Raw genomic sequence first — 56,433 nt, forward strand, 5'->3', positions numbered from 1 at the left:
CGCACCATCTGCGCGCCCATGTTCTCGAACTTGTCCTCGAGCTCGATCTCCTTGGCGACGGTGACGCCGTCCTTGGTGATGCGCGGGGAGCCGAACGACTTGTCGATAACGACCTTTCGGCCCTTGGGGCCGAGGGTGACCTTCACCGCGTCGGCGAGGATGTTGACGCCGCGCAGCATGCGCTCGCGGGCGTCGGAATGGAATTTGACTTCCTGGCAGCCATTGGATCACTCCTTGATTAGGCAGCTTTCATTGACTGGATTGGACTGGAGCCCCGGTCAGGCGGCCTTCTTCACCGTCGCGGTCTGATTGATCACGCCCATCACGTCGCTTTCCTTCATGATGAGCAGATCTTCGCCATTGAGCTTGATTTCTTCGTCGTGGTTCCAGATGACCAGAGACCATGTCGCTCTCCGGCAGCTCTGTACCGAGCCTCTTTCCGCTATCGACCGGTGCTGCGGCGGTACGGAGGCCGCCGCAGCGAATTCAAGCACCAGCTTCCAATGAGTGGTCTAGGCCGCCGATCTTCGGTCCCGTCTTCCAAGGCGGCGCCACGGGGACATCCTCGATCAGCCCGACTCTGCGAGCCCAAGTCGTAAAGATTTTGTGCGCCGCCTCGACAGACTTCCGGCCGTCGTAGGCCATCCGGCCATGACGGCGCCATCGGCGGCCTCGTGAGCCAGGGCCATCTCCCGGCCTAAACGCGGGCGGAAGTGCAACTGGGTGGATCCTTCTTCCGCGCCGATCTGCGTGAGTTCGAGGAGGTGCAGACGCGCTCGCTTACCCTGCGCTATCTGTTCGCGCGCTATGCCGACTGCCTGATGGCACAGGTCTTCAAGCCGGTCGCCTGCAACGCGGCCCATTCGATCGAGCAACGGACCGCTAAGGACGGTGCCGGCGGCGGCTAGGGCCAGCCGCCGGCATAATCGCCTCAGTGCTTGATCTCGATGCGCTTGGCCTGTGACTGCGCTTTCGCGGTCTTCGGCAGCATCACCGTCAGCACACCGTTCTTGAAGCGGGCGTCGATCTTATCCTCTTCGATCTCGTAACCGAGGGGGATACGGCGCTCGAATCGGCCGTAGTACCGCTCCGAGAACTGCCTGTTCTGGTCCTCCGATTGGGAACGCTTCTCGCCCTTCAGCGTCAGCACGCCGTCGTCGAGCAGGACCTCGATGTCCTTCTCATCCAGACCGGGTACCTCGGCGGTCACCTTCACCTCCTTCTCGCCGTCGGAAATCTCGACGCTCGGCCAGCCGCCGCCGCCGAAGGAAGAAGCCCTGCCAAAGGCCGGCAGGCTGGAATCGAAGCCACGGAACACGTCGTCGAACAGCCGGTTAACCTCACGATGCAAGGACAGGAACGGGTCGCGATCACTGTCGCGCAAGACGCTCGGAAGCTGGTCGCCATTGCCACGGCTCCAGGGAATAAGATCACGGACACTCATAGTTCATCTCCTTCTGTTCGTTCATGGGCTTTCCGGTGCGCCGGACACACCGTCCGGCGCCTTGTCCCGGTCGGGTCACCGGGCAGCGTCAGGCGGCCTGCTTGTTGGCCTCGATCTGCTTTGCCTCGGCTTTCGGCTTTGCCTTGGCGCTGCCGATCTCGATCCGGCGCGGCTTCATCTCTTCGGGAATCTCTCGCTTGAGATCGATCGTCAGAAGACCGTTGACCAGACTGGCGTTCACGACCGTGACATGATCGGCCAGTTCGAAACGCCTACGGAAGGCCCTCTCGGCAATGCCGTGATGCAGGTATTCGGCATTGTCCTCCGCCGCCTTCTGGCCGGACACCATGAGTATGTTCTGCTCCTGCGTGATGTCCAACTCATCCTGCGAGAAGCCGGCCACCGCCATGGTGATGCGGTAGTCGTCCTCGCCATTTTTGGCGATATCGTAGGGAGGCCAGTTGTCGACCGTCTCTACACGGCTCGCGGCCTCAAGCGCGTTCAACATTCGGTCGAAGCCAACGCCCGACCGGAACAGGGGGGTGAAGTCGAAAGTGTTTCTCATAGCCACATCCTCCTTTGAGCAACATGGGTATAAGGTTGCCGTCGGACGCTTTTTGCATCCGTTCGACATGCCGGTCCCGAGATGGGCCTCCGGCATCTTAGGATTTAGTTAGGCGATTTAGCCGTTCAAGGCTTGAAAGGCAGTCTGCTTAGTCCGCCCGGAAAGATCCTGGCTGGGATGCCAGGCGGATAGATATCGATCTCGAAGACTGTGCTGCGCCACGGATTGGAGCGCGCTTCGGCTGGCGATGCGGGGCGGCGGCCAAATGGCCGTCGCCCCGAGATCGATTGCTGATTAGACATGCAACGGTTTCTGTGTGGTTCTGACTGGCGGGATCATTCCGTCTTCTACCAAGATGTCCTTCTTCCTGGCGAACTGCACGAGAATACCGCGCGCGGTCTCTGCGTCGATGTCGCCGGCCAGCGCAGCTTTGCAGGCGCGGATCGCCGCCTTTTGCTCAGGACTGTTGCCACACCAATCCGTGACGAACTGGTATGCATCGACAACTGAGTTGAGCTGCCGCGGAAAACCAAGCCCGACCCAAACGCGAACGGGCTTTTCGAAAGGTTGGGAAAGCATCTTTTCCTCCCTCCGAACGGTCAGGCGGCAAAGCCGCCGGTCTGGCCCGTTTTCGCGCCGGCCATCCAAGGTATCGCCGTGGCGACATCCTCGAGGATTTTCACCGAACGGGCAAAGCCAGCGAACGCGTCGCGGGCGACTTTCAACGGCACACTGCCGTCGAAGGCCCGGCAGCACGCCCGCTTCGCAGTCTCGTAGATCACGCCACGCCGGTGCGAAGGCCATTCATCAAGGAAGTCGAAGGCATCCTCAAGGCAGGCTATTTCCTGAATGAGACCTTCCGCGGCTCTCACGAATACGGGGCTCTCGAATGTTTTCTCGCTCATAGAAACCTCCAATTCTTGAACGATTTCCGGTGGTTGATGATGGTCGTCCCAACAAGCGGCGACGACCTGCGAAAAAATATGTGAAGGTCGGCCTTCAGCGTCAAGACCGGATGGCAGCCCCGGGGGTTCTTCAGCTTCGACCGAACACAACATGGCCTGACAAGGCGCTTATGCCTCCCCATCGGCGGCAAATTCACCCCATCGGCGGCAAATTCAAAGGACGCTTCTGGCTGTGAGCGACGAACGTGCTTCCACCCCGACAAAGGGAGGAGCCTTGAAAGGCCCTTTCATTTCTGACAGCGGCATTACCTATGCGGACGATATGAAACTGCTGAAGCAGGTTTTTCGATCGCGTTTGCCGCGAGCATGGGTTCGCGGAGGGCAGTCCTGACGCTCAAGCGGTTTCGCAGGCAACGATGTCGCTGTTTTCGGCCGGGGGCCGGCACCGAGGAATTCATGCGGCGGCGGAATTCATAGCCGAAGGCGCCAGGTTCGGACATGCCATCCCGACCGATCGCAGCTATCGGTCGATTTCACCGAAGACGATGTCGAGCGTACCGATGATCGCTGAGACCTCGGCAGACATATCCCCGGCGTAGGTAGTCCATTGCCTGCAAGTGGGCGAAGGAAGGCGCGCGGATGGGGCAGCGGTAGGGGCCTATCGGTCCTTCTGGCGTAAATAGCCCCCACAAGCGAGCTTTCAGATATCAATGGATGTCTACCGGCTTGAGCCGTGACCTGACCGCGAGAATGGCAGCGCCATCTCTTTTCCTAGGCTTCCGATCGCGGGTAACCCATTTCACGACCTCCTGCTTGGTAGCCCGCCACTCACCAATATTGAGACCGGCTGTTTAACAGCCTGTCCCTTGGTTCGCTGATGGAATTCACGCACGATCGTCGCGAATATTCAGCGTGTAACGTGTGTGTCGGAGTTCACCAGCTCTTGTCAGCGCACCCTTGGCAACCAGATCCTGCAGGTCCCTTGTCGCCGTGGCGCGCGACGCCTGGGTGACGGCGATGTAATTCTCGGCGCTGAGACCACCCTTGAAGCCATCGATACCTTCACGGAACATTCGATCGATCACCTTCTCCTGGCGCTCGTTGAACTGACCCCGATGGCGCTCGTAGAACTTGGCCTTGGCGACGGAGAATTCGACACGAGCAAGCGTTACGCGCTGCGCTTCAAGGATCGTGTTGGCGAAGTAGAGCAGCCAGTCGGTAATCGCGTTGCTCTTGTTGCTGGCTTCCAGGCTGTCGTAGTAGGCCTTGCGATGACGCTCGATTGTATAGGCCAGCGTGATTAGGCTCGGCTCGCCCAGATTTTGCGCCAGCGCCTTTTCGCAAAGGGCACGCCCTATGCGGCCGTTGCCGTCTTCGAACGGATGGATGCTCTCAAAATAGAGATGCGCGATACCGGCGCGCGTCAGCGCGGGAAGCGGAGCCTTGCCTTTGGGCGCAGTATTGTTGAACCAGATGGTAAAAGCATCCATTTCGGCCTTCACGCGCGATGAGGGCGGCGCCTCGAAATGCACTTTGGGCTTGTCCAGCCGATTGGAGACGATCTGCATCGGATCGGCATGCTGGCGGTAATTGCCGATAGTCTCAATGCGCCGTTCGGCCGACATCACCATCTTGTGCCAGGCGTAGAGGGTGCGATGAGAAAGCGGTTCCGCAAAATGCAAGTACACATCGGCCATCATTTCGGAGACGCCTCGCTCCGCTGGCGGAATGCGTCTGTTTTCAGCTCCAAGCCCAAGTTGCTGGCGTAAGGACGATTGCAGGCTCTCGCGGTTGAGATATTCTCCTTCGATGGCGGATGTCTTCAAAGCCTCTTCGCTGATAAGCTCGATGCGGATCTGATCGCGATCCTCGGAACCGACGTGACGAAAGACGCCGAGGAACTCGCCCGATCGCAATAGGAACTCGCTTTCCAGCGGGTCCAATGCCATCTTGTCGTAGGTAAAATGCGGCCAGTCGGCCTGCTCCCAATTCCATGCCATGAGCTATAGAGCGCCTTTCTATAACTCATAATAGCGAACAATGTGAGCTATAGCAATCTTACCTATGCCTCAGCCGGCACCCAATAGATGGCCGTAAATACCCATATCTGGGCGCATCCGCCAAAGCCGGCCGGGCTCTCGTGAACCGAACTCAAGCGAATATCGCGCAATATGCCGCTCATCTTCGCGCCGCCCCCGTAAATTCGGCATCGACCGTGAAGAAACCATACCCTTTCGGACTTCCCAGCCCGTTCTTACGCCGCAGCATCCTTTTGTGTGATCGGTCAGATCGAAAACTTCCAACAAGCACCTTGCCGAAGCATCCTCCTGTCCGCGAGCAGGCCAGCGCCCGCACGTCAAATTTCGCGGACTGCACGATGCCCAAATTGGAAATAGATCATTCTCGAAACAGCGAGCCTACCGGAGCCGCAACAAACGAACGCCGCGGCCCTCGCCGTTGGAGAAACCGTGTTGAGAATGAGGGTCGCCTTGCCTCAGATGCCGCTCGGCCTGTCGACATCGGCTTTCAATCTCATACCAGTGACCAGGTGGAGGACTGCTGGGGAGATCGGAAACGCAGTGATGCAAAAGTCCTTTTTCTTCCACGGGTCGAAAAGGCCCTCGCCTATGTTGCCCATTTGATCGAGACACGGCCAGAAGGCGAAAGCTATTGGCCGATTTTCGAGCGCCTGGAGCACGAGCGAGAGCAATTGGCGTCCCGGGCAGATCGCCTGCGTGCTGCCAAGGGTCGGATTTAGTCGTCCGCCTATGCAAGGATCGCAGGATCGAAGGGTAGGACGATTTTCTTGAGCTGATCGCGCCGCCATTCCAACGAACCGCCGTCCCCGTATTGCGGCCGGTCATTGGCGTGTCCCATCAGCCGGCACCTCAAATCGTAATCCAGCCCCGCTTCCTGCATTCGCTTTTCGAAAGAATGGCGGATCGAATAGACACTGTGCTCCTCAGAGGGCAACAGCTTTGCCGATCTGAGGCCCTTCATGAGGGTTGCCGAAAGGTTGGTCTCTTTGTCACTGTAACGAGGGAATCCCTTTGGCGCGCGCTTCATGGCTTCGAGCGAGACACCAAGAAGCGGAATTTCGCGAATGCTCGACTCTGTCTTGATCAGGCGGTCCGGCTGAAACCGGATGGCGAGATGGGGGACCGGATGATTGAGCCTTATGTTCTCTGGTCTCAGATTGCAGATCTCGGAGGGCCGGCAGCCGGTCTCGATCAAGGCGAGGAAAATGAGCCGGGCATCATCGTTGAGACGGCCAAACGCGCCAGGCACAAGGAACTTGGTCTTTATCCACTCGGCTTCGAACGGAGGAACCACACGCCGGTCGCTTTTGCGGTTGCGAAACGACAGACCGTCAAAAGGGTTCCGGATATCGAGCGCGAGCCAGTTCACGTAGGTTTTGAACAGTTTCCGCATATTGCCGAAACTACGATTTGCGGTGTTTGAGGACATGCGCTTCCCGCCTTTGGAGCCTTTCACGCGGTCGAGCCAGAATTCGTAATACCTCTGGGCATCGGCCCGTGTGATCTCAAGAAGTGGCTTGTTGTCGACGACCGATATGAAGCTTTCCGCCGCATATCTCTTCACCTTTTTCCAGGACGCGAATTGGTATTCGCTCATGCCCCGCGCCTCGTCGGCGGCCATAGTGTTGAAATAATACTCCGTGGCTTCCCGGACGGTAAGCGCCGGCCTCTCATGCGCGCCAAGAAGTGCGGGCGCCTCTCGCCCGCCTGAGCCTTTCGCTTTTTCGACGCGTCGCAGGATCTCGTCCAGCGAACGGCTGGCGGCAAGGTTCGCGGATGACAGGTATTCGAAACCAAGGGCCAGGGCACGGGTTCTCGCGGCATTGTAAGCGGACACGACGGATTCGGCCTGATGTCCGTCGGCGAGTCCCGACCAATAGAGATCGTCGGCCTTCTCGAAGGCATCGCGCTTGATGCGGGCGACTTCGTGGGAGGAGGTTTTCAGTGAAACCTGGATTGTTCCGCGCGGATCGAAGCCCGCGACGTGGGCCGGGACACGTCGGACGTAATGCCATCTCGATGCGCGTTTTTTTAGATATCGATCAGGGTCTGGCGAGCTTGAAGAGGACGGTATTTTCTTGGCCATATCGAACACCCGGCATGATTGCCGATGATGTAACGTGCAGTGCAATTTGTAGTGCAAATCTGGCCAAACTGTCAATAAAAAAGGCGGCAAAGCCGCCTATTTTATTTTAAAATCAGCTACTTACCGATTTTGCCAATGGTGCGGTCGAGAAGACTCGAACTTCCACGGGTTGCCCCACAGCGACCTCAACGCTGCGCGTCTACCAATTCCGCCACGACCGCACGTGGTAGGAGCCGGAACCGACCGGCTCGCGGCGTGTAGCAAATCGTTTCCGGCGAAACAAGTGCGTCGCGAGCAATAATGTCAGGCAATTGGCATAACGTTCCACAGGATTGCAACGAGCATCCGGAACTGGACGTTTGCGCCCGATATCGCCATATGGAGGCCAAAGGCATGTCGCCCAAAAGTGCAAGGCGGTTTTGGGACCACGACATGCATAAGCAAAGCGACATGCCATGACAGAACGCAGCCAGATCGCCACGTCGTTCCTGCCCTTGCCCGGTTCGGCGCCGGTCGAATGGCTGGTCGAGCCCGGCCTTACCGCCTATCCTGATGCGCTGGCCTTCATGGAAGCGCGTGCGGACGCAATCCGCAGCGGAGCTGCCGGCGAAATGGTCTGGCTGGTCGAACATCCGCCGCTCTATACCGCAGGCACCAGCGCCCGCATCGAGGACCTGATCGAGCCTGACCGCTTTCCGGTCTTCGCGGCCGGACGCGGCGGCGAATACACCTATCACGGACCCGGCCAGCGGGTCGCCTATGTCATGCTCGACCTGAAGCGCCGGCGCGAGGACGTGCGCGCCTTCGTCGCGGCGCTCGAACAATGGATCATCGGTACGCTCGCCGCCTTCAACGTGCGCGGCGAGCGCCGCGAGGACCGGGTCGGCGTCTGGGTGGTGCGGCCCGATCGCCCTGCTTTGCCGGACGGCTCATTGGGCGAGGACAAGATCGCGGCAATCGGCATCCGGCTGCGTCGCTGGGTGAGCTTCCACGGCATCGCCATCAATGTCGAGCCGGACCTCGCCCATTTCGGCGGCATTGTTCCTTGCGGTGTCTCGGGCCACGGCGTCACCAGCCTCGTCGACCTCGGCCTTCCCCTGACGATGGCCGACCTTGATCTCGCGCTGAAATCCGCGTTCGAGGATGTGTTCGGTCCTGCCGAGGCCTTGCCCGCCGAAGCGGCCCGCAAGACCGGCTGACGGTGCTTCAGATCAGTTGCCCTGACGCCCACAACACGCCGCAGCCATGGATGGCGAACACCGCCAGCAAGGCCCCTGCGATCACGAAACGGTCGCCGGTGCCGATCGGCTCCAGTTCGTGACGTGGCTTCACCCCGCTGCCGACGGTGAGCAGGCTGAGGATCGAAAAGACCGCACCGGCCGCGAGCAGGAAGCCGGAGGAAAAACCAGCCCGCCAGCCGAGCGCCAGAAAGGCCGAAAGCAGCGAGAAGGACGCCAGCGCCAGGACGACCGGCCCCGGGCAGATCTGGCGCAGCACCTGGCCGCCGTCGAATTTCCACACCGGCACCAGATTGGCGATGTTGAACAGGGCCACGCAGCCTGCAAGCGCCGCCAGCAGCGCGGCTGCGGCCTTGTGACCCTCGTTGCCGGCAAGCACGCTGGCGGCAATGACGATCGGCACCAGGAAGGCGGAGAACCCCGCCCCCATCAACGCCACGAAGGCCACTTCGAAACGGCTGTTATAGGGCCGGCCGCCAATGGCGATGCCGCCAAGCAGCGGGATGAAGATCATCCGCGCCCTGCGATGGCCCGTCAGCCGGAACGCAGCCATGTGGCCGAGTTCGTGCAGCGCCACCACCGACGTCAGGATCGCGGCCAACGCCAGCCCGCCGAGATGAAGGCCGAAAAACGGCCACAGCATCAATGCCGACAGCACTGCAAAGCCGACTTGGCTCAGCGGATGCTCGAACCAGCCGCCCTTGCGGTACTGCCCGGTCCTTGCCCAACGCTGCAGCTTGGAGAGCTCGCGGCGCATGGCGAAGTAACGGAACACCAGAAAGGCGACGCCGCGATACCGGTCGGTCCGGCTGAGCGTCACGCGTGTGCCGCTGCCCTGCGAAACCAGTTCGGCGGTCTCGCCATAGTCCTTCCAGAACGAGCCATCGAGCGCGGTGTCCTCGATCACCCGCATCGAGAAGCGGCTGCCCTCGACAACATCTTCGAACCGCGCCCTGCGCTCGATCGGCTTGCCGTCGCGGCCTTCCCACGACAGCATGATGCGAGCCACGCCCTCCTCGTCCAGCGGCTGCGCCGACAGGATCTCGCCGGACCAGCCGGCATCGCTGCCAAGCGGCCACAGCGCCTGCCACAGGCGCTGCCGGTCCATTGCCACGATGCGGCTGGACCGGACCGTGCGCAAACCAAGCGGCACGGTCATCAAGAGAAAGATCAGCCCGAGATTGCTGGCCACGAGAATGGCCGTGACGATGGGCGACACTGGACGTTGCTCCTGCCTGGAGGCGCACCCTAACGTCGCGGCGGCAAGAAAAGCTTAACGGCGGAGCGGCTATGGCCATCGGGAACAGCGATGGCGGATGCCGCCAGCTCACATGGCTCCGATCCAGATCGCCATGGAAACAAGAAACGCGCTCATGCAAACCAGCGAGATGACATCCTGAACCAGATCGGTCATAACTCTCTCCTGTTGTGGATATGTTTCCAATTTGTTCTAATTTTGTTCCAATGTCAATCGCTAGGAGATATGGCGACAGGCGGGGAATTTTGCACGGTTAGCGAAAGGTTAATCGCTCGCCTGAGGCCCGGTTGAAAGCGCGGCGGCGTAGGCTTCCAGTCCTGGAGGATCAGGATTAGCGCGCGCTTGTATTAAAGTTTGGCCGAGACGATAGTTCTTGGGCTGAGGTACTGCTGAGCGATGAATATGGGGAAATACGGAGGCGCAAATCAAGGTGACCGCTGACGAAAGCGCATGCGACAGGGCCGCCGGCGACTCCTCTCTCGTAATTTTGTAGTTTGGCTGCTCATTCTGGCGACAAGCGCGATATCGTCCACGCTGATCGCAATGAACGCTCACTGGCGATTCTAAGCCATCTCCGCACGGTACACCCCGGGCGAAACCATTCCTTAGAGCGGCACCACCTTGCCGTCGGCGAGCGTGACACGCCGGTCCATGCGCGATGCCAGCTCATGGTTATGCGTGGCGATCAGCGCGGCGAGTCCCGACTGCCGCACCAGCGCCTCCAGCGCCTCGAACACATAAGAGGCGGTGACCGGGTCGAGGTTGCCGGTCGGCTCGTCGGCGAGTAGCACCAGCGGCGCATTGGCAACCGCACGCGCAATGGCGACTCGCTGCTGCTCGCCGCCGGACAGCTCGGATGGCCGGTGCGACGCCCGCTTGCCGATCTGCATGTAATCGAGCAGTTGCGCGGCGCGCTCGCCCGCTTCCTTGCGCGGCAGCCCCTTGATGAGCTGCGGCATCATGATGTTCTCCAGCGCCGAAAACTCCGGCAGCAAATGATGGAACTGGTAGACGAAGCCGACATCGTTGCGGCGGATCGAGGTGCGCTCGTCGTCTGACAGCCGGCCGCAGGCGCGTCCGGACAGGATCACGTCTCCGGCGTCCGGCCGTTCCAGCAGCCCGGCCGTGTGCAGCAGCGTCGACTTGCCGGTGCCCGACGGCGCCACCAGCGCCACCATCTCGCCGCGCCTTAGCGAGAAGTCGGCGCCGTTCAGGATGGTGAGCTTGCGCGGCCCCTGGACATAGTGCCGCTCGACGCTCTTCAGCTCGATAATGACCTCGGCCACTACTCGTACCTCAAGGCTTCGACCGGATCGAGGCGGGCCGCCCGCCACGCTGGAAACACCGTTGCCAGGAAGGACAGCGCCAGCGCCATGATGATGACATAGGTCGTCTCGCGCGGATCCATCTTCGCCGGCAACTGGCTGAGGAAATACAGCTCCGGATTGAACAGCACCTTGCCGGTCATCCAGGAGAAGAATTGGCGGATCGATTCGATGTTGGTGCAGATCACCACGCCGAGCAGCACGCCGGCGAGCGTGCCCGTCACGCCGATCGCCGCTCCCGTCATCAGGAAGATGCGCAGGATGGCGCCGCGCGAGGCGCCCATGGTGCGCAGGATGGCGATGTCATGCCCCTTGTCCTTCACCAGCATGATCAGTCCGGAAATGATGTTGAGCGCCGCCACCAGCACGATCAGCGTCAGGATCATGAACATCACGTTGCGCTCGACCTGCAGGGCAGAAAAGAAGGTCTCGTTGCGCTGGCGCCAGTCGACGAGGTCGATGGGGCGTTGTGCCGCCTCTTCCACCTTGGGTTTCAGCGCGTCGACATCATCGGGATTGTCGACATAGATTTCGATCGTCTGCGCCCGGCCGTCCATGTTGAAATAGAGCTGCGCCTCGGAGAACGGCATGTAGACGATGGAGCTGTCATATTCCGACATGCCGACTTCGAAGATCGCGGCGATCTTGTAGCCCTTCATGCGCGGCGTGGTACCGAGCGGCGTCACATCCCCGTCCGGCGAGATCAGGGTGATGGTGTCGCCGAGCGCCAAGCCGAGATTCTCGGCCATGCGCTTGCCGATGGCGACGCCGTCGCCCGTATCGAAGCCTTCGAGCGAACCCTGTTTGATGTTTTTGGCCACGATGGCGATCTTGCCAAGGTCTTCACCCCTGATACCGCGCACCAGCGCGCCGGTGCCGCCGCCGACATTGCCTTGCGCCAGCACCTGGCCATCGATCAGCGGAATGGCGTATTTGACCCCGGGCACGCCGTTGATGCGGCTGGCGACCTGGGCATAGTCCTCGAGCGGCGAATCGAGCGGCTGCACGATCAGATGGCCGTTGACGCCGAGGATGCGTGTCAGAAGCTCGGCGCGGAACCCGTTCATGACGGCCATGACGACGATCAGCGTGGCGACGCCCAGCATGATGCCGAGAAAGGAGATCGAGGCGATCACCGAGATCACCGTCTCCTTGCGCCGCGAGCGCAAATAGCGCCACGCAACCATGCGTTCGAAGATTGAGAACGGGCCGGCGCCCGCCGATCTCGCTGCCGCCGCCTCGCTCATGCGGGGGCACCGAAGCGTTTTTTCGCGTCGGCGATCGGCAGCGTCACGCGCTCGCCGCTCTTGCGATTCTTGATCTCGATCTCGCCGGCGGCCACGCCGCGCGGTCCGACGATCACTTGCCAGGGCAGGCCGATCAGGTCGGCGGTGGCGAACTTGCCGCCCGGCCGCTGGTCCGTATCGTCGTAGAGCACATCCTTGCCGGCGGCGGTGAAGGCAGCGTTGAGCTCGTCGCAGACGCGATCGCACTCGGCGTCGCCCGCCTTCATGTTGATCAGGCAGATATCGAACGGCGCCACCGCGTCCGGCCAGATGATGCCGTTCTCGTCGTGGCTCGCCTCGATGATCGCCGCGACCAGCCGCGACGGGCCGATGCCGTATGAGCCGCCCGAGGCGAAATGATCCTTGCCGTCGGGGCCCGTCACCTTGGCGCCCATCGGCTTGGAGTATTTCTCGCCGAAGTGGAAGATATGGCCGACCTCGATGCCGCGCGCCGACACCTGGTCGCCTGTCGGGACCTTCTCCCAGGCCGCCTCGTCATGCATCTCGTCGGTGGCGGCGTAGGGCGTCGTCCACGTCTTGACGATGTCTGCTATCTCGCCGTCATTGGCGAAGTCGGTTTCCGCTCCGGGCACGGCAAGCGACAGATAATCGCGATGGCAGAAGACCTGGCTTTCGCCGGTATCGGCCAGGATGATGAATTCGTGGCTGAGATCGCCGCCGATCGGCCCGGTGTCGGCCCGCATCGGGATTGCCTGCAGGCCCATGCGGGTGAACGTCCTGAGATAGGACACGAACATCCTGTTGTAGGCGGCTCGCGCGCCCTCGAAGTCGAGATCGAAGGAATAGGCATCCTTCATCAGGAATTCGCGCGAACGCATCACGCCGAAGCGCGGCCGCACCTCGTCACGGAACTTCCACTGAATATGGTAGAGGTTGAGCGGCAGGTCCTTGTAGGACTTGACGTAGGCGCGAAAAATCTCGGTGACCATTTCCTCGTTGGTCGGTCCGTAGAGCATGTCGCGGTCCTGACGGTCCTTGATGCGCAGCATCTCCTTGCCGTAGTCGTTGTAACGGCCGCTCTCGCGCCAAAGATCGGCCGACTGGATGGTCGGCATCAGGATCTCCAGCGCGCCGGCGCGGTTCTGTTCCTCGCGGATGATCTTGCAGACCTTGTCCAGCACCCGCTTGCCCAACGGCAGCCAGGAAAAACTGCCCTGCCCCTGCTGGCGGATCATGCCGGCGCGCAGCATCAACCGATGCGAGACGATTTCGGCCTCGCGCGGATTTTCTTTGAGGATAGGCAGGAAATAGCGCGACAAACGCATGGACTGGTCCGTGAATGAGAATGGCCACGCCAGAATCGGCAGGGCGCAGGCTTGCTTGCCCCGGCTTCATAGCGATTTCATGACGGAATGGAAACCCGGCCATCCCACCACATCAGCCCCTCCCGCCCCGGAATCCCGCGCTTCCGGATCAGTCCGCGCCGACAATGGAACGCACCGAACCTCTTCGGATTGAGCCGCCAATTCTTTGCGCGCGTCAATCGCGAACATGCCGCAAAGGCTGTCTCGACATTGCCTGGTCGTTTCAAAAGCAAAGCCTGCCGCACTATTGTGCAGTGCAGCACGAGAATGCCCGTTTCAAGGCAAAATTCTTCGTGACATTTTCATTTCCGTTAGGCTAATGTGCCCTGATAACCGAGAGGGCAGAAACAAATCTGCCTTCCTACGCGGTCAAAGTCTTGGGAGGATGCGATCTAGGCGCGGTTACTCGCTGCCGCCGGATACCGGAAACAGATCGGACGCGTTTAATTGCAAGGCCTTGTGCCTTGCATTTTTTTTGTGCAATCATCTGGTTAGCGCCGCGAATTGCCAGGCTACATGACCTTGCGTCAGCAGCCCATGGCCGCCGGGCGGGGCCTCATCTCAATCCCAGGACTTTCTATTTCGTTGGGGTCTGGCCGAAATCCGGCACGATGTGCGGGATGTCGTTGAGGCTGTATCCCAGCCCGTGCGTCAAACCGTAGAAAATGCTCATCAGGATCGCCGTCGCGATGCTGGTGCGGATCACGGCACGCAACATATGCGGCCCGCGCGGCGCGCTCGGAACCGTGCCCAGCGTCACGTCGTGGTCGTCGTCCTGCGTCTTGACGCTGAACGGCAGAACGGCAAACAGCACCACCCACCAGGTCGCGAAAAACAGGGCGGTGAACGAGACCCAGTTCATGATTGCTCCAGTTCGATCAGCGTACCGAAGAAATCCTTCGGATGCAGGAACAACACCGGCTTGCCGTGCGCACCGATCTTGGGATTGCCGTCGCCAAGCACGCGGGCGCCGGCGGCCTTGAGCTGGTCGCGCGCGGCCAGGATGTCGTCGACCTCGTAGCAGAGATGATGCATGCCGCCCGACGGGTTCTTCGCCAGGAATGCCGCGATCGGCGAGCCCTCGCCAAGCGGCTCCAGCAATTCGATCTTGGTGTTGCCGACATTGACGAACACCACGGTGACACCATGCTCCGGCAAAGCCTGCGGCTCGGTCACTTCGGCGCCGAGCGTGTTGCGGTAAGCTGCAATGGCGGCGGCCAAGTCCGGCACCGCGAGCGCGACATGGTTCAGCCGTCCGAGCATGTCCGAGCTTTTTCTCCCAGGTCCAACATTGGCGTCATACGTCAAATCAACCGAGACCGACAGTCATTCAGGAGGCGCGCACTGTCGCACCTGTTCCACCGGTATCAGCGAAGCACAAAGGGAATGTCCGGAATCAGGCCTGCCCGCGCCAGCGTTTTCATCTTCGATCTCGGGTCGTTCAAAGTGCCGCCCTGCTCGACGCCGTCGATATCAGAGACAGGCTTGCATCGGCCTTCGCGGCCGGACAGCCGCCGGCGCCCTCTGCTGGTCACCGGCCATCACATGCCATTTTCCAGGCCTGGCTACATCGAATTGGCGAAGCGTTCTTTTCGCTGGCTTCCCGTCGGCTGCCAGCTGAATGTCCAGCCATTGCCCGTCACCTGGTGACGAACACCGTCACCAGCGGTTTCTTGCCCCAGGCTTCGTTGGCCGCGCCGCGCACCGCGCGCCGCACCGCCTCCTGCACGAGGTCGAGGTCCTTGCGGCGCTGACGGGGGATCGATTCGACCGCGCCGACGGCCGCATCGATCATCAGATCCTCGAGCGTCTCGCCACGGCCATCGGCCTCGGCGACGCCGATTGCGACCAGATCGGGATCGCCGGCCAGTTCATACTTCTCGTCGAGCACGACATTGACCGCGACATGGCCGGCAAAGGACAATTTGCGCCGGTCGCGAATACCCATCGCCTGGTCGGTGCCGATCAGGTTGCCGTCCTTGTAGACACGGCCGAACGGCACCTGGTCGATGATGGTGGCCGGACCTGGCGCGAGCCGCAGCATGTCGCCGTCGCGCACCTGCGCCACCTGGCCGATGCCCGACGTCGACATCAGCGAACCCTGCGCCACCAGATGCGCGGCCTCGCCATGCACGGGAACGCCGATCTGCGGACGCACCCATTCATACATCTTGCGCAGTTCACTGCGCCGGGGATGGCCGGAGACGTGTACCAGCGCATCGCCGTCCTCGATGATCTTGATGCCGAGATCGATCAGGCGGTTCTTGATTTCGAGGATCGCCTTCTCGTTGCCGGGAATGGTGCGCGAGGAAAACACCACCGTGTCGCCCGCCGTCAGCGACACCGATTTCATCTCGTCGCGCGACAGCTTCGCCAGCGCCGCCAGCGGCTCGCCCTGGCTGCCGGTGCAGATGATGACCAGGTTCTCGCGCGGGATGAATCCGAAATCCTCCTCGGCGATGAACTCCGGCAGCCCGTCCATATAGCCAAGCTCGTCAGCCACATCGATGACGCGCTTCAGCGAGCGGCCGAGCACCAGGCACTGGCGGCTGGCATCGCGCGCCGCCCTGGCGATCGAGACGATGCGTCCGACATTGGAGGAGAAGGTGGTGACGGCGACGCGACCCTTGGCGGCCTGGATGACGCCTTTCAGGCCCTCACCCACGGCCACTTCCGAAGGCGACTCGCCTTCGCGCAGCGCATTGGTCGAATCGCAGATCAGCGCCAGCACGCCCTTGTCGCCATAGGCGCGGAATCGCGCCTCGTCGGTCTTGGGTCCGATCGTCGGTTCTGGATCGATCTTCCAGTCGCCGGTATGGATGACGGTACCGGCCGGCGAGGTGATCGCCAGCGACATCGGTTCGGGAATGGAGTGCGCCACCGGAATGGCTTCGATCTCGAAGGGACCGACAGTGAACTTTTCGCCCGCCCGGTAGATCGTCAGCGGGATCTTCGGCGCACCCTGCTCGCCCTGCCGCTTGGCTTCCAGCAGCCCGGCGCTGAACGGCGTCATCCAGACCGGTGCCTTCAGCTTCGGCCAGGTGTCGAGCAACGCGCCGTAGTGGTCCTCATGCGCGTGGGTGATGATGATGCCGCGCAAATTGGCGAGGTTCTCCTCGATGAAGCGCGTGTCGGGCAGGATCAGGTCGACGCCCGGATGCGCCGCGTCGGGAAAGGTGACGCCGACATCGATGACGATCCACTCGCGCGCACTCGGCGGGCCGTAGCCGTAGAGGGCGAAGTTCATGCCGATCTCGCCGACGCCGCCGAGCGGCACGAAGACGAGTTCGGCGTTGTCCGCTTTCGCCATGATTTTTCCCTTCCTGGCCCTCAGGCCAAGCCGTTAATGCAATTCCAGAAAAAGTGTCTAACGGTTTTCAGTCCGGAATTGCTCAAAAACAAAACTATACCCGCGCGGACGCAACCGCGCCGAAATGCACATCGCCGGCGGCGACCGTCAGAACAGACCCCTCATCGTCGCGGATCACGAAACGGCAGTCCTCGTCAATGGTCTCGAAGACGCCACGCACCACATTACCGTCAATTCTGACAGCAACCTCGCCGCCAAGGCCCGCTGCGCGGGCAAGCCAACGCTTCCTGATGGCGGCAAGGCCACGTCCTTCGTCCCAAAGGCGGGCATTCTCGCTCCAGGCATCCGACAGCGCCAGAAACAGCGTTTCGGCATCGCAAGCCGCGCCCAACGCATGAAGCGATGTCGCGGGATACGGCAAATCCCGCGGGTGCGCCACCACGTTGACGCCGATGCCGACCGCCACTGCGAAGCGGCCACCGTCAAGCATCGCCGATTCCAGGAGGATGCCGGCGAGCTTGGCCCCGGAGGCGAGCACGTCGTTCGGCCATTTCAGCTCGAAGCGGTTCTGTCCCTGGCTCGCGCCGTCGAGGCCTATCGCGATGCGGCCCTTCGGCACCACCGCGTCGAGTGCGTCGGCCAACGCCAGCCCGGCGACGAAACCGAGCGTCGCGGCAAGTCGAAGTTCGCCGCCGGTGATGAGGAGCAGCGTCGCCGCCAGATTGCCTTCCGGCGTTGCCCAGGCACGGCCACGCCGGCCGCGCCCGCTCTCCTGCCTCTTGGAAACGACCCAGAGCTTGCCCGGGTCGCCCGCCCGGGCATGGTCCAGCGCCAGCGCGTTGGTGGAGCCGACACTGTCATGCGCCTCGAGCCGGAACCCTTCCGACGCCGAGGTTGGAGCCAGCCGAAATGCCATCCCGTCAGAAAAATGTCTTGGCGGCGGCTTCGGCATAGGTGCCGATCGGCCCGCCGATCAGCACATAGAACAGCACGAAGGCGCCACTGACGCCGAGCACGACACGCAATTCGCTGGCCATCGGCACGAAGCCGCCGACCGGCTCATCGAACCACATGATCTTGATGATGCGCAGATAGTAGTAGGCGCCCACCACCGAGGCCAGCACGCCGATGATCGCCAGCGCATAGAGATTGGCGTTGATGGCGGCGAGGAAGACGTACCATTTTCCCCAGAAGCCGGCGAGCGGCGGAATGCCGGCCAGCGAGAACATCAGGACGGTCAGGATCGTCGCCATCACCGGGTTGGTCGACGACAGGCCGGCGAGATCGCTGATCTGCTCGACATTGCCTTCCTTGCGCCGCATGGCGAGGATGAAGGCGAAGGTGCCAAGCGTCATCACCAGGTAGATCAGCATGTAGATGGCGACGCCGCGCACGCCGGCCTGGCTGTTGGCGGCAAGGCCCACCAGCGCATAGCCCATATGACCGATCGAGGAATAGGCCATCAGCCGCTTGATGTTGGTCTGACCGATGGCGGCGAAGGCGCCAAGCGCCATGGAGGCGATCGAGATGAAGACGATGATCTGCTGCCAGTCGGAAGCGATCGGCTTGAACGCGCCCATGGTGACGCGCACGATCAGCGCCATCGCCGCCATTTTCGGTGCCGCCGCCAGGAAGGCCGTCACCGGCGTCGGCGCGCCTTCATAGACGTCGGGCGTCCACATGTGAAACGGCACGGCCGAGATCTTGAAGGCAAGACCGGCCAGCACGAAGACCAGGCCGACGACGAGGCCGAGCTGGCGCTCGCCGCCGCCAAGCGCCGTGGCGATCTCGTGGAAGCCCAAGTTGCCGGTGTAACCATAGACCAGGCTGATGCCGTAGAGCAGCATGCCCGAAGACAGCGCACCGAGGACGAAATATTTCAGGCCGGCCTCGGTCGAACGCAGATTGTCTCGATTGATCGCCGCCAGCACATAGATCGCCAGCGACTGCAGTTCGAGGCCGAGATAGAGCCCGATCATGCCGTTGGCCGAGATCATCAGCATCATGCCGAGCGTGCAAAGCAGGATCAGCACCGGATATTCGAACTTGTCGAAACGCTCCACCTTGGCAAAGCGCATCGACATGACGAGCGTCACCGCCGAGCCGACCAGCGCCAGCACCTTCATGAAGCGGGCAAAGGAATCCTGGATGAAGGCGTTGCCATAGGCGCTGCCCTGCCCTGCGTGGAAGATCAGCCAGGCGCCTGCGATCACCAGCACGGCGACGGCAAGGCCGGTCACCGTGTTGGCGGTGTTGGAACGCGAATAGGCCCCGACCATCAGCAGCGCGAGCGCGCCGATGGCAAGGATCAGCTCGGGCGTCGAGAGCGACAGGCTGGAGAGAAGGTCCGGCGTCATGGTTCGCAAAACCCCTGGGTCAGTTCGCCGCCGCGGTCTGCGCGGCGCCGATGGATGCGGTGACATTGGTGACGAGCGACTTGACCGACTGGGCCGTCGCGTCGAAGACGGGTGCGGGATAGACGCCGAAGAAGATGACCAGCACGACCAGGGGATAGATGATCGCCTTCTCGCGGGTCGACAGATCGAGTAGCCCCTTCAGGCTGTCCTTGGTCAGCGCGCCGAAGATCACCCGGCGATAGAGCCAAAGCGCGTAGGCGGCCGACAGGATGACGCCGGTAGCGGCGAAGAACGCCACCCAGGTGTTGACGCGGAACACGCCGAGCATGGTCAGGAACTCGCCGACGAAGCCTGACGTGCCAGGCAGGCCGACATTGGCCATGGTGAAGATCATGAACGCGGTGGCGTATTTCGGCATGTTGTTGACGAGGCCGCCATAGGCCGCGATCTCACGGGTATGCATGCGGTCATAGATGACGCCGACGCACAGGAACAGCGCGCCCGAGACCAGGCCGTGGCTGAGCATCTGGAAGATCGCGCCCTGCACGCCTTCCTGGTTCATGGCGAAGATGCCCATGGTGACGAAGCCCATATGGGCGACCGACGAATAGGCGATCAGCTTCTTCATGTCCTCCTGCATCAGCGCCACCAGCGAGGTGTAGATGATGGCGACGACCGACAGCGTGAACACCAGCGGCGCGAACATCTCGGACGCCAGCGGGAACATCGGCAGGGAGAAGCGCAGGAAGCCGTACCCGCCCATTTTCAAGAGGATGGCGGCCAGGATGACCGAGCCGGCCGTCGGCGCCTCGACGTGAGCGTCCGGCAGCCAGGTGTGCACCGGCCACATCGGCATCTTCACCGCGAAGGAGGCGAAGAAGGCTAGCCACAGCCATGTCTGCATGTTGGCCGGGAAGCTGTGCGTCAAAAGCGTCGGGATGTCGGTGGTGCCGGACTGGAAGAACATCGCCATGACGGCGAGCAGCATCAGCACCGAGCCGGCCAGCGTATAGAGGAAGAACTTGAACGAGGCGTAGACGCGCCGCTTGCCGCCCCACACGCCGATGATGATGAACATCGGGATCAGGCCGGCTTCGAAGAAGACGTAGAACAGCACGATGTCCAGCGCGCAGAACACGCCGATCATCAGCGTCTCGAGCAGCAGGAAGGCGATCATGTACGCCTTGACGCGCTTCTCGATCGCTTCCCACGACGCCAGGATGCAAAGCGGCATCAGGAAGGTCGTCAGGATGACGAACAGCATGGAAATGCCGTCGACGCCCATATGGTAGGAAATGCCGGAATCGAGCCAGGCGGCCTTTTCGACGAACTGGAAGCCGGCCTGCGAATTGTCGAAGCCGGTCCAGATCAACAGCGACACCAGGAAGGTGAACGCCGTGGTTATGAACGCAATGGCGCGGATGTTGCGGCGCGCGTTTTCGCTGTCATCGTTGATGAACAGGATCAGCAGCACACCAACCAACGGCAGGAAGGTGACCAGCGAGAGGATTGGCCAGGCGGTCATCAGAGCATCATCCAGGTGACGAGTGCGGCAACGCCGATCAGCATGGCGAAGGCATAGTGGTAGAGATAGCCGGTCTGCAGCTTGACGACGCGGTTGGTGACATCGACGACGCGCGCCGAAATACCGTCCGGCCCAAGACCATCGATGATGGTCCCGTCGCCGGTCTTCCACAGGAAGGAACCGAGACGCTTGGCCGGACGCACGAACAGGAAGTCGTAGAGCTCGTCGAAATACCACTTGTTGAGCAGGAAGGCGTAGAGCCCGCGATGCTGGGCAGCGAGATTCCTCGGCATTTCCGGCGAACGGATGTAGAACTGCCAGGCCAGCGCCAAGCCGATCAGCATGGCGACGAAGGGCGAGAGTTCGACCCACAGCGGCAATTCGTGGATCTCGTGCAGGATGTGATTGTCCGCCAGCGTGAACAGCGACGCCTTCCAGAACTCGGCATAGCCTTCGCCGATGAAGGCGCCGTGGAAGATGATGCCGGCAAACAGCGCACCCGCCGCCAGGATGAACAGCGGCACCAGCATCACCGGCGGCGATTCATGGACGTGATGCATCACCTCGTGGCTCGCCCGCGGCTCGCCATGGAAGGTCATGAAGATCAGCCGCCAGGAATAGAAAGAGGTGAAGCCGGCGGCGATGACCAGAGCCACGAAGGCCAGGACCGCGACGGAATTGTGCCCGACAAAGGCGGTTTCGATGATGGCGTCCTTGGAGAAGAAGCCGGCGGTGCCGATGACGGTCACCGGAATGCCAACGCCGGTCAGCGCCAGAGTGCCGATCACCATCATCCAGTAGGTGGTCGGGATCAGCTTCCTCAAACCGCCCATCTTGCGCATGTCCTGCTCGTCGGAGACGGCATGGATGACCGAGCCAGAGCCGAGGAACAGCAGCGCCTTGAAGAAAGCGTGTGTGAACAGGTGGAAGATCGCCGCGCCATAAGCGCCGACGCCGAGCGCCACGAACATGTAGCCGAGCTGCGAGCAGGTCGAATAGGCGATGACGCGTTTGATGTCGTTCTGGACGAGGCCGACGGTCGCCGCGAAGAAGGCGGTGAAGGCGCCGATGAAGGTCACCACCGTCAGCGCCGAATGCGATAATTCGAACAGCGGCGACAGCCGTGCCAGCATGAACACGCCCGCCGTCACCATCGTGGCGGCATGGATGAGCGCCGACACCGGGGTCGGGCCTTCCATGGCGTCCGGCAGCCAGGTGTGCAGCGGCACCTGCGCCGACTTGCCCATGGCGCCCATGAACAGCAGCAGGCAGACGACGGTCATCGCCGCCTGCTTGTCGAGCGCATGGCCGAGGAAGGTGAGCACGGCCGCACCCTGCGGCGCGCCTTCGGCAGGAATGAACGTCGCTGCATTGGCGAAGATCGTGCCGAGATTGACCGAGCCGAACAGCACGAAGACGCCGAAAATGCCGAGCGCGAAGCCGAAATCGCCGACGCGGTTGACGACGAAGGCCTTGATGGCGGCGGCATTGGCCGACGGCTTCTTGTACCAGAAGCCGATCAGCAGGTAGGACGCGAGGCCCACCCCTTCCCAGCCGAAGAACATCTGCACGAGATTGTCTGCCGTCACCAGCATCAGCATGGCGAAGGTGAACAGCGACAGATAGGCGAAGAAGCGCGGCCGGTTCGGATCGTGGTGCATGTAGCCGATCGAATAGATGTGAACCAGCGCCGACACGGTGTTGACCACCACCAGCATCACCACCGTCAGCGTGTCGATCCTGAGTGCCCAGGAGGCGTCCAGGCCGCCGGACTGGATCCAGTGCAGCACCGGCACGGTGAACACCTCGCCATGGCCGAAGCCGACGGAGAAGAAGGCGATCCATGACAGCACAGCCGCGATCACCAGGAAGCCGGAGGTGATGTATTCGGATGCCTTGGCACCGAGCGACGTGCCGAACAGGCCGACGATCAGGAAGCCGAGCAGTGGAAGGAAGACGATGGCCTGATACATGGTGGTTCCGTCAACCCTTCATGGCGTTCACGTCTTCGACCGCGATCGAGCCACGGTTGCGGAAGAAGACGACGAGAATGGCAAGTCCGATGGCGGCCTCAGCCGCCGCGACCGTCAGCACGAAGAGCGCGAACACCTGGCCGACCAGGTCGCCGAGCGCCGCCGAAAAGGCGACGAAGTTGATATTGACCGCGAGCAGGATCAATTCGATCGACATCAGGATGACGATGATGTTGCGGCGGTTGAGGAAGATGCCGAACACGCCGAGCGTGAACAGGATCGCCGATACGGTCAGATAATGTGCGATGCCGACGACCATCTCAGACTCCTTCGCCCGACTTGACCTTGCGGATTTCCATGCCGGTCGCCGCTGTGCGGCCGACCTGAGCTGCGATCGACTGCCGCTTGACCCCTTCCTTGTGGCGTAGCGTCAGGACGATGGCGCCGATCATGGCAACCAGCAGGATGAGGCCCGAAATCTGGAAGTAGTAGAGGTAGTCGGTATAGAGGATGTCGCCGAGCGCTGCCGTGTTCGAGCGCGCGGCAAGATCCGGAATGGGCTTTGCGACGGTCGAGGCGAGCTTTGGCGCGAAGGTGTAGCCGCCCAGCACGATGATCAGCTCCGCCGCCAGGATCAGTCCGACCAGCGCGCCGATCGGCGCGTATTGCAGGGCTCCCTCCTTCATCTCGGCGAAGTCGACGTCGAGCATCATGACGACGAACAGGAACAGCACCATGACGGCGCCGACATAGACGACGAGCAGGATCATCGCCAGGAACTCGGCGCCGGTCAGCATGAACAGGCCGGCGGCGTTGAAGAAGGTCAGGATCAGGAACAGCACCGAATGCACGGGGTTGCGCGACGAAATGACCATGAACGCCGACGCCACCGCGACAAAGGCGAAGAGGTAGAAAAAGGCCGCCTCTAGTCCACTCAGCATTGGGGATCCCCCGGGTTCCTGTCCAAACAGGACAATCGTCCTGTTCGTTATCTCTGGCTTCGTCCCACTTCCGGTACCGAAGCCGCGTTGTCCTATCGCATGTTCCGATCGGGTTGAAATACCCGATCGAAAGAAACGTGCGACACTTTTGTCTTCCGGAGGATGATCTTGTCCGAAAAGTCTGCAACTTTTCGGGATCACCCTCTAGACGAGGCGCCTCGCCCCGTCCATGCGTCAAATATCAGCGGTACGGCGCATCCAGCGAGATGTTGCGCGCCAGTTCGCGCTCCCACCGGTCGCCATTCGCCAGCAGCCTGTCCTTGTCGTAGTAGAGTTCCTCGCGTGTCTCCGTCGCGAACTCGAAATTCGGCCCCTCGACGATGGCGTCGACCGGGCAAGCTTCCTGGCAGAAGCCGCAATAGATGCACTTCACCATGTCGATGTCGTAACGCACCGTGCGGCGCGTGCCGTCATTGCGGCGCGGGCCAGCCTCGATGGTGATCGCCTGCGCCGGGCAGATCGCCTCGCACAATTTGCAGGCGATGCAGCGTTCCTCGCCATTGGGATAGCGGCGCAGCGCATGCTCGCCGCGGAAGCGCGGGCTGATCGGCCCCTTCTCGTGCGGATAGTTGATCGTCTCCTTCGGCGCGAAGAACTGGCGCATCGACAGGAAGAAGGCGCTGACGAAATCCTGCAGCAGCAGCGATTTTGCGGCCTGGGAAAGAGCGGACATCACGCAAACCCCGTGATCTTGAGGAAGGCCGCGGTGGCGACGACCATGAACAGCGAGATCGGCAGGAACACTTTCCAGCCCAACCGCATCAGCTGGTCGTAGCGGTAGCGCGGCACGAAGGCCTTCACCATCGAGATGCCGAAGAACACGAAGCAGACCTTCAGCACGAACCAGATGACCCCGGGCACCCAGGTGAAGGGCGCGAAGTCGAAGGGCGGCAGCCAGCCGCCGAGGAACAGGATGGTGGCCAAGGCACACATCAGCACGATGGCGACATATTCACCGAGGAAGAACAGCAGGAACGGCGTCGACGAATATTCGACCATGTGACCGGCGACCAACTCCGATTCGGCTTCGACCAGATCGAAGGGCGGACGGTTCGTCTCGGCCAGCGCCGAGATGAAGAAGATGATGAACATCGGGAACAGCGCCAGCCAGTTCCAGTCCAGGAACGTATTGGGCAGGCCAAGCCGCGTACCAAGCCCACCCTGCTGCGACAACACGATATCGCTGAGGTTGAGCGAGCCGGCGGTGAGCAGCACCGTGACGATGACGAAGCCGATCGAGACTTCATACGACACCATCTGCGCGGCCGAGCGCAGCGCGCCGAGGAACGGATATTTCGAGTTGGATGCCCAGCCGCCCATGATCACGCCATAGACCTCGAGCGAGGAAATGGCGAAGACATAGAGGATGCCGACATTGACGTTGGCGATCGCCCAACCCTGGCTGACCGGAATCACCGCCCAGGCCGAGATCGCCAGCACGGCAGAGACCAGCGGCGCCAGCAGGAAGACGCCCTTGTTGGCGCCGGAGGGGATGACCGGCTCCTTGAACACGAACTTCAACAGATCGGCGAAGGCCTGCAGCGTGCCCCAGGGGCCGACGACGTTCGGGCCGCGGCGAAGCTGCACGGCCGCCCAGATCTTGCGGTCGGCGTAGAGGATGTAGGCGACGAAGATCAGCAGCACGACGATCAGCACGACTGACTTCAGCAGGATCAGCAGCGCCGGCAGCACGTAGAAGGAGAAGAAGGTGTCCATGCTTATTCCGCCGCCTGCTTGAAGCCGCTCTTGGCCAGTGCCGAGCATTCCGCCATCACGGCCGATGCCCGCGCGATCGGGTTGGTCAGATAGAAATCCTTGACCGGCGAGGTGAACGTGCCCTTGTTCAGCCGCCCGCCGAGCTTCGCCACGCCGGCGATGTCCTCGGGATTGCCGGCCGCGACCTGGTCGATGCGGGCGAGATGCGGATACTCGCCATAAAGCTTGGCGCGCAGCTGCGGCAGCGAATCGAACGGCAGTTTCTTGCCCAGCACGTCGGACAGTGCCCGCAGGATCGCCCAGTCCTCGCGCGCATCGCCCGGTGCGAAGCCGGCGCGGTTGGTCTGCTGCACGCGACCCTCGGTGTTGACGTAGGTGCCGGATTTTTCGGTATAGGCCGCCGCAGGCAGGATGACATTGGCGCGGTGCGCGCCGGCGTCGCCATGCGTGCCGACATAGACGACGAAGGCGCCGCCGGTCTTGCTCATGTCGATCTCGTCGGCACCGAGCAGGAACAGCACGTCCGTCTCGCCCAGCATGCCGGCGACGTTCTTGCCACCCTCGCCCGGCACGAAGCCGAGATCGAGGCCGCCGACGCGCGCCGCTGCAGTATGCAGCACGGCAAAGCCGTTCCAGTCGGCGCGGACAGCATTGACGGCCGCGGCGAGCCTGGCCGCCTGGCCGAGCACGGCCGCACCATCGGTGCGCGCCAGAGCGCCCTGGCCGACGATAACAAGCGGGTGCGTCGCCTTCTTCAGCGTCTGGAAGAACTTGCCGTTGCCATCAGCCAGATCCTTCAGCGAGTCCGGCCCGGCGCCCAGCTGCTCGTAGTCGTAGCGCGTATCGCCGATATCGCCGATGACGCCGACCGGCAGATTGCCGAGGCGCCAGCGCTTGCGGATGCGGGTATTGAGCACCGAGGCCTCGAAGCGCGGATTGGCGCCGATGATCAGCACCGCGTCGGCCCGCTCGATGCCTTCGATGGTCGGATTGAAGATATAGCTGGCGCGTCCGAGCGCCGGATCGAGCGCGGCGCCATCCTGGCGGCAATCGATGTTCTTCGATCCGAGCGAAGCCATCAGAAGCTTCAACGCAAAGATCTCCTCGACCGCCGCGAGATCGCCCGCGATCGCGCCGATCCTCTCAGGCGTCGTCTTCGACACCGCGTCCTTGATCGAAGCGAACGCTTCGGCCCAACTCGCCGGAACCAGCTTGCCGTCCTTGCGCACATAGGGCCGGTCGAGGCGCTGCGTGCGCAGGCCGTCCCAGATGAAGCGGGTCTTGTCGGAAATCCATTCCTCGTTCACGGCCTCGTTGACGCGCGGCAGGATGCGCATCACTTCGCGCCCACGGCTATCGACGCGGATCGCCGAACCGACGGCATCCATGACGTCGATGGATTCGGTCTTGGTCAGCTCCCACGGCCGCGCCTGGAAGGCGAAGGGCTTGGAGGTCAGCGCGCCGACCGGGCAGAGATCGATGACATTGCCCTGCAACTCCGAGGTCATTGCCTGTTCGAGATAGGTGGTGATCTCGGCATCCTCGCCACGGCCGATCAGGCCGAGTTCGGAAATGCCGGCAACCTCGGTGGTGAAGCGGACGCAGCGCGTGCAGTGGATGCAGCGGTTCATCACCGTCTTGACCAGCGGGCCGATGTACTTGTCTTCCACCGCGCGCTTGTTCTCGTGATAGCGCGAGGAATCGACGCCGAAGGCCATCGCCTGGTCCTGCAGGTCGCACTCGCCGCCCTGGTCGCAGATCGGGCAATCCAGCGGGTGATTGATCAGCAGGAATTCCATCACGCCTTCCCGGGCCTTCTTGACCATCGGCGTGTTGGTGAAGATTTCCGGCGGCTCGCCATTCGGACCGGGGCGCAGGTCGCGCACGCCCATGGCGCAGGAGGCCTGCGGCTTGGGCGGCCCACCCTTCACCTCGATCAGGCACATGCGGCAATTGCCAGCGATCGACAGCCGCTCATGGAAGCAGAAGCGCGGCACTTCCGCGCCCGCGTCTTCCGCCGCCTGCAGCAGCGTGTAGTGGTCGGGTACAGTAATTTCTTTCCCGTCGACCTTGAGCTTTGCCATTCGTCTCAAACCCCTGCGGATTTCCCGCAATCTCATTTCCCGGGCGCGACAGAAGCAACGCCCGACATTTCTTTCACTTCTTCGCCGCCAACGCCGCCGCCTGGGCAGTCCAGTCGTCACGGCCGATACGGCCCTTGAACGACAGATAGTCGTCGACCCAGGCGATCTCCTGCGGCGACCATGCGGCGACCTGGGCGAACGTCCAGATACCGAGGCCGTTCAGCACCTTCTCCAGCTTCGGACCGATGCCCGATATCGCCTTCAGATCCGAAGGCTCCGCCGGCCTCTCCATAGCCTTGGGCTGACGGAAATCCTCGGGCATCAGCACACCGGGAGCATCGTCCGTTGCCGGACCTGCATCGGCCACGGGCGCCGTGATGGCGGCTTCCTTGGCGGCAATGTCCGTAACTTCCTGCGCAAAGGACTGCGCCTCGGCAATCATGGTCTTCGCCGTCGCCCGCGCCCTGCTGGACGACGCGTCTTCGAATTGCTCGACGCGGGCCTCGAAATCCTCGATCAGCGGCTGCATGAGGCGCTGTGACGCCTCGGCGGCACCCGAAAGCGCGCCCATCCAGACGCCGAAGGCTTGATTGGCGAGCCCCATGCCAAGCGCCGACATCGCCACCGCACCCGCGACAGGGTGCGCGAAAAGGTTGACGGCGCTGGCCATCTCCTTCGGCATCATCCTGGTCAGGTCCTGGTTCATCTTCTCGATCTGGTCCAAATTGGGCATCAATGGGTAGGGTGTCGAATACGGCGCCATAGAGTTCTCCTGGTCGTTTCTTCGTTCGCCCCGCCCCGATTTCTTCCCGCGTTCAAAAGTTTCTTTTTATTCCGCCGCCACCATCACCGGTTCGGCCCGGTGCGCGTTGCGCGAAAACTCGTCGATGCGCCGCTCCACCTCACCACGGAAATGCCGCATCAAGCCCTGGATCGGCCATGCCGCCGCATCACCCAGCGCACAGATCGTGTGACCCTCGACCTGCTTGGTGACGTCGAGCAGCATGTCGATCTCGCGCTTCTGCGCCTCGCCGCGCACCAGCCGCTCCATCACCCGCCACATCCAGCCGGTGCCCTCGCGGCACGGCGTGCACTGGCCGCAGCTTTCATGCTTGTAGAAGTAGGACAACCGCGCGATCGCCTTCACGACATCGGTCGACTTGTCCATGACGATGACGGCGGCCGTGCCGAGGCCGGATTTGAGGTCGCGCAGCGCGTCGAAATCCATCGGCGTGTCGATGATCTGCTCGGCCGGCACCAGCGGCACCGAGGCGCCGCCCGGAATGACGGCGAGCAGATTGTCCCAGCCGCCGCGGATGCCGCCGCAATGCGTCTCGATCAGTTCGCGGAACGGGATCGACATCGCCTCTTCGACGGTGCACGGATTGTTGACGTGGCCGGAAACGCAGAACAGCTTGGTGCCGACATTGTTGGGCCGGCCGAAAGACGAGAACCAGGCCGCACCCCGGCGCAGGATGGTTGGCGCCACCGCGATCGATTCGACGTTGTTGACCGTCGTCGGGCAGCCATAGAGCCCGACATTGGCCGGGAATGGCGGCTTCAGCCGGGGCTGGCCCTTCTTGCCTTCGAGGCTTTCCAGCAGCGCCGTTTCCTCGCCGCAGATATAGGCGCCGGCGCCGTGATGCATGTAGATTTCGAAATCGTAGCCCGACGTGTTGTTCTTGCCGATCAGCCTGGCCTCGTAGGCCTCCTCGATCGCCCGCTGCAGCGCCTCGCGCTCGCGGATGAACTCGCCGCGCACATAGATGTAGGCGGCAATCGCGCCCATGGCGAAGCCGGCCAGGAACGCGCCTTCGACCAGCGTGTGCGGGTCGTTGCGCAGGATATCGCGGTCCTTGCAGGTGCCGGGCTCGGATTCGTCGGCGTTGATGACGAGATAGCTCGGCCGGCCGTCGCTCTGCTTGGGCATGAACGACCATTTCAGCCCGGTCGGGAAGCCGGCGCCGCCGCGTCCGCGCAGGCCCGACGCCTTCATTTCGTTGACGATCCACTCACGCCCCTTGGCGACGATGCCGGGCGTGTTGTCCCAGGCGCCGCGTGCCATGGCGCCGGCCAGCGACTTGTCGAAGAGGCCGTAGATATTGGTGAAGATGCGGTCTTTGTCCTGAAGCATTTTTCGTCCCTCAGACCGGCTTCTTGCCGAAGACGCGGATGTATTCGGCGACGCCGCCCTTGGCGAGCGCCTTGGCTTGGCGGACCCAGTCGTCGCGGTCGATGCGGCCCTGGAAGGAGAGATAGCCGTCGACCCACTCGCGTTCGGCCTTCTTCCACGACGCGACCTGCGCGAAGGTGAAGATGCCTAGCGTGTGCAGGATACCCTCGATCTTCGGGCCGACCCCGGAGATCAGCTTGAGATCGTCGACCGCGGCCGGCCTGTCGATACCGGCCGGGCGATTCTTGTCCTCCAGCGACGGCTTTGCGGCTCGCACCTTGGCTTCCGGCGCCTTGAATGCCGATGCCGGTTCGGCCCTGACCGTCGGTCCACTGCGCTGCTTGGAGACCTTCTCGACTTCCGGCGCTGCCTTGTTGGCATTGGCGGCCGAATGCAGCGGCGCAGCAACGCTCGCCGCCTTCTCCGTCGCCGGCGCCACCTTGGCTTTTGAAGGCGTCTTCAATACCGGGCTGGTCTCGGGCGTATCGGTTTTCGGCTTGCTGGCATTGGACGGCGCGACAGGGGCGGCTGCCCTTGCCGGCACCGGCGCGGCGATGATCGCGTCGGGCGCTGCCTTGGCGGCCTTGGCCGCTTCCCGGGCTTCCCGGTCGCGGGTCGACTTGAGGATCGCCTTTTCGCTCTTCAGCGTCGTCAAACCGGAGGCCGGCTCCGAGCCGGTACGGCCGTTCTGCGGTCCCGGCGTCACCGAAGCTCCCTTGCCCGCGTCGTAGAGATCGATGATTTCGGCCAGACGCTCGGGTGTCAGATCCTCGAACGTATCCTTGAACACCATGACCATCGGTGCATTGACGCAGGCGCCGAGGCACTCGACCTCCTCCCACGACAAGGTGCCCTTGTCATTGGTGTGGAACTGATCGTGATGGATTTTCGAGCGGCATACATCCATCAGCGCTTCCGAGCCGCGCAGCATGCAGGGCGTGGTGCCGCAAACCTGGATGTGCGCACGGGTACCAACGGGATTCAACTGGTACTGCGTGTAGAAGGTCGCGACCTCGAGCCCCCGAATACGCGGCATGCCGAGCATGTCGGAGATGGTCTCGATCGCCGCCTTGGTGACCCAGCCTTCCTGCTCCTGCGCAATCATCAGCAAAGGAATGATCGCCGACTGCTCGCGGCCCTTCGGGTACTTCTTGATCCATTGCTTGGCAGCCGCCGCGTTCGCCTTGTTGAAGGCGAAGGAGGCTGGCTGGACGCTGGCTTCTGCGAGACGGCGGACTGACATTTAGCGATCGACCTCACCAAACACGATGTCGAGGGAGCCGAGAACGGCGGTGACGTCGGCCAGCATGTGGCCGCGGCACAGGAAATCCATGGCTTGCAGATGCGCAAAACCGGGGGCGCGCAGCTTGCAGCGGTAGGGCTTGTTGGTGCCGTCCGAGACCAGATAGACGCCGAACTCCCCCTTCGGCGCCTCGACCGCCGCATAGACCTCGCCGGCCGGCACGCGGTAGCCTTCGGTATAAAGCTTGAAATGATGTATCAGCGCTTCCATCGAGCGCTTCATCGCCGCGCGCTTGGGTGGCACCACCTTGCCGTCGAGGTTCGACACCGGGCCGGTGCTTTCCTTGCCGAGCAGCAGGTCGACGCACTGGCGCATGATCCGTGCCGACTGGCGCATTTCTTCCATGCGCAAGAGATAACGGTCGAAGCAGTCGCCGTTCTTGCCGATCGGGATGTCGAAATCCATCTCGGAGTAGCACTCATAGGGCTGCGACTTGCGCAGGTCCCACGGCGAGCCCGAGCCACGCACCATGACGCCCGAGAAGCCCCAGGCCCAGGCGTCGGCCAGCGAAACGATGCCGATATCGACATTGCGCTGCTTGAAGATACGGTTGCCGGTGAGCAGCTTGTCGAGATCGTCGAGCGATTTCAGGAACGGGTCGATCCATTTGCCGATGTCCTCGACCAGCTGCCGCGGCAGATCCTGGTGGACACCGCCGGGCCGGAAATAGGCCGCATGCATGCGCGAGCCCGAGGCGCGCTCATAGAACACCATCAGCTTTTCGCGCTCGACGAAGCCCCACAGCGGCGGCGTCAGCGCGCCGACGTCCATCGCCTGCGTCGTCACATTGAGGATGTGCGACATGATGCGGCCGATTTCGCAATAGAGCACGCGGATCAGTTGGCCGCGCCTCGGCACCTCGATCCCGAGCAGGCGCTCGGCGGCGAGCGCGAAGGCGTGCTCCTGGTTCATCGGCGCGCAATAGTCGAGCCGATCGAGATAAGGCACCGCCTGCAGATAGGTTTTTGCCTCGATCAGCTTTTCCGTACCGCGATGCAGCAGGCCGATATGCGGATCGACGCGGTCGACGACTTCGCCGTCGAGCTCCAGAACAAGGCGCAAAACGCCATGCGCGGCAGGATGCTGCGGGCCGAAATTGATGTTGAAGTTGCGGACGGAGGTTTCAGCCATTCTGGCGCCTCAATTCGTCTTGGCTTTTTCGTCCCCGGGGAGAACGTAGTCGGTTCCCTCCCACGGGCTCAAAAAGTCAAAGTTCCTGAATTCCTGCTTCAGTTCCACAGGCTCGTAGATGACGCGCTTGGCCTCGTCGTCGTAGCGCACTTCGACGAACCCGGTCAGCGGGAAATCCTTGCGCAGCGGATGGCCTTCGAAACCGTAGTCGGTCAGCAGGCGGCGCAGATCGGGGTGGCCCGAAAACAGCACGCCATAGAGATCGTAGGTCTCGCGCTCGAACCAGTCGGCGCCGGGATAGATGCCGGTGATCGACGGCACCATCGTCTCCTCGTCGGCCTGCACCTTGACGCGGATGCGCACATTCTGTTTCGGCGACAACAGGTGATAGACGACGTCGAAGCGCTTGGCCCGCGACGGATAGTCGGCGCCGCAGACATCGATGATCGATATGAACTGGCAGCGCGCATCGTCGCGCAGGAAAGTCATCACTTCGACCAGATCGCCCGGCTCGACCTGGACGGTGAGCTCGCCATAGGCGAGCACCGCATCGCCGAAGCGGCCAGGCAGCTTCTCGCCGAGATAGGTCGACAGTTCGCTAAGGGATGCGGCCATTGATTTACCGTTCGATCGTGCCGGTGCGGCGGATCTTCTTCTGCAGGAGAAGAATGCCGTAGAGCAGGGCTTCGGCGCTCGGCGGGCAGCCGGGCACATAGATGTCGACGGGCACGACGCGGTCGCAGCCACGCACCACCGAATAGGAATAATGATAATAGCCGCCGCCATTGGCGCAGGAGCCCATCGAGATGACGTAGCGCGGCTCCGGCATCTGGTCGTAGACCTTGCGCAGCGCCGGCGCCATCTTGTTGGTTAGCGTGCCGGCCACGATCATGATGTCGGACTGGCGCGGAGACGCGCGCGGCGCGACGCCGAACCGCTCCGAATCGTAGCGCGGCATCGAGGTGTGGATCATCTCGACCGCGCAGCACGCCAGGCCGAAGGTCATGAACATCAGCGAGCCGCTGCGCGCCCAGGTGATCAGCGCCTCGGTCGAGGTGACCAGAAAACCCTTGTCGGCAAGCTCGTTGTTGATTTCGAGGAAGAAGGGATCGTCCTGCCCCACCGGCTTGCCGGTATTGGGATCGATGATACCCTTGGGCTTCGGCGCGACGAGGGTGCCTGAACTGTCGTTCAATCCCATTCCAGCGCTCCTTTTTTCCATTCATAGGCAAAGCCGATTGTCAGCACTGCCAAAAACACCATCATCGACCAGAAACCGAGCATGCCGATCTTCGAGAAGGACACCGCCCAGGGAAACAGGAAGGCTACTTCGAGATCGAAGATGATGAACAGGATCGACACCAGGTAGAAACGGATGTCGAACTTCATGCGGGCGTCGTCGAACGAGTTGAATCCGCATTCATAGGCGGACAGCTTCTCGGGATCCGGGTTGCGGTAGGCTACCAGGAACGGCGCCGCGAGCAGCGCCAGGCCGACCACCAGCGCCACGCCGATAAACAGGACGATGGGCAGGTACGAACTGAGGAGTGCGTTCATGCAGCGGCTTTCCGTTGGCGCCAATCCACGTTGATTACAGCACCGGACCTTATTGCGGAAGCGTGACAGATTAACCGCTGAACCGTTTTAAGGAGCCTATGCTGCAACGCGGCGAGGGTTAGCGCAGCACTTCCAGCGAAGCAAGTCAAACCTTGTTCAAAACACCGAGCTGGACGGCAATCCGGGAGAAACTGGTCCCATACGCTCCTGTTTGATTTCCTTCGTCTTTTACTCCACTTTTCTCTCCTGACAAGGTTGCCGCCAAAACCCTGCTAGCATGGACAGGAATCACCCCGCAACGCCAGACAGGTCCACCAGAGACGCATCCGCATGAAGGAAAAGATCTCGCTTGCCGCCGCCCGGCGCATCGCGCTCGCCGCTCAGGGATTTCTCGATCCCCGCCCCGCCGGCACGCCCGACCGCCGCCACTTCGCCCGCGTTCTGTCTCGCACCGGCCTGCTGCAGATCGATTCCGTCAGTGCGGTGGTTCGCGCCCATTACATGCCCCTCTATTCGCGTCTTGGCCCCTATCCCCTCGCTTTGCTCGACAATGCCGCCGTGACGCGAAAGCGCACTGTGTTCGAATACTGGGCGCACGAGGCCTCGTTCCTGCCCGTCGAGACCTACCCGCTGATGCGCTGGCGCATGCAGCGCGCCGAGCAAGGCGATGAAATGTATCTGGGGCTGGCCAAATGGGGCCGCGAGCACGCCCCCTATATAGAAGAGATCTACCGCGAGGTCGTGGCACGCGGCCCGATCGCCGCTTCCGCGCTGGAAGGCCAGAAAGGCTCCGGCGGCTGGTGGGGCTGGAGCCACGCCAAGCACGCCTTCGAATGGCTGTTCTGGGCCGGGCGCATCACCACCGCGCACCGGCGCGGCTTCGAGCGCTTCTACGACCTGCCGGAGCGCGTGCTGCCGCAGGCGATCCTCGACCTGCCGGTACCGACCGCCGAGGATGCACATCGCGAATTGCTGCGCATCTCCGCCCGCGCCCATGGCGTGGCGACATCGGGCGACCTGCGCGATTATTTTCGACTCTCCCCCGCCGACATGAAAGGCCGCCTGGAGGAACTGGTCGAGACCGGCGAGTTGCTGCCGGTCCGTGTCGAGGGCTGGGACAAGCCGGCTTACCTTCATAGGGACGCGCGCTTGCCACGCAAGATCGAGGCCCGCGCCCTGCTGGCGCCGTTCGATCCGGTCGTCTTCGAGCGCTCGCGCAGCGAGCGGCTGTTCGATTTCCGCTACCGCATCGAGATCTACACCCCGGCCGACAAGCGCCAATATGGCTACTATGTCCTGCCCTTCCTGCTCGGCGACAGGATCGTGGCGCGCGTCGACCTCAAGGCCGACCGGCCGGCAAGTGTCCTGCGTGTCCATGCCGCCTACGCCGAGCCCGGCGCACCGCCCGAAACCGCCGCTCAGCTCTCCGAGGAATTGAAGCAGATGCAGGGCTGGCTTGGCCTCGAACGCATCGAAGTGACGCCCGCCGGCGACCTGGGCCCGGCGCTGTCCGACATCGCGGTGTCGTAAGCTCGCGTTGACACCACTGCCCGCAAGAGCCTAAATCCAATCCAGACGGTCTCCTCTCGGCAAAGGGAGGAGCCAAGAGGGAATGCGGTGCGGGATTGAAAATCCCAAATCCGCGGCTGTCCCCGCAACTGTGAGCGAAGAGCCAAGGCCGAAAGCCACTGGGATTGTCCCGGGAAGGCGGCTACCCAAGGCGATGACCCGCGAGCCAGGAGACCTGCCGTCTGGAATGCAAGTATCCGATCGCCCGGCGGGTTTTCCGGGCAAGGAGCCTGATTTGGATCGCGACAGCAGTTTTTCGGCTGAAACAACGGACATTTCGTCCGGCGGGGATGAAGACCTGGCCGGCATCACTGTCATCGTCTGCGCCTCCTGTCGCGACGAGACCGGCTCCGATGCTCATCCCCGGGCCGGCGAACTCTTGGCTGAAGATACGCGCCAAGCCGCCTCGGGCGACAACATCCGCATCCGCACCGTCGAATGCCTCGGCAATTGCAAGCGCCGGCTGAGCGCCGCGATCCTGCGCGACGGATGCTGGAGCTATGTGTTTGGCGATCTGACCCCGACCAGCGGCGCCGATCTCGTCACCGGCGCGAAACTCTTCGCCACATCCAGCGACGGCCTCATTCCCTGGCGGGGCCGGCCCGATAGCCTCAAACGCGGCCTCGTTGCCCGCATCCCTCCCCTCGACATACTGAAAGACTGATATGACCGCATCCGTTTCCCGCGTTCCCTGCACCGTCGTCACCGGCTTCCTCGGCGCCGGCAAGACGACCCTTGTCCGCCATCTCCTGGAAAACGCTGGCGGTAAGCGTATCGCGATCATCGTCAACGAGTTCGGCGACATCGGCATCGACGGCGAAATCCTCAAGGGCTGCGGCATCGATACCTGCCCCGAGGAAAACATCGTCGAGCTGGCCAATGGCTGCATCTGCTGCACCGTCGCCGACGATTTCGTGCCGGCGCTCGACCAGATCCTGTCCCTGACGCCGAAGGTCGACCATATCCTGATCGAAACCTCGGGCCTCGCTCTGCCCAAGCCGCTGGTCCAGGCTTTCCAGTGGCCGACAGTGAAGAGCCGGGTGACCGTCGATGGCGTCATCGCCGTGGTCGACGGTCCCGCACTTGCCGAAGGCCGGGTTGCCAACGACATGGAAGCCCTGCAGGCACAGCGCGCCGGGGATGAAAGCCTCGACCATGATGATCCGGTCGAGGAGGTGTTCGAGGATCAGATCGCCTGCGCCGATCTGATCATCCTGTCGAAGAGCGACCTGATGGACGCCGACGGCTCGGCCCGCGCCAACAGCATCATCGGCGAACACTCAGCCCGCGCCGTGAAGATCGTGCCGACGTCTCATGGCAAGGTCGATCCCTCGGTGCTGCTCGGCCTCGGTCTCGCCGTCGAGGACGATATCGAGAACCGCAAATCCCATCATGACGGCGCGTTCGACCACGAGCATGACGACTTCGACACGTTCATCGTCGACATTCCCTCGATCGCCAATCCCGACGAGCTGGCAAAGCGCGTCGCCGCGGCCGCCGAACAGGAAAACGTGCTGCGGGTGAAAGGCTTCGTCGAAGTCGGCGGCAAACCGATGCGGCTCCTGCTGCAGGCCGTCGGCCCGCGCGTCAATCATTACTATGACCGCGCCTGGAGCGCCGAGGACGACCGCCGTTCGCGCCTGGTCGTCATCGGCCTCAAGGGGCTGAACCGTCCGGCGATCGAACGTATCCTCGCCGGCTGATTTTCAGGCACAGGCCGCGATGCACATCCTCACCACGACCTCCGCCTCGCTCGACGATCTCGCCGAGCCTGTCGATCTCAGGCAGGCGCCGGCGGATATCGTGGCCCTGTCGTTCACCGACAGCGACCTCGCCGGACTGGCGGCGGCATGGAAGGCCGACGCCGATCGCCTGCCCTCGATGCGGCTGGCGGCACTGCGCGACCTGCGCCATCCCATGTCGGTCGACCTCTGGGTTGACAGCGTCGCCCGCCACGCCAAGGTCGTCCTGGTGCGTATCCTCGGCGGTTACGACTGGTGGCGCTATGGCTGCGACCAACTGGCGGCAATTGCCCGCGAACGCGGCATAAGACTGGCGCTGCTTCCCGGTGAAAGCCATGACGAGGATTTCAGGCTGATCGAAGCCTCGACGCTGCCCCGCGCCGAACTCGACGGCCTGCTCGGCTATTTCCGCGAGGGCGGCCCGGCCAATATGAACGCGCTGGTGCACAGGCTGGCGGGCCTGGCCGGACAGGATACATCCGTCGCCAGTCCGGTCAGCGTGCCGAAGGCCGGTTACTATCAGTTTGGAATGGGGGTCGCAGAGAAGCCGGACCTTTCAAATGTCAGCGCCCCTATCATCCCGATTCTCTTCTACCGATCGATGCTGCTCGCGGCCGATGTCGCCCCGATCGATGCGCTGGCCGAGGCTTTGCGCTCCCAGGGACTGGCACCGGTCCCGATCTTTGTTTCCAGTCTCAAGGATCCGCTGTCCCTGGCATTCGCCGAAAATGCCGTCGCATCGCTGAAACCGGCCGCCATCATCACCGCGACCGCTTTCGCGTCCGGCGCCGAGGCCGGCGTGGAAACCCTGTTCGACCGCGCCGGCGTGCCTGTCTTCCAGGTCATCGTCGCCACCACACGCCGCGACGTCTGGGAAAACAACCAGCGCGGGCTGGCACCCGCCGACCTTGCCATGCATGTCGTGCTGCCCGAACTCGATGGCCGCATCCTTGCCGGCGCCATTTCCTTCAAGGGCGAGAGTGATGTCGACCCGGCGCTAGGCCACCGTGCGTTGGCCAACCAGCCGCAAGCGGATCGTGTGGAGCAAGTGGCTAAGCGCGTAGCGGCCTTCATCCGTTTGCAAGAGACCCCGCGCGCCGAACGCAAGCTCGCGATCCTGATCCCCGATTACCCCAGCGCCCCCGGCCGAACCGGCTATGCGGTCGGGCTCGATGTTCCGTCCAGCGTGATCGCCATGCTGCACGACTTGAGCGAACAGTGCTATGCCGTTGAAGGGATTCCACAAACGCCGCGTGAATTGCTGGATTTGCTGGAAAAAAGTGATCACCGACTTGGCTTGGCGGACTATTTGCATCTCTCGAAAGAACTGCCAGCAGATGCAATCGCCTCAGTAGAGGCTGCTTGGGGCAGAGCAGATCGGGAGACAGGTCTTCGCGAAGCACCCCCCTCTGTCCTGCCGGACATCTCCCCCGCAAGGGGGGAGATCGGCAGTTTCGGGGCCGTCGCTCCTTCTGCAATGTTGGCAGTTGGCGAAAGCCGTGACGACAGCGCAATCTCCCCCCTTGCGGGGGAGATGTCCGGCAGGACAGAGGGGGGCGCTCAAGCGCCAGCCGTCGCCAGCTTCCCCTTCCGCGCCGCGCATTTCGGCAACATCACGGTCGCACTCGCCCCCGACCGCGGCCGTTCCGCCGACCGCCGCGCCGACTACCACGATCCGACGCTGCCTCCGCGCCACGCTTTGATCGCCTTCGGCCTATGGCTGCGCAGATCGCTCGGCGTCCATGCCTTGATCCATGTCGGCGCCCACGGCACGCTGGAATGGCTGCCCGGCAAGACGGTTGCGCTCTCGCAAGCCTGTTTTCCCGAGATCGTGACCGGCTCCCTGCCCGTCATCTATCCCTTCATCGTCTCCAACCCCGGCGAGGCGGCACAGGCCAAGCGGCGGATCGCTGCCGTCACCCTTGGCCATCTGCCGCCGCCGCTGACGGGCGCCGGACTGGACGAGGGCCAGCACCAGCTCGAGCGGCTGGTCGACGAATATGCCCAGGCCGACGGCCTCGACCGCCGCCGCCGCGACCGCCTCGCCAGGTTGATCGTCGAAACCGCGCAAAAGACCGGTCTCGCCTCCGAAGCCGGCGTCGCCGCGACCGATGCGCCCGATGAAGCGCTGCGCCGCATCGACGCCTGGCTCTGCGACCTCAAGGATTTCGCCATCAAGGACGGGCTGCATGTCTACGGCCATGTCCCAGACGACGAGCCGGACCCCATGCGCAGGCAAAGCGCGGAAGCCGAGAAGGCCGCGCTGCTCGCCGCGCTCGATGGCCGCCACGTCAAGGCTGGCCCGGCCGGCGCGCCCGCGCGCGGCCGCTCCGACGTGCTGCCGACAGGCCGTAACCTGTTCACCTCGGACCCGCGCACCATGCCGACGCCGACCGCCTATGATCTCGGCGAGGTGGCTGCCGAGGAAGTGGTGCGCGGCTACATGCAATCGCATGGCGACTGGCCCCGCTCCTTGGTCATCGATCTCTGGGGCTCGGCCTCGCTGCGCACCGGCGGCGAGGAGATTGCGCAAGGCCTGGCGCTGATGGGCTGCCGGCCGCAATGGGATGCTGCCACCGGCCGCATCACCGGCATCGAGGTGCTGCCGCCGGCTACGCTCGGCCGCCCGCGCGTCGACGTCACCTGGCGCATATCAGGCCTGTTCCGCGACATGTTCCCGACCCAGATCGCACTGATCGACGCCGCCGCCAACGCCGTTGCCGCGCGCGACGAGGACGATTCGGAAAACCCGCTCGCCGCCAGGACCCGAGCCGACGGCAAGGCCAGCCCGCGCATCTTCGGCACGTCGCCCGGCACTTACGGCGCCGGCGTCGAAGAGATTTTGTCCAGCGGCGACTGGGCAGCGCGCGAAGAGATCGGCCGCGCCTATCTCGACGCCACCTCGCATGCCTATGGCGGCGCCGGCGGCGAAGGCGTCTCGGCACCCGGAGCGTTTGAAGGCCGCATCGCCGAGGCCGACCTTCTCGTCCACACCGGCGACGACCCCGGCCGCGACATTCTCGAAGGCTCCGCCGACGTCGCCTTCATCGGCGGCTTTTCGGCGGCCTTGGCCACACTCGGCAGGAACGCCGACGTCATCGTGCTCGACACCACGGATCCGCGGAAGCCGAAACCGCGATCGGTTGGCGAGGCGGTGTCACGCGTGGTGCGCGCCCGTGCCGTCAACGCCCGCTTCATATCAGGGCAGATGCGCCACGGTCCGCGCGGCGCCTCCGAATTCGCCGAAACCGTCGACCGGCTGGTCGGCTTCGCCGAGACCACCCACGCCATTTCAGGCGCGCTGATCGAGGCGGTGCATGATGCCTATCTCGGCGACGCGGAAGTCCGCGCCTTCATCCTGCGCGAAAATCCCGCCGCCGCCAAAGTCATCGCCGAGCGTTTCCTATCGGCGCGCCGGCGCGGGCTCTGGCATCCCTTGCGCAATTCCATCGACGACGATCTCGCCGCGCTGATTGCCGAGGCCAACGCGCTCGGGGTCGCGGCATGAACGCCTTCTCGCGCCGTGGCGCCTGCCCTGCCTTGTCGGCGCCGATGCAGACAGGCGACGGCCTGCTGGTGCGGCTCAACCCCGTCGCCGAAGGCCTATCGCCGAAGCTCTTGATCGAGCTGGCCGAATCCGCCTTGCGGTACGGCAACGGCATCATGGAGGTGACGGCGCGCGGCAGCCTGCAAATCCGCGGCCTGACAACGGAAAGCGTTGCGTTGCTGGCAGCGGAGGTCGATGTATTGGGCATCGTGGTGCGCACCGGCGTACCGGTCGAGACCGGCCCGCTGGCCGGCATTGACCCGCAGGAGATCGCCGATCCGAGGCTAATGGCTGGGCGCATTCGGATGGCCGTTGAAGAAGCCGGGCTGGCAACAAGGTTGGGGCCGAAGGTTGCGGTGATCGTCGACGGCGGCGGGCAACTGACGCTGGACGGCGTGGCGGCCGATGTCAGGTTGAAAGTGGTGCGGTCCGATATAGCCAGCCGTTGGCTTGTGTCCGTCGCGGGTGATGGGCAGACCGCGAGGTCGCTCACTGTCGCGGATGAAGATGCGGCGCGCGACATTGCCGTCGCGGCGCTGCGGATGGTTGCCGAGAAAGGCCGCGAGGCGCACACACGGGATTTGTCGGGGCGGCAATTGGCGTCTCTTGCAAGCTGGCACTCTACGGCGCCCCCCTCTGTCATGCCGGAGGGGGGCGCCGTAGAGCATAGTCGCCTGGCGATCGGCCTCTTCAACCTGAACAACGGCCACGCCCTCGGCATTGGCCTCCCCTACGGCAGCATGCCAGCGGACAAAATCGTCGCCCTCGCGCAAAAAGCTCTCGCCCTCGGCGCAACCGAAATCCGCCTCGCCCCGGGCCGCGCCCTGCTGTTCCTCGGTCAGCCGGCGGACACCAGTCAACCTCTACAGCAAACCGCCGCCGACCTCGGCTTCGTCATCGCCCCCACCGACCCCCGCACGCGCGTCGCGGCTTGCCCCGGCGCGCCGGCCTGCGCGTCCGGCCGGATCGCGACCCGTGACATCGCCGAGGCGATCGCCGCCGAAAACGCCGAGACCCTCGACTTCACCCTGCACATTTCCGGCTGCGCAAAAGGCTGCGCACATCCGGGCCCGGCAGCACTCACAATTGTCGGCGACGAAAACGGAGCCGGACTTGTCGTGAACGCGACGGCAAAGGCTCTTCCTGCCGGCTACAGGCCGGGCTATGACGCCGCGCGCGGCATCAGCCGCGTCGCGGCGATGATCCGCAGCGCACGATTTCAAGGCGAAGCCGCCGCCGCTTGCCTGACAAGGCTGGGCACGGCCGGCATCGCCGAGACCTACAAACAGGAATGAGCATGGCCGCCTACGACTACATCCACGACGGCACGGCGATCTACGAGCGCTCCTTCGCCATTATTCGCGCCGAGGCCGATCTCTCGCGCTTCTCGGAGGCCGAGGCCGACGTCGCCATCCGCATGATCCATGCCTGCGGCCAGGTCGAGGCAGCAAGTCATTTCGTTTTCTCCAACGATTTCGTCACCGCCGCCCGCACCGCTTTGGCGGCCGGCGCGCCGATCTTCTGCGACGCTGAAATGGTCTCGCATGGCGTCACCCGAGCCCGGCTGCCGGCCGGCAACGAGGTGATCTGCACCTTGCGCGACCCGCGCACGCACGACATCGCCAGGGAGATCGGCAATACCCGCTCGGCCGCCGCGATCGACCTGTGGGGCGAGCGCATGGCCGGTTCGGTCGTCGCCATCGGCAACGCGCCAACCGCGCTGTTCTATCTCCTCGAGAAGCTGCGCGACGGCGCGCCCAAGCCAGCCGCGATCATCGGCATGCCGGTCGGTTTCGTCGGCGCCGCCGAATCCAAGGATGCGCTGGCCGAGAATTCCTATGGCGTGCCCTACGCCATCGTGCGCGGCAGGCTTGGCGGCAGCGCCATGACCGCCGCCGCGCTCAATTCGCTAGCGAGGCCGGGCCTGTGAACGCGCTCTCCAAAGGCCGTCTCGTCGGCGTCGGCACCGGTCCCGGCGACCCCGAATTGTTGACGCTGAAGGCCGCGCGGACCTTGGCCGAAGCCGATGTCGTGGCCTATTTCGCGAAACGCGGCAACAACAGCAATGCGCGCGCCATCGTCGAGGCGCGCTTCCGGCCCGACATGGTGGAACTGCCGCTGCTCTATCCCGTGACCACCGAGATCGACAAGGATCACGACGATTACCGCTCGCAGATATCAGGGTTCTACGAGGAGTCGGCAGACAGGGTCGCCGAGCACCTCGACGCCGGCAAGATGGTTGCCGTGCTGTCCGAAGGCGATCCGTTGTTCTATGGCTCCTACATGCATCTGCATGTGCGCCTCGCCCATCGTTTCCCGACCGAAGTCATCCCCGGCGTCACCGCCATGTCCGGCTGCTGGTCGCAGACCGGTGTGCCGATCGTCCAGGGTGACGACGTGCTAACCGTACTGCCCGGCACGATGAGCGAGTTTGAATTGACCCGCCGTCTCGCAGACACCGATGCCGCCGTCATCATGAAGGTCGGCCGCAACCTGCCCAAGATCAGGCGCGCGCTGGAAGCGACCGGCAAGCTGACGCGCGCAGTCTATGTCGAGCGCGGCACGATGGCCGGCAGCGTCTCGATGCGGCTTGCCGACAAGCCGGACGACAAGGCGCCCTATTTCGCCATCGTGCTGGTCGCCGGCTGGTCCGGCAGGCCTGGCGTGGCTGGAGCGCAGGCATGAGCGGCCGTCTCACTGTCATCGGTCTCGGACCCGGCAATGCCGACCAGGTCACGCCGCAAGCCAGCCACGCTATCGCCGAGGCAAAATTCTTCTACGGCTACAAGCCTTATCTCGACCGGCTCGAGCTGCGCCCGGACCAGACCCGCGTCGCTTCCGACAACCGTGAGGAACTCGCCCGTTCCAAGGATGCCCTGACCAAGGCCACCGAGGGCCACAACGTCGCCGTGGTGTCCGGCGGCGATCCCGGCGTGTTTGCCATGGCCGCGGCGGTCTGCGAGGCGATCGAGGCCGGTCCGGCCGAATGGCGTGCGGTCGATGTCGCTGTCGTGCCTGGCGTCACCGCCATGCTCGCGGTCGCCGCCCGCATCGGCGCGCCGCTCGGCCACGATTTTTGTGCCATCTCGCTGTCCGACAATCTGAAGCCATGGGATCTGATCGAGCTGCGCCTGCTGGCGGCGGCTGGCGCCGGCTTCGTCATCGCGCTCTACAACCCGATCAGCAAGGCGCGCCCCTGGCAGCTTGGCCGCGCCTTCGAATGCCTGACCGCCATCCTGCCCGGCACGACGCCGGTGATCTTCGGCCGCGCCGCCGGCCGCCCGGACGAGCGCATCGAGGTCTATCTGCTGGCCGATGTCGACGCAGAAAAGGCCGACATGGCGACCTGCATCATCATCGGCTCGCCGGAAACCCGGATCATCAAGCGCTGCGACAAGCCGGCGCTGGTCTACACGCCTCGCTCGGCATCGGGCTCGACAAAATGAGGCACCATCGCGGCCAACGCTTCGACGGTTTCAGCCGAAGGCACGTCCGGCAGATCGGGCCTGCGCACCATGATCACCTCGAGGCCGAGCGTCCGCGCCGCGGCAATCTTCCCGTATGTCGCCGCGCCGCCGCTGTTCTTCGACACCACGACATCGATGCGATGCTTTTCGAGCAGCACGCGCTCGTCGGTCTCGCCAAACGGTCCGCGCGCCAGCAGATAGTCGGCGTCGGGCACAACCAGCTTCGGTTCGACCGGATCGACGCTGCGGATGAGATAGTGGTGCTGGGGCGCTACCTCGAAGGCGGCGACCTCCTGTCGGCCAAGCGCCAGGAAAACGCGGCGCGGCACATCGCCAAGCGCCCGTGCCGCGTCGGCAACGCTGTCGACCTCAAGCCAGCGGTCGCCTTGGACGGCCTCCCACCCCGGGCGCCGCAAGGCAAGGATCGGGACGCCGGTCTTGCGCGCGGCCATTGCCGCATTGGCGGATATCCGTGCCGCGTAGGGATGCGTGGCATCGATCAGCAGACCAGTGCCTGTCTCCCCGAGATAAGCAGCCAGACCATCGGCGCCGCCGAACCCTCCACTTCGCACCGGCACGCCCTGCGCGACGGGGCTTTCCGTGCGGCCGGCCAGCGAAAGGGTGACGAGGAAATCCTCCGCCAGTTTTCCGGCCAATTGGCGCGCTTCTGTTGTGCCGCCGAGGATCAGAATCTTCTTCATGGGCACCATGCTAAACATCGTCGGCGCTGCCCCTCACCCTTACCCTCTCCCCGTGAAGAACGGGAAGAGGGAGGCGTCGGCGCCGAAGCTTCTCCCTTCTCCCCGTCACCATACGGGGAGAAGGTGCCGGCAGGCGGATGAGGGGCGGCGCGACATGTCAAAAAATCAGCCAACGCCAAAATGGCTCACCATCGTCGGTATCGGCGAGGACGGTTTAGCGGGTCTCGGCGACGAGGCCAAGCGGCGGATCGCCGAGGCGGAGTTCATCTTCGGCGGCAAGCGGCACTTGGCGCTCGTCGCTTCCTTCGCCAGGGGCAAGCCATCCCCCTGGCCGGTTCCGTTCGATGTCGGGATGGCCGATGTCCTGGCGCTTGCCGGCAGAAACGTCTGCGTGCTCGCCTCCGGCGATCCGTTCTTCCACGGGGTCGGCGCCACCCTCGCCCGCAAGGTCAACCCGCGCGATATGGATGTCATCCCAGCGCCGTCAGCCATTTCGCTGGCCGCCGCCCGTCTTGGCTGGGCGCTGCAGGACATCGAGATCATCTCGCTGCACGGTCACCCGATCGACCTGATCCGCCCGCTGCTGCAGCCCAACGCACGCATCCTGGCGCTGACATCGGACGGCGATGCACCTGCTGCAATTGGGCGCCTGCTCACCGAACTCGATTTCGGCGCTTCGCGGCTGACGGTCCTGGAGGCATTGGGCGGACCGAAGGAGACATTGCGTTCGGTTCGCGCCGACGCCTTCGACATCGAAAACGTCAATCCGCTCAATGTGCTGGCCATCGAAATTGATTCAGCTCCGCAAGGCCGCGTGCTGCCGCTCACATCAGGCCTTGCCGATCATCTGTTCGAGCATGACGGCCAGATCACCAAGCGTGAAATCCGCGCCGTGACCCTGTCGGCGCTGGCGCCGAGGCGCGGCGAATTGCTGTGGGACGTCGGCGCCGGCTCAGGCTCCGTCGGCATCGAATGGATGCTCGCCCACCCCTCGATGCGCGCCATCGCCATCGAGGCCGATCCGGCCCGCGCCGCCCGCATCGGCCACAACGCCGTTGCCTGCGGCGTTCCCGGCCTCGTCATCGTGGAAGGCAGCGCGCCCAAGGCGCTTGTAAAACTGGAGACGCCCGATGCCATCTTCATCGGCGGTGGCGGCAGCGACGCCGGCGTCTTGAACGCCGCCATCAAGGCTTTGCGCGCCGGCGGCCGTCTTGTCGCCAACGCGGTGACGCTGGAAATGGAAGCCCTGCTCCTCGCCCAGCACACAAAGCGCGGCGGCGATCTCACACGCATCGCCATCTCCCGCGCTTCGCCGGTCGGCTCCATGCAGGCATGGCGGCCGGCCATGCCTGTCACGCAATGGAGCTGGGTAAAGCCATGATGGTCGCGGGCATCGGCAGCCGAAAGAGCGTCACCGTCCAGGAGGTGCTCGCGGCGATAGAAACCGCGCTCGAAGCGCAGGGCCTGGCGATGTCGGCTCTTTCGGCACTGGCCACTGCGGCGCTCAAAAAGGATGAAGACGCGATCGCCGCCGCTGGTCGCAAGCTGAACCTTCCCGTCATCATCGTCGACGAGGCGACCCTTGAGGCCGCCTCGCCGCGGACGCTCAGCAACTGCAGCCTCTCGCGGGACCTCGCCGGCACGCCATCGGTTTCGGAAGCCTCGGCCCTTGCCGTCGCCGGCAAGGGCGGCAGCCTGCTTGGCCCGCGCACCGTGCTCGGCGCGGTCACCTGCGCCATCGCCATCAGCGGAGACGCGCCATGACCGTCCATTTCATCGGCGCCGGCCCAGGTGCCGCCGACCTCATCACGCTGCGCGGCGCAAGGCTCCTGGCGCGTTGCCCGGTCTGCCTCCACGCCGGCTCCATCGTCGCGCCGGAATTGCTGCAGCATTGCGCGCCGGGAACAAGATTGATCGACACCGCCCCGATGTCACTGGACGAGATCGAGGCTGAATATGTGGCCGCCCACAAAGTCGGCCATGACGTTGCGCGCCTGCACTCCGGCGACCTGTCGGTGTGGAGCGCCGTCGCCGAGCAGATCCGCCGGCTGGAAAAGCATGGCATCCCCTACACGCTGACGCCGGGCGTCCCCTCCTTCGCGGCCGCCGCCGCCGCACTTCGCCGCGAGCTGACCATTCCCGAAGTCGCGCAGAGCCTGGTGCTGACCCGTGTTTCGGGACGTGCTTCGAAAATGCCGCCCGGCGAAACGCTGGCCGGCTTCGGTCGCACCGGCGCCACGCTGGCCATTCACCTTGCCATCCACGCCATCGACCGTGTCGTCGCCGAACTGACGCCGCACTATGGCGGCGATTGCCCGGTCGCGATCGTCTTCCGCGCCTCCTGGCCGGACGAGCGGGTGCTGACCGGCACGTTGGAGACCATCGAGGCGCTATTGGCCGCCGATCCGATGGAGCGTACGGCGCTCATCTTCGTCGGTCGCTCGCTGGCGGCGGAAGGCTTTGGCGAGAGTTCATTGTATGACGCCCATTATCAGCGGCGTTTTCGCGGACGGGACGGATTGTGAGCGGCAGCACTGGAAATAAAGGCGAAAACGCCACGCTCGAACAGGCGCTCGCGCGGCTGAACTTCAAGCCGCGTCCGCTTGAGCCGGGTCATGTCTGGTTGGCCGGCGCCGGCCCCGGCGATCCGGGCTGCCTGACCCTGGAGGTGCTGGCGGCGCTGGCCGAAGCGGATGCGCTGGTCTACGACGCGCTGGTCTCGCCTGATGTCGTGGCAGTGGCCGCGAACGCTGAGCTTTTCTTTGCGGGAAAACGCGGCGGCCAGCCCTCGATGAAGCAGGACGACATCACCGCTCTGCTGGTACGGCTGGCGCGTGAAGGCCGCCGCGTCGTCAGGCTGAAGGGCGGCGACCCCTATATTTTTGGCCGTGGCGGCGAAGAGGCGCTGGCGCTGGCGCGCGAAAACATCGCGTTTCGCGTGCTGCCGGGCCTGACATCGGGCCTCAGCGCGCTGGCGGCCACCGGCATCCCGGCCACCATGCGCGGCATCAACAAGGCTGTCATTCTTGCGACCGGCCACGCCGCAGGCACCGACGACGACATCGACTGGGCGGCCATCGCCCGCACCGGCCAGCCCGTGGTGGTCTATATGGGCATGGCCAATCTGCCGCTGATAGCAGCCGCCCTGCTCGACGGCGGACTGGCGCCGTCGACGCCGGCGGCCGTAATCGTTGCTGCGACCACCCCAAAGGAGCGAACCGTCGTCGCCACGCTCGCCACCATTGCCGAGGCAGCGGCGGCCGCCGGGCTCGCCTCGCCGGCATTGATCGTCGTCGGCGGCATCGTCGCCATGCGCGCGGCATTGGCGGCGCAGGCATGACGGCGCGCGCGATCATCATCGGCGCGCCGCGCTCCGGTTCGGGCAAGACAAGCGTCACCATCGGCATCCTGCGCGCGCTCACGCGGCGCGGCCTGAAGGTTCGTGGCGCCAAATCCGGCCCGGACTACATCGACCCCGGCTTCCACACCGCCGCCACCGGGCTATCCGGCGTCAACCTCGACAGTTGGGCGATGTCGCCGTCGCTGCTCAATGCGCTGGCCGCACAGGCAGCCGACGATACCGACTTCGTCATCCTCGAAAGCGCCATGGGCTTGTTCGACGGCATCCCGGCCTCGCCGGGGCACACCGGTTCCGCCGCCGATCTCGCCCGGCTTTACGGCCTGCCGGTGCTGCTGGTGCTCGACGTGTCCGGCCAGTCGACCACGGCGGCGGCCGTCGCCAAGGGTTTTGCGACTTACGATCCGGATGTGCGCATGGCGGGCGTCGTGCTGAACCGGCTGGGCAGCGAGCGCCACCGGCGGCTCTCCGGCAACGCCATCGAGGCGATCGGCCTGCCCGTCGTCGGCGCTATTTTGCGCGACCCCTCGCTCAATTTGCCCGAACGCCATCTCGGCCTCGTCCAGGCCGGCGAATATGATGACCTGATGGCGCATCTCGACCGGCTCGCCGACATGGCCGAGAAGTCGCTCGACCTCGACGCTGTCATGGCGCTGGCAGCACCCCTCGCCCCGGCGGTTGGCGACTTCGCCGACGCGCTGCGGCCGCCTGGTCAGCGCATCGCGCTGGCCGAGGATGCCGCTTTCACCTTCCTCTACCCGCATGTCGCCGCCTGTTGGCGCAAGGCCGGCGCGGAGATCGTTCCGTTCTCGCCGCTCGCAGATGAAGCGCCCGACGAGGATTGCGATGTCTGCTGGCTGTCCGGTGGCTATCCCGAGCTTCACGCCGGCAAACTCGCAGCTGCCACGAATTTCCACGCGGGAATGGCACGTTTCGCCACGACAAAGCCGATCCATGGCGAGTGCGGTGGCTTCATGGTGCTTGGTGAAGTGCTGGAGGATGCTTCCGGCGAAACGCATCGCATGCTCGGCCTGCTCGGCCATTCCACCAGCTTCGCCAGACGCAAGATGAACCTCGGCTATCGCGAGGCACGGCTGCGCACCGACTGTCCGCTGGGGCCGCAAGGCGCGCTGATCCGGGGGCACGAATTCCACTATGCGCAGATGACGGCGACCGGCAATGACGAGCCGCTTGCAGACCTCGCCGACGGCCAGGGCAATCCGCTCGGCGCATCCGGCTACCGGCGTGGCCATGTCAGCGGCACCTTCTTCCACGCCATCGCGCGGGCCTAGAACCATGAAGTTCCGAAGAATCACCCTGTCACCTCGGCAAGTCCTCGACGACATCGCCCTTTGCCTGGTCTTCTTCACGCGCCTGCCGCTGCCCGTGTTCGATTTTCGTGGCCGCAGCCTCTCCGCCGCGATCTGGGCCGCTCCTATTGCCGGCCTCGTCGTCGGCTTGATCGGCGCCATCGTCTTTGCCACGGCGGAACGCTTTGGCCTTGCCATAGGACCGTCGGCGGCGCTTGCCCTTGTTGCAACCGTGCTCACCACAGGCTGCCTGCACGAGGATGGGCTCTCCGACGTCGCCGACGGCTTCGGTGGCGGCAAGTCGCGCGGACGCAAGCTCGAGATCATGCGTGACAGCCGCATCGGCGCCTATGGGGCCATGGCGCTGGCGCTGTCACTGCTGATCCGCTGGAGCACGCTTTCGGAACTCCCCGATCCCACGCAAGCCCTCTTCGCTCTGGCGGCGGCGCATGCGGCTTCGCGCGGCGTGCTCGGCGCGTTCATGCATCTCTTGCCGGCGGCGCGGTCCGACGGCCTGTCGGCCGGGGCCGGCGCCGTCTCGCTCGAAATGGCAATTGCCGGCGCCGTGATCGGCGCTATTCCGCTGCTCCTGCTTGGCCCCGGCGGCGCCATCGCCGCGCTCATCCTCCTTGGCCTGCTGTTTGCTGCCTTCCACGCCCTTTGCCTCAACCAGATCGATGGCCAGACCGGCGACACGGTTGGCGCCTTGCAGCAATTGAGCGAAATCGTAGTGCTTCTCGTCGCTTCCGTAGCTCTTTCCTGACCCCCTCGACCTGATTCCCTTCTGGAGACCTTGCCCCCATGCCCTTCAAATCCCTCGATGAACTGCGCGCAGCCTGTCTCGACCTGCCAGCCGGCAGCGAGGCCGCGGCCAATGCCGTTGCCCGCCGCCAGGATACACTGACCAAGCCGCAAGGCAGCCTCGGCCGGCTCGAATCGATCGCCGCCTGGCTGGCGCGCTGGCAAGGCCGTGACATGCCGAAGCTCGACCGCGTGAAAGTCTTCGTCTTCGCCGGCAACCACGGCGTCACCGCGCAAGGCGTGTCGGCCTACCCTTCGGAAGTCACCGTGCAGATGGTGGCCAATTTTGCCGGCGGAGGTGCCGCCATCAACCAGCTCGCCCGCATCGCCGGCGCCGAGCTCGACGTCATCCCGCTCGACCTCGACCATCCGACCGGCGACTTCACGCAGACATCCGCGATGGACGAGAAAGCTTTTCTCGCCGCAGTGTCCGCAGGCCATGACGCGGTGACCAAAGACATCGACCTCGTCTGCTTTGGCGAAATGGGCATCGGCAACACCACGCCGGCCGCCGCCATTTCGGCTGCCCTGTTCGGCGGCGGTGCCGAAAAATGGACCGGGCGCGGCACCGGCGTCGACGATGCCGGCCTGAAGCGCAAGGTGGTCGCCATCGAAGCCGGCCTAAAGCGCCACGCCGCAGCCCTTGCCGATCCGCTGGCGATCGCAGCCTCCCTTGGCGGGCGCGAACTCGCCGCTATCTTCGGCGCCACGCTCGCCGCGCGGCATCTGGGCATACCCGTGCTGCTCGATGGCTTCGTCTGCACCGCCGCCGCCGCACCGCTGGCGAAACTGCACCCGACCGGCCTTGCTCATACGATCGCCGCACACGTCTCCGCCGAATCGGGCCATCGCGGCCTGCTCGAAGCGCTCGCCCTGCGGCCGCTGCTCGATCTCGGCATGCGGCTCGGCGAAGGCTCCGGCGCCTGCCTGGCCGTCAACATCGTGCGCTCGGCGCTGGAGTGCCATGCGAGAATGGCGAGCTTTGCCGAGGCGGGAGTGTCGGAGAAGTAATCCGTCAAACTTTCAACGTGATTGAGCCAAAATAATAACGCCGTTTTGATTGTTTCATGAGACCAGTAAATCTCATGTGGAGATCAGACGATGTATTTGAAGGCGATAACTATCATTGCGCTGCTTTGCGGCACTGTTGCGCCGGCTTTTTCGCAGTATGTCGATGAGAATGGCCGCTTCCGGCGCGCCGGCGACGACGGGCTGGCCAAAATCCAATCCAGTCTGACCATGACCCTTCCCGTCAAGGACGACGAGGATGTCGCGGCGCAGCAGCAAACCGCGCTGCGTTCATTCTACAAGGTCGCGGCCGGCAGCTGCGCCATGGTGCTCGATACCGTTGCCGACACATGCGAGGTCACCAGCGTGACCACGAACGTCAACGCCAGGGATCGCGGCATGGGAGGTGCTGCGGGATCGCAGATGACAGTGACCGGGCAGATCGCCATGAAGGTCAAGTTCAAGGCCAGCATCGGCAAACCGGCGCAGTAAGGCACCTGCAGCCCCGCTGAGGCCTGTTCAAGCGCTCAACGCCGACCAACGTACATATTTCGTCGAGACAACGATCCAAATTCTCGTGAGTTTCGGTACCCATGAACCGAAGGACGGTCCAGCCTTGTCCATATAGCCAGCGATCTCGTTTTGCGTCATGGGCCCAACGCACGGGCAGTGCGGCGTTGCCCGACATCCTCGCGATATGATGCGCCCATGCGCGGACGCCTTGTGTACAAATCCTCATAAATTTTCGGATGCCCCCGAGGGGGGCTCGCGATGTCCTGGCTCGGGCCTACTGAAATTTCGACCGCAAGAAGAAGCGCCGGGCGCCGCTCGGCCCTTCTGCAGGCTCCGGCGAACTTACATTAGCAAGAAAGAATATATTAACGGCTGTGATGCAGCCTTGCATACGGGGACGGGAAACACCTCCTCATCGGACGTTCCAAACGCGCGCCCTCAGGCGCCGGGACGCTCGACCAATGCGGAGCAAACGCATGAGTGTCGGAGCAGCTCTCGAACTATTGCTGCGGTTGATTTATAACCGAGCCATGAAGTTGGCGGCGTTGCCGGAGGACGAAAGGGATACACACTACGATCTCATCCGCCGCTCATGTTGCGAAGCCGCCGAGCACATCGGGCAAAACCCCGACAAGGCAGCCATCACCGCAAACGATATGGTTGAGTTTATTCGCGCACTAGTGGGAATCATCGAAGTGGGCCGTGGATCAAACCAAGGGCCAAGCACAGATCGGCCGCCGCCAGCGCGACATTTTGGCAGCCGGGAGAACGGCATGACGCGCATCTAGATCCAGTATGCAATTTCGGTGCTGGCTCAAAATATCTGGACATAGAGCGGACACGGACTTCCGCCTGCATCCACCAGGGTCCCTCACCTCGTCCAACAAATTGATTTTGTTAGAATTTGGTGGGTGCGCACAGGATTGAACTGTGGACCCGCTGATTAAGAGTCAGCTGCTCTACCAACTGAGCTACGCACCCACTCGGCCGGCAAAAACCGGCGTTGGCGGCCATATAGCCGCCGATGCCGATCCTGTCCAGCCCTGCTGGAATCATTTCCCGACAAATCGACCGAGGCCTCTCCCGGTCAAACGAAAAGCTTGCCTTCCGCCACCTTGATCGCATTGCCCCCAATGCGCGCGGACGCCAGTTTTCCACCCTGTACGGTCAGTTCGAGGCGGATGCGCGATGGCCGCCCCATCTCCAGTCCCTGCTCGATCCATAGCTGCGAAACCCCGTCCGTCGGGCCGTCGAAATGCATGATGGCGCCGGCGAAAGCGGCCGCAGCGGAGCCCGTCGCCGGGTCCTCATAGGACGGCGTGCCGGGCACGATCATGCGCACATGAAAAGCGCTTTCGTGATTCACCGTCTCGCGGCAATAGACGTACGGACTGGCGAAGGCCCATTCGGTCTTGCGCGGTGCCAGTTCCGACCACGCCTGGTTGTCCAGCCTGATCCGGCCCGCCGCCTCGAGGTTGGCGACCGGAATGGTCACATAGGGCACGCCCGCCGACCAGAAGGCGACACGGTGATTCTCGAAGCCGATCTCGTGCGGCGCCAGGCCAAGCGCCGCCCCGACCGCCTCCGGATCGGCATCGAGCTTCAACGGCTCCGGCAGTTTCGCCAGGTCGAATTCGGCGAAGGTGGCGCCATCGTGCTTGCTGACCGCGCAACGCACCGGACCGATGTTTTCTTCCAGCACGAAGATGCCGGCTCCACCCTCACCGGCCAGTTCCGCCAGCGCGATAGCCGAGCCCACCGTCGGGTGGCCCGCGAATGGCATTTCATAGTCGGGCGTGAAGATGCGGATGCGGTTTCGGTGCTTTGGGTTATCAGGCGGCAGCACGAATACCGATTCGGACAGGTTGAACTCGCGCGCGATGGCCTGCATCGCGGCGGTGTCCAGACCTTTGCAATCCAACACCACCGCCAGCGGGTTGCCGGCCAGTCGCTGGGTCGTAAACACATCGTAAAGCAAGTAATTCCGGGTTTGCATTCCTGCCTCAATCCCAACATGGGCGAAATTTAATTTGATATTTGAACCGGTAAGCCTGATCTGTGCACAGATAGGGACATTACGCATCACAGGGGTCCGACGTGGACCAGATTGTCAATCTGCCAAAGACGGAATCGGATTCCGCCATCGAGACGGCGCTTGGACTCGACAGACAAGGTCTGCGCAAGACGCGCCGGCGTGGCTGGCTCTATGCGTTGCTGGCGCTGGTCGTCCTCGTCGCGGCTTTTGCGGGCTATCAATGGTACGCCGGCACGCCGACCAGGATAGACTACACGACAGTGCCGGCGGCCAAGGCCGACCTTACCGTCCAGGTGTCGGCGACGGGCACGCTGCAGCCGCTCACCCAAGTCGACATATCAAGCCAGCTCTCCGGCATCATACGCTCGGTCGCGGTCAATGAGAACCAGCAGGTGAAGAAGGGCGACGTGCTGGCGGCGCTCGACACCGCCAAGCTGCAGGTCCAGATCGAACGAGCCGAAGCGTCCGCGAAAGCCGCGGCTGCCAATGTCGAGGACGCCAAGGTAACGCTGGCCGAGAACGAAAGCGCGCTTGTCCGCGCGGCCGCGTTGACCAAGCGCGGCATGGCCACCGACCAGTCGCTCGAGGCGGCGACCGCGACGCGCGACCGCTCCAGGGCGGCGCTCGACAGCGCCGCGGCCAATCTGGCCATCGCCAATGCCGACCTGAAATCGCAGCAGACCGACCTGGCCAACAGCACCATCTACGCGCCGATCGATGGCATCGTGCTGACCCGTTCGGTCGACCCCGGCCAGACGGTAGCCTCTTCGCTGCAGGCGCCGGTGCTGTTTATCATCGCCGCGGATTTGAGGAACATGGAGCTGGTGGCGGCGGTCGACGAAGCCGACATCGGCGCGGTCAAGTCAGGCCAGCACGCCCGCTTCACCGTCGACGCCTTCCCCGACCGGCCGTTCGATGCCGAAATCCGCGACATCTCCTATGCCTCGGTCACGACGGATGGCGTCGTCACCTACAATGCGCGGCTCGAGGTCGACAACAGCGAACTTCTGCTGCGCCCGGGCATGACCGCTACCGTTTCGGTGGTCACCCGGCAGGCCAAGGATGTGCTCACCGTGCCCGCCGGCGCCTTCCGCTACCGCCCGGCGCAGCAGGCCGCGCGCGGCTGGAGCCTCAGCGACCTGTTCACCGGCCGCATGGGCCGCCCCAACCGCCAGCGCCAGGCGGCGAAGCCACCGACCGATGGTTCTCGCACGCTCTATGTGCTGGAGAACGGCCGGCCGCATCCGGTCAACGTCAAGATCGGCTCGACCGATGGCGAACTGACCGAGATCACCTCCGGCCTGGAGGAAGGCGCGCAGATCATCACCGCCTCGCAGTCGCGGAGCTGAGGCCGTGGCCGCGCCCCTCATCACCTTCGACAAGGTCTGGAAGAGCTACGGCCAGGGCGAAGCCAAGGTGCATGCGCTGGCCGGCGTCGACCTTGCCATCCGGCGCGGCGAATTCGTCGCCATCATGGGTCCGTCGGGTTCCGGCAAATCGACGGCGATGAACATCATCGGCTGCCTCGACACACCGACGGCCGGAACCTATTCCTTCATGGGCGTCGATGCCGGCCGGCTCGACCGCAACCGCCGCGCCATGCTGCGCAACCTTTATGTCGGCTTCGTCTTCCAGGGCTACAACCTGCTGGCCCGCACCACCGCGGCCGAAAATGTCGAACTGCCGCTGATCTATCGCGGCGTCGCCGCCCGCGAGCGCCGCTACCTTGCCATGCAGGCGCTGGCCCAGGTCGGCCTCGTCGGCCGCGAACACCACACGCCAGCGGAGCTCTCCGGCGGCCAGCAGCAGCGCGTGGCGATAGCGCGCGCCATCGTCACCAGGCCAACGCTGCTCGTCGCCGACGAGCCGACCGGAAATCTCGACACTGCACGCACCCATGAAATCATGGAGTTGCTGACGAAGCTGAACAAGGAGCTTGGCCTGACCATCGCCATGGTCACACACGAGGCCGATGTCGCCGAATATGCCGAGCGCACCATCCGCTTCCTCGACGGCCACGTCGCCTCCGACACCGCGAAACTGGAGACGGCATAACCATGATCTGGGAAACCGTCCGCCTCTCGCTCCGCTCAATCCGCCGCAACGTGCTGCGCTCGTTCCTGACGCTGCTCGGCATCGTCATCGGCGTCGCCGCCGTCATTGCCATGCTGACCATCGGCTCCGGCACCACGCAAAAGGTCAAGGCCGACATTTCCAAGCTCGGCAGCAATCTGCTGGTCGTGCGAGCCGGGCGCCCAGCCGGTCCCGGCGGTCCGGGCGGGCTCGACCAGGCGGTGCGGCCGCTGGCGGAAAAGGACCTGGCGGCGCTGGTTGCGCATCTCACCGGCGCGCGCGCCATTTCGCCGGCCTCGCAAAAGCAGGTCCGCGTCATCTTCGGCACCGAAAGCCTGACTTCAGGCGTTACCGGCACCGACAGCGCCTATCTCGACGCGCGCGACTGGAAGCTGGTGTCCGGCCGTCCGTTCAGCGATTCCGAAACCCGCTCGGGCACCGGCGTGTGCCTGATCGGCGAGACGGTGCGCCAGCAGTTCTTCGGCGCCGGCGATCCCGAGGGCGAAATCATCCGCGTCAACCGCACCTCCTGCAAGATCGTTGGCCTGCTCGAACCCAAGGGCTATACCGGCTTCGGTCAGGACCAGGACAATGTCGTGCTGATGCCGCTCGCCGCCTATCAGCGCCGCATCGCCGGCAACCGCGATATTGACAACATCTACATCGCCGCCGACGACCGCACGCCGACCACCGAATTGCAGCCGCGCG

General features: G+C 63.7%; 55 protein-coding genes, 2 tRNA genes, 2 pseudogenes and 1 riboswitch (1 of these 60 only partly in view). Of the genes and pseudogenes, 22 read left to right on the forward strand and 37 right to left on the reverse strand.

Features of this window, described 5'->3' with window-relative positions:
- Together LB536_RS28620 and LB536_RS28625 are read right to left on the reverse strand one after the other, a co-directional pair.
- On the reverse strand, window positions 1-179 hold a 179-nt coding region (locus LB536_RS28620), incomplete at its 3' end, for a TCP-1/cpn60 chaperonin family protein (RefSeq protein WP_318013516.1).
- Between the two features lie 99 nt (window positions 180-278).
- Window positions 279-374, reverse strand: a pseudogene (locus LB536_RS28625) (co-chaperone GroES); the annotation flags it as partial.
- A 339-nt stretch (window positions 375-713) separates the two neighbouring features.
- Between LB536_RS28625 and LB536_RS28630 the strand changes: the two are divergent.
- Window positions 714-908 (forward strand): hypothetical protein, encoded by a 195-nt coding sequence (locus LB536_RS28630; RefSeq protein ID WP_318013514.1) that lies wholly within the window; start codon window positions 714-716, stop codon window positions 906-908.
- Window positions 909-931: 23 nt separating this feature from the next.
- On the opposite strand, the gene LB536_RS28635 is transcribed toward LB536_RS28630, so the two are convergent.
- From LB536_RS28635 to LB536_RS28670, 8 genes and pseudogenes are all read right to left on the reverse strand, one after another.
- Window positions 932-1,444, reverse strand: coding sequence for an Hsp20/alpha crystallin family protein (locus tag LB536_RS28635; protein WP_224598433.1), 513 nt, complete (start codon window positions 1,442-1,444; stop codon window positions 932-934).
- Between the two features lie 88 nt (window positions 1,445-1,532).
- Complete coding sequence (locus tag LB536_RS28640; RefSeq protein WP_224598435.1) at window positions 1,533-2,009, reverse strand: Hsp20 family protein; 477 nt, start codon at window positions 2,007-2,009, stop codon at window positions 1,533-1,535.
- Between the two features lie 294 nt (window positions 2,010-2,303).
- Window positions 2,304-2,588 carry a DUF982 domain-containing protein gene (locus LB536_RS28645; RefSeq protein WP_140761833.1) on the reverse strand — a complete coding sequence of 95 codons (285 nt, stop codon included), beginning with the start codon at window positions 2,586-2,588 and terminating at the stop codon, window positions 2,304-2,306.
- A gap of 20 nt (window positions 2,589-2,608) precedes the next feature.
- Window positions 2,609-3,067 (reverse strand): DUF982 domain-containing protein, encoded by a 459-nt coding sequence (locus LB536_RS28650; RefSeq protein WP_318013515.1) that lies wholly within the window; start codon window positions 3,065-3,067, stop codon window positions 2,609-2,611.
- 367 nt (window positions 3,068-3,434) lie between these two features.
- Window positions 3,435-3,585: pseudogene (locus LB536_RS28655) on the reverse strand (NADH-quinone oxidoreductase subunit D); the annotation flags it as partial.
- Between the two features lie 213 nt (window positions 3,586-3,798).
- Entirely contained in the window at window positions 3,799-4,914 is a 1,116-nt protein-coding gene (locus LB536_RS28660) for a Fic family protein (RefSeq protein WP_140758015.1), read from the reverse strand.
- A gap of 766 nt (window positions 4,915-5,680) precedes the next feature.
- A complete protein-coding gene (locus LB536_RS28665; protein ID WP_224598439.1) occupies window positions 5,681-7,039 on the reverse strand; it encodes a DUF6538 domain-containing protein in 1,359 nt (452 codons plus the stop codon).
- 136 nt (window positions 7,040-7,175) lie between these two features.
- Window positions 7,176-7,260 (reverse strand) — tRNA-Leu (locus LB536_RS28670).
- Between the two features lie 234 nt (window positions 7,261-7,494).
- Here LB536_RS28670 and lipB point away from each other — a divergent pair.
- Complete coding sequence (lipB, locus tag LB536_RS28675; protein WP_224598442.1) at window positions 7,495-8,238, forward strand: lipoyl(octanoyl) transferase LipB; 744 nt, start codon at window positions 7,495-7,497, stop codon at window positions 8,236-8,238.
- Between the two features lie 7 nt (window positions 8,239-8,245).
- On the opposite strand, the gene LB536_RS28680 is transcribed toward lipB, so the two are convergent.
- The 23 genes from LB536_RS28680 to LB536_RS28790 form a co-directional block, all read right to left on the reverse strand.
- On the reverse strand, window positions 8,246-9,496 hold the full coding sequence (locus tag LB536_RS28680) for a site-2 protease family protein (RefSeq protein ID WP_224598446.1): 1,251 nt from the start codon (window positions 9,494-9,496) through the stop codon (window positions 8,246-8,248).
- Window positions 9,497-10,140: 644 nt separating this feature from the next.
- A complete protein-coding gene (locus tag LB536_RS28685; RefSeq protein ID WP_135915676.1) occupies window positions 10,141-10,821 on the reverse strand; it encodes an ABC transporter ATP-binding protein in 681 nt (226 codons plus the stop codon).
- Window positions 10,821-12,107, reverse strand: a complete 1,287-nt coding sequence (locus LB536_RS28690; protein WP_224598448.1) for a lipoprotein-releasing ABC transporter permease subunit — start codon at window positions 12,105-12,107, stop codon at window positions 10,821-10,823. Before LB536_RS28690 ends, LB536_RS28685 begins: the two co-directional genes overlap by 1 nt.
- Window positions 12,104-13,432, reverse strand: coding sequence for a proline--tRNA ligase (proS, locus tag LB536_RS28695; protein ID WP_140812713.1), 1,329 nt, complete (start codon window positions 13,430-13,432; stop codon window positions 12,104-12,106). The genes LB536_RS28690 and proS overlap by 4 nt, the downstream gene beginning before the upstream one ends.
- Before the next feature lie 616 nt (window positions 13,433-14,048).
- On the reverse strand, window positions 14,049-14,333 hold the full coding sequence (locus LB536_RS28700) for a DUF1467 family protein (protein ID WP_224598450.1): 285 nt from the start codon (window positions 14,331-14,333) through the stop codon (window positions 14,049-14,051).
- Window positions 14,330-14,734: a methylmalonyl-CoA epimerase gene (mce, locus tag LB536_RS28705; protein WP_208702194.1), complete on the reverse strand. Its 405-nt coding sequence runs from the start codon at window positions 14,732-14,734 to the stop codon at window positions 14,330-14,332. Before mce ends, LB536_RS28700 begins: the two co-directional genes overlap by 4 nt.
- A gap of 376 nt (window positions 14,735-15,110) precedes the next feature.
- The gene (locus LB536_RS28710) at window positions 15,111-16,781 is read right to left on the reverse strand and encodes a ribonuclease J (RefSeq protein WP_224598451.1); all 1,671 of its coding nucleotides are present in this window, start codon (window positions 16,779-16,781) and stop codon (window positions 15,111-15,113) included.
- 94 nt (window positions 16,782-16,875) lie between these two features.
- Window positions 16,876-17,697, reverse strand: coding sequence for a biotin--[acetyl-CoA-carboxylase] ligase (locus LB536_RS28715; RefSeq protein WP_224598453.1), 822 nt, complete (start codon window positions 17,695-17,697; stop codon window positions 16,876-16,878).
- A gap of 4 nt (window positions 17,698-17,701) precedes the next feature.
- Window positions 17,702-19,138, reverse strand: coding sequence for an NADH-quinone oxidoreductase subunit NuoN (nuoN, locus tag LB536_RS28720; RefSeq protein ID WP_140758025.1), 1,437 nt, complete (start codon window positions 19,136-19,138; stop codon window positions 17,702-17,704).
- A gap of 19 nt (window positions 19,139-19,157) precedes the next feature.
- Window positions 19,158-20,663, reverse strand: coding sequence for an NADH-quinone oxidoreductase subunit M (locus LB536_RS28725; protein WP_224598455.1), 1,506 nt, complete (start codon window positions 20,661-20,663; stop codon window positions 19,158-19,160).
- Window positions 20,663-22,636, reverse strand: a complete 1,974-nt coding sequence (gene nuoL, locus LB536_RS28730) for an NADH-quinone oxidoreductase subunit L (protein WP_224598457.1) — start codon at window positions 22,634-22,636, stop codon at window positions 20,663-20,665. Before nuoL ends, LB536_RS28725 begins: the two co-directional genes overlap by 1 nt.
- 10 nt (window positions 22,637-22,646) lie before the next feature.
- Window positions 22,647-22,955, reverse strand: a complete 309-nt coding sequence (gene nuoK / locus LB536_RS28735) for an NADH-quinone oxidoreductase subunit NuoK (protein ID WP_140758028.1) — start codon at window positions 22,953-22,955, stop codon at window positions 22,647-22,649.
- 1 nt (window position 22,956) lies between these two features.
- Complete coding sequence (locus LB536_RS28740; protein ID WP_224598459.1) at window positions 22,957-23,577, reverse strand: NADH-quinone oxidoreductase subunit J; 621 nt, start codon at window positions 23,575-23,577, stop codon at window positions 22,957-22,959.
- A gap of 241 nt (window positions 23,578-23,818) precedes the next feature.
- Complete coding sequence (gene nuoI, locus LB536_RS28745; protein ID WP_027025978.1) at window positions 23,819-24,310, reverse strand: NADH-quinone oxidoreductase subunit NuoI; 492 nt, start codon at window positions 24,308-24,310, stop codon at window positions 23,819-23,821.
- Entirely contained in the window at window positions 24,310-25,353 is a 1,044-nt protein-coding gene (nuoH, locus tag LB536_RS28750) for an NADH-quinone oxidoreductase subunit NuoH (protein ID WP_023763315.1), read from the reverse strand. The genes nuoI and nuoH overlap by 1 nt, the downstream gene beginning before the upstream one ends.
- A 2-nt stretch (window positions 25,354-25,355) precedes the next feature.
- Window positions 25,356-27,437 carry an NADH-quinone oxidoreductase subunit NuoG gene (gene nuoG, locus LB536_RS28755; RefSeq protein WP_224598461.1) on the reverse strand — a complete coding sequence of 694 codons (2,082 nt, stop codon included), beginning with the start codon at window positions 27,435-27,437 and terminating at the stop codon, window positions 25,356-25,358.
- Between the two features lie 73 nt (window positions 27,438-27,510).
- Window positions 27,511-28,200: an NADH-ubiquinone dehydrogenase gene (locus LB536_RS28760; protein WP_224598464.1), complete on the reverse strand. Its 690-nt coding sequence runs from the start codon at window positions 28,198-28,200 to the stop codon at window positions 27,511-27,513.
- A 66-nt stretch (window positions 28,201-28,266) separates the two neighbouring features.
- Window positions 28,267-29,571 (reverse strand): NADH-quinone oxidoreductase subunit NuoF, encoded by a 1,305-nt coding sequence (gene nuoF / locus LB536_RS28765; protein WP_224598467.1) that lies wholly within the window; start codon window positions 29,569-29,571, stop codon window positions 28,267-28,269.
- 10 nt (window positions 29,572-29,581) lie between these two features.
- The gene (locus LB536_RS28770) at window positions 29,582-30,853 is read right to left on the reverse strand and encodes an NADH-quinone oxidoreductase subunit E (protein ID WP_224598470.1); all 1,272 of its coding nucleotides are present in this window, start codon (window positions 30,851-30,853) and stop codon (window positions 29,582-29,584) included.
- On the reverse strand, window positions 30,854-32,044 hold the full coding sequence (locus LB536_RS28775; protein ID WP_140758033.1) for an NADH-quinone oxidoreductase subunit D: 1,191 nt from the start codon (window positions 32,042-32,044) through the stop codon (window positions 30,854-30,856).
- A 9-nt stretch (window positions 32,045-32,053) separates the two neighbouring features.
- Window positions 32,054-32,659 (reverse strand): NADH-quinone oxidoreductase subunit C, encoded by a 606-nt coding sequence (locus LB536_RS28780; protein WP_140758034.1) that lies wholly within the window; start codon window positions 32,657-32,659, stop codon window positions 32,054-32,056.
- Between the two features lie 4 nt (window positions 32,660-32,663).
- Complete coding sequence (locus tag LB536_RS28785; protein WP_013894808.1) at window positions 32,664-33,245, reverse strand: NuoB/complex I 20 kDa subunit family protein; 582 nt, start codon at window positions 33,243-33,245, stop codon at window positions 32,664-32,666.
- Entirely contained in the window at window positions 33,236-33,601 is a 366-nt protein-coding gene (locus LB536_RS28790; protein ID WP_010910112.1) for an NADH-quinone oxidoreductase subunit A, read from the reverse strand. Before LB536_RS28790 ends, LB536_RS28785 begins: the two co-directional genes overlap by 10 nt.
- 330 nt (window positions 33,602-33,931) lie before the next feature.
- Between LB536_RS28790 and LB536_RS28795 the strand changes: the two genes are divergently transcribed.
- From LB536_RS28795 to LB536_RS28830, 8 genes are all read left to right on the forward strand, one after another.
- Window positions 33,932-35,131, forward strand: a complete 1,200-nt coding sequence (locus LB536_RS28795; protein WP_224598472.1) for a winged helix-turn-helix domain-containing protein — start codon at window positions 33,932-33,934, stop codon at window positions 35,129-35,131.
- A 29-nt stretch (window positions 35,132-35,160) separates the two neighbouring features.
- A riboswitch (cobalamin riboswitch) is annotated at window positions 35,161-35,368 on the forward strand.
- A 37-nt stretch (window positions 35,369-35,405) separates the two neighbouring features.
- Entirely contained in the window at window positions 35,406-35,834 is a 429-nt protein-coding gene (locus tag LB536_RS28800; RefSeq protein WP_224598473.1) for a DUF1636 family protein, read from the forward strand.
- A gap of 1 nt (window position 35,835) precedes the next feature.
- Complete coding sequence (cobW, locus tag LB536_RS28805) at window positions 35,836-36,873, forward strand: cobalamin biosynthesis protein CobW (protein WP_224598474.1); 1,038 nt, start codon at window positions 35,836-35,838, stop codon at window positions 36,871-36,873.
- 19 nt (window positions 36,874-36,892) lie between these two features.
- Window positions 36,893-40,420: a cobaltochelatase subunit CobN gene (locus tag LB536_RS28810; protein ID WP_224598475.1), complete on the forward strand. Its 3,528-nt coding sequence runs from the start codon at window positions 36,893-36,895 to the stop codon at window positions 40,418-40,420.
- A complete protein-coding gene (gene cobG / locus LB536_RS28815) occupies window positions 40,417-41,754 on the forward strand; it encodes a precorrin-3B synthase (RefSeq protein ID WP_224598477.1) in 1,338 nt (445 codons plus the stop codon). Before LB536_RS28810 ends, cobG begins: the two co-directional genes overlap by 4 nt.
- Window positions 41,755-41,756: 2 nt before the next feature.
- Window positions 41,757-42,389 (forward strand): precorrin-8X methylmutase, encoded by a 633-nt coding sequence (locus LB536_RS28820; protein ID WP_140758040.1) that lies wholly within the window; start codon window positions 41,757-41,759, stop codon window positions 42,387-42,389.
- Entirely contained in the window at window positions 42,386-43,144 is a 759-nt protein-coding gene (locus LB536_RS28825; RefSeq protein ID WP_224598479.1) for a precorrin-2 C(20)-methyltransferase, read from the forward strand. Before LB536_RS28820 ends, LB536_RS28825 begins: the two co-directional genes overlap by 4 nt.
- Entirely contained in the window at window positions 43,141-43,905 is a 765-nt protein-coding gene (locus LB536_RS28830) for a precorrin-3B C(17)-methyltransferase (RefSeq protein WP_224598480.1), read from the forward strand. The genes LB536_RS28825 and LB536_RS28830 overlap by 4 nt, the downstream gene beginning before the upstream one ends.
- Here the strand turns inward: LB536_RS28830 and LB536_RS28835 are convergent.
- Window positions 43,869-44,627, reverse strand: coding sequence for a cobalt-precorrin-6A reductase (locus tag LB536_RS28835; RefSeq protein WP_224598482.1), 759 nt, complete (start codon window positions 44,625-44,627; stop codon window positions 43,869-43,871). The two genes, LB536_RS28830 and LB536_RS28835, sit on opposite strands and share 37 nt — an antisense overlap.
- Window positions 44,628-44,781: 154 nt before the next feature.
- On the opposite strand from LB536_RS28835, the gene cbiE reads away from it, so the two are divergent.
- The 8 genes from cbiE (at window position 44,782) to LB536_RS28875 (ending at window position 51,596) form a co-directional block, all read left to right on the forward strand.
- Entirely contained in the window at window positions 44,782-46,008 is a 1,227-nt protein-coding gene (gene cbiE / locus LB536_RS28840; protein ID WP_224598484.1) for a precorrin-6y C5,15-methyltransferase (decarboxylating) subunit CbiE, read from the forward strand.
- Window positions 46,005-46,391: a cobalamin biosynthesis protein gene (locus LB536_RS28845; RefSeq protein ID WP_224598486.1), complete on the forward strand. Its 387-nt coding sequence runs from the start codon at window positions 46,005-46,007 to the stop codon at window positions 46,389-46,391. Before cbiE ends, LB536_RS28845 begins: the two co-directional genes overlap by 4 nt.
- A complete protein-coding gene (gene cobM / locus LB536_RS28850) occupies window positions 46,388-47,152 on the forward strand; it encodes a precorrin-4 C(11)-methyltransferase (protein WP_224598488.1) in 765 nt (254 codons plus the stop codon). The genes LB536_RS28845 and cobM overlap by 4 nt, the downstream gene beginning before the upstream one ends.
- Window positions 47,149-47,967 carry a uroporphyrinogen-III C-methyltransferase gene (gene cobA / locus LB536_RS28855; RefSeq protein ID WP_224598490.1) on the forward strand — a complete coding sequence of 273 codons (819 nt, stop codon included), beginning with the start codon at window positions 47,149-47,151 and terminating at the stop codon, window positions 47,965-47,967. Before cobM ends, cobA begins: the two co-directional genes overlap by 4 nt.
- A complete protein-coding gene (locus tag LB536_RS28860; protein WP_224598492.1) occupies window positions 47,964-49,277 on the forward strand; it encodes a cobyrinate a,c-diamide synthase in 1,314 nt (437 codons plus the stop codon). Before cobA ends, LB536_RS28860 begins: the two co-directional genes overlap by 4 nt.
- A gap of 4 nt (window positions 49,278-49,281) precedes the next feature.
- Entirely contained in the window at window positions 49,282-50,058 is a 777-nt protein-coding gene (gene cobS, locus LB536_RS28865; protein WP_140758050.1) for an adenosylcobinamide-GDP ribazoletransferase, read from the forward strand.
- A gap of 38 nt (window positions 50,059-50,096) precedes the next feature.
- On the forward strand, window positions 50,097-51,107 hold the full coding sequence (gene cobT, locus LB536_RS28870) for a nicotinate-nucleotide--dimethylbenzimidazole phosphoribosyltransferase (RefSeq protein WP_224598495.1): 1,011 nt from the start codon (window positions 50,097-50,099) through the stop codon (window positions 51,105-51,107).
- A 90-nt stretch (window positions 51,108-51,197) separates the two neighbouring features.
- Window positions 51,198-51,596 (forward strand): hypothetical protein, encoded by a 399-nt coding sequence (locus LB536_RS28875; RefSeq protein WP_224598497.1) that lies wholly within the window; start codon window positions 51,198-51,200, stop codon window positions 51,594-51,596.
- Here LB536_RS28875 and LB536_RS31400 read toward each other — a convergent pair.
- On the reverse strand, window positions 51,565-51,843 hold the full coding sequence (locus LB536_RS31400; RefSeq protein ID WP_411966604.1) for a DUF559 domain-containing protein: 279 nt from the start codon (window positions 51,841-51,843) through the stop codon (window positions 51,565-51,567). The two genes, LB536_RS28875 and LB536_RS31400, sit on opposite strands and share 32 nt — an antisense overlap.
- A gap of 250 nt (window positions 51,844-52,093) precedes the next feature.
- Here LB536_RS31400 and LB536_RS28885 point away from each other — a divergent pair, with 250 nt between their 5' ends.
- Complete coding sequence (locus LB536_RS28885; RefSeq protein ID WP_140758054.1) at window positions 52,094-52,405, forward strand: hypothetical protein; 312 nt, start codon at window positions 52,094-52,096, stop codon at window positions 52,403-52,405.
- 117 nt (window positions 52,406-52,522) lie between these two features.
- Here LB536_RS28885 and LB536_RS28890 read toward each other — a convergent pair.
- A tRNA-Lys gene (locus LB536_RS28890) sits at window positions 52,523-52,598 on the reverse strand.
- Window positions 52,599-52,704: 106 nt separating this feature from the next.
- A complete protein-coding gene (locus tag LB536_RS28895; RefSeq protein ID WP_140758055.1) occupies window positions 52,705-53,613 on the reverse strand; it encodes a PhzF family phenazine biosynthesis protein in 909 nt (302 codons plus the stop codon).
- A gap of 101 nt (window positions 53,614-53,714) precedes the next feature.
- Between LB536_RS28895 and LB536_RS28900 the strand changes: the two genes are divergently transcribed.
- The 3 genes in view from LB536_RS28900 to LB536_RS28910 are tightly spaced (at most 4 nt apart) and all read left to right on the forward strand, a layout consistent with a single transcriptional unit that may run on beyond the window.
- Entirely contained in the window at window positions 53,715-55,001 is a 1,287-nt protein-coding gene (locus tag LB536_RS28900; RefSeq protein ID WP_224598501.1) for an efflux RND transporter periplasmic adaptor subunit, read from the forward strand.
- Window positions 55,002-55,005: 4 nt separating this feature from the next.
- Window positions 55,006-55,707 carry an ABC transporter ATP-binding protein gene (locus tag LB536_RS28905; RefSeq protein ID WP_224598503.1) on the forward strand — a complete coding sequence of 234 codons (702 nt, stop codon included), beginning with the start codon at window positions 55,006-55,008 and terminating at the stop codon, window positions 55,705-55,707.
- Between the two features lie 2 nt (window positions 55,708-55,709).
- A protein-coding gene (locus LB536_RS28910) for an ABC transporter permease (RefSeq protein ID WP_140812688.1) crosses the window boundary here: on the forward strand, window positions 55,710-56,433 show its 5' portion. 494 nt of this gene lie beyond the right edge of the window; the window shows 724 of its 1,218 coding nt (coding positions 1-724); the start codon lies at window positions 55,710-55,712; its stop codon lies off the right edge, out of view.

The sequence above is a fragment of the Mesorhizobium sp. ES1-3 genome (genome assembly GCF_020164795.1).
GTDB lineage: Bacteria > Pseudomonadota > Alphaproteobacteria > Rhizobiales > Rhizobiaceae > Mesorhizobium.

Bases quoted from the DNA above. Each gene is read 5' to 3' on its own strand.
- LB536_RS28635 (WP_224598433.1), bottom strand. From the start codon at position 1,444: ATGAGTGTCCGTGATCTTATTCCCTGGAGCCGTGGCAATGGCGACCAG.
- LB536_RS28640 (WP_224598435.1), bottom strand. From the start codon at position 2,009: ATGAGAAACACTTTCGACTTCACCCCCCTGTTCCGGTCGGGCGTTGGC.
- LB536_RS28645 (WP_140761833.1), bottom strand. From the start codon at position 2,588: ATGCTTTCCCAACCTTTCGAAAAGCCCGTTCGCGTTTGGGTCGGGCTT.
- LB536_RS28650 (WP_318013515.1), bottom strand. From the start codon at position 3,067: ATGTTGTGTTCGGTCGAAGCTGAAGAACCCCCGGGGCTGCCATCCGGT.
- LB536_RS28660 (WP_140758015.1), bottom strand. From the start codon at position 4,914: ATGGCATGGAATTGGGAGCAGGCCGACTGGCCGCATTTTACCTACGAC.
- LB536_RS28665 (WP_224598439.1), bottom strand. From the start codon at position 7,039: ATGGCCAAGAAAATACCGTCCTCTTCAAGCTCGCCAGACCCTGATCGA.
- lipB (WP_224598442.1), top strand. From the start codon at position 7,495: ATGACAGAACGCAGCCAGATCGCCACGTCGTTCCTGCCCTTGCCCGGT.
- LB536_RS28690 (WP_224598448.1), bottom strand. From the start codon at position 12,107: ATGAGCGAGGCGGCGGCAGCGAGATCGGCGGGCGCCGGCCCGTTCTCA.
- proS (WP_140812713.1), bottom strand. From the start codon at position 13,432: ATGCGTTTGTCGCGCTATTTCCTGCCTATCCTCAAAGAAAATCCGCGC.
- LB536_RS28700 (WP_224598450.1), bottom strand. From the start codon at position 14,333: ATGAACTGGGTCTCGTTCACCGCCCTGTTTTTCGCGACCTGGTGGGTG.
- mce (WP_208702194.1), bottom strand. From the start codon at position 14,734: ATGCTCGGACGGCTGAACCATGTCGCGCTCGCGGTGCCGGACTTGGCC.
- LB536_RS28710 (WP_224598451.1), bottom strand. From the start codon at position 16,781: ATGGCGAAAGCGGACAACGCCGAACTCGTCTTCGTGCCGCTCGGCGGC.
- LB536_RS28715 (WP_224598453.1), bottom strand. From the start codon at position 17,697: ATGGCATTTCGGCTGGCTCCAACCTCGGCGTCGGAAGGGTTCCGGCTC.
- nuoN (WP_140758025.1), bottom strand. From the start codon at position 19,138: ATGACGCCGGACCTTCTCTCCAGCCTGTCGCTCTCGACGCCCGAGCTG.
- LB536_RS28725 (WP_224598455.1), bottom strand. From the start codon at position 20,663: ATGACCGCCTGGCCAATCCTCTCGCTGGTCACCTTCCTGCCGTTGGTT.
- nuoL (WP_224598457.1), bottom strand. From the start codon at position 22,636: ATGTATCAGGCCATCGTCTTCCTTCCACTGCTCGGCTTCCTGATCGTC.
- nuoK (WP_140758028.1), bottom strand. From the start codon at position 22,955: ATGGTCGTCGGCATCGCACATTATCTGACCGTATCGGCGATCCTGTTC.
- LB536_RS28740 (WP_224598459.1), bottom strand. From the start codon at position 23,577: ATGCTGAGTGGACTAGAGGCGGCCTTTTTCTACCTCTTCGCCTTTGTC.
- nuoI (WP_027025978.1), bottom strand. From the start codon at position 24,310: ATGTCCGCTCTTTCCCAGGCCGCAAAATCGCTGCTGCTGCAGGATTTC.
- nuoH (WP_023763315.1), bottom strand. From the start codon at position 25,353: ATGGACACCTTCTTCTCCTTCTACGTGCTGCCGGCGCTGCTGATCCTG.
- nuoG (WP_224598461.1), bottom strand. From the start codon at position 27,437: ATGGCAAAGCTCAAGGTCGACGGGAAAGAAATTACTGTACCCGACCAC.
- LB536_RS28760 (WP_224598464.1), bottom strand. From the start codon at position 28,200: ATGGCGCCGTATTCGACACCCTACCCATTGATGCCCAATTTGGACCAG.
- nuoF (WP_224598467.1), bottom strand. From the start codon at position 29,571: ATGCTTCAGGACAAAGACCGCATCTTCACCAATATCTACGGCCTCTTC.
- LB536_RS28770 (WP_224598470.1), bottom strand. From the start codon at position 30,853: ATGTCAGTCCGCCGTCTCGCAGAAGCCAGCGTCCAGCCAGCCTCCTTC.
- LB536_RS28775 (WP_140758033.1), bottom strand. From the start codon at position 32,044: ATGGCTGAAACCTCCGTCCGCAACTTCAACATCAATTTCGGCCCGCAG.
- LB536_RS28780 (WP_140758034.1), bottom strand. From the start codon at position 32,659: ATGGCCGCATCCCTTAGCGAACTGTCGACCTATCTCGGCGAGAAGCTG.
- LB536_RS28785 (WP_013894808.1), bottom strand. From the start codon at position 33,245: ATGGGATTGAACGACAGTTCAGGCACCCTCGTCGCGCCGAAGCCCAAG.
- LB536_RS28790 (WP_010910112.1), bottom strand. From the start codon at position 33,601: ATGAACGCACTCCTCAGTTCGTACCTGCCCATCGTCCTGTTTATCGGC.
- LB536_RS28795 (WP_224598472.1), top strand. From the start codon at position 33,932: ATGAAGGAAAAGATCTCGCTTGCCGCCGCCCGGCGCATCGCGCTCGCC.
- cobW (WP_224598474.1), top strand. From the start codon at position 35,836: ATGACCGCATCCGTTTCCCGCGTTCCCTGCACCGTCGTCACCGGCTTC.
- LB536_RS28810 (WP_224598475.1), top strand. From the start codon at position 36,893: ATGCACATCCTCACCACGACCTCCGCCTCGCTCGACGATCTCGCCGAG.
- cobG (WP_224598477.1), top strand. From the start codon at position 40,417: ATGAACGCCTTCTCGCGCCGTGGCGCCTGCCCTGCCTTGTCGGCGCCG.
- LB536_RS28820 (WP_140758040.1), top strand. From the start codon at position 41,757: ATGGCCGCCTACGACTACATCCACGACGGCACGGCGATCTACGAGCGC.
- LB536_RS28830 (WP_224598480.1), top strand. From the start codon at position 43,141: ATGAGCGGCCGTCTCACTGTCATCGGTCTCGGACCCGGCAATGCCGAC.
- LB536_RS28835 (WP_224598482.1), bottom strand. From the start codon at position 44,627: ATGAAGAAGATTCTGATCCTCGGCGGCACAACAGAAGCGCGCCAATTG.
- cbiE (WP_224598484.1), top strand. From the start codon at position 44,782: ATGTCAAAAAATCAGCCAACGCCAAAATGGCTCACCATCGTCGGTATC.
- LB536_RS28845 (WP_224598486.1), top strand. From the start codon at position 46,005: ATGATGGTCGCGGGCATCGGCAGCCGAAAGAGCGTCACCGTCCAGGAG.
- cobM (WP_224598488.1), top strand. From the start codon at position 46,388: ATGACCGTCCATTTCATCGGCGCCGGCCCAGGTGCCGCCGACCTCATC.
- LB536_RS28860 (WP_224598492.1), top strand. From the start codon at position 47,964: ATGACGGCGCGCGCGATCATCATCGGCGCGCCGCGCTCCGGTTCGGGC.
- cobS (WP_140758050.1), top strand. From the start codon at position 49,282: ATGAAGTTCCGAAGAATCACCCTGTCACCTCGGCAAGTCCTCGACGAC.
- cobT (WP_224598495.1), top strand. From the start codon at position 50,097: ATGCCCTTCAAATCCCTCGATGAACTGCGCGCAGCCTGTCTCGACCTG.
- LB536_RS28875 (WP_224598497.1), top strand. From the start codon at position 51,198: ATGTATTTGAAGGCGATAACTATCATTGCGCTGCTTTGCGGCACTGTT.
- LB536_RS31400 (WP_411966604.1), bottom strand. From the start codon at position 51,843: ATGAGGATTTGTACACAAGGCGTCCGCGCATGGGCGCATCATATCGCG.
- LB536_RS28885 (WP_140758054.1), top strand. From the start codon at position 52,094: ATGAGTGTCGGAGCAGCTCTCGAACTATTGCTGCGGTTGATTTATAAC.
- LB536_RS28895 (WP_140758055.1), bottom strand. From the start codon at position 53,613: ATGCAAACCCGGAATTACTTGCTTTACGATGTGTTTACGACCCAGCGA.